Genomic DNA, 57,671 nt, shown 5'->3' with positions numbered 1-57,671 from the left:
ACTCATCCCCGCAGAGCAGACTAACATAATCGTTTTTTCAGCCATTTCCAAAACTCTCTCCCTTTTCTTCTCAACATCGTCATTCAGTTAAATAAATTATAAAGCAAAGATCGACTTTGTCAACTATCGTTATCGTTATTTTAATAACCACGCGCTTTTTAATAATGGTCTAAAAACAACATACTCCTTCAGTAAATCGACATGAACGACTTCATAGTTCGCATTCAACCAAGCGTAAGCGCCTTTTTCAGGATAACGATAATCATTTGCCCACCAATCAAGTGTTTTTCTCGCCGTCTTCGGTAAACCGTTTGCAGGAAAGAGCAACTCATCGATTTGAGTGAACGTCAGTGTTACTTGCGTACCGCCATTTTGACGAATATAATCCGTTATCACATCGTATTTCTTTCTACCTCCCACCAAACGACTCCCCTCCTCATCTTCTATTATCCAGCTTCTTGCTCTAAAAAGCAAACCGTACTAAATTGAATTCTTCACCATTTTTGACTATACTAGAATCAATAGACTGATAGAAATGGAGAAAAAATATGCTCGAAACATATCGAACAATAGAAAAAAATGGTGTTGTTGAAATTGAGATAAAAAAATCTCGCTTTTTATGTTTTCTTCAACGCGTAAAAACAGAGGAAGAAGCACGTGAATTTATTCAAACCATCAAAAAAGAACATTGGAAAGCCAATCATAACTGTAGCGCCTTTATTATCGGGCCAGACGCGATGATTTTACGCTCTAGCGATGATGGTGAGCCTAGTGGAACTGCTGGCGTGCCGATGCTAGAAGTCTTAAAACAAAACAAAATAGTCGACGTTGTAGCAGTCGTTACACGCTATTTTGGTGGCATTAAACTTGGAGCAGGCGGTTTAATTCGTGCCTATTCGACTTCTGTCTCTGAGGCACTAAAGGAGATTGGTATCGTTGAAGTGAAACCGCAACAAGAAATTTTTGTCACTATTGATTATTCTGCGGTTGATAAGTTGCAACATTTTATAGAAGGAAAAGGTTATTCAGTCAAAGATACACAATTTCTCTCTGATGTAACTTTTTGTATCATGATTGACGAAAATGATCCGTTACAAGAAGAGGTGACCGAATTATTAAATGGCCAAGTCCTTTTTGAACTTGGTGAGTATTCGTACACTGAAACTAAAATAAAATAACAAGAGAAGTTTTGACAAAATAAGATGTCAAAACTTCTCTTGTTATTTTAGTGACCTTTCGAACGCCATTTAATCGTTTGCTTAGTAGGTCTTTTTTCATTAATTTCAACGCCATCTTTGCTAATATTAATGAAAAGATCTTTCTTAGATAAGTCGTACAGGTGTTCTGCTGTTTCAATTACTTTTTCTTTGATTTTTTTTGTCAATTTCATACGCTTCACTCCCTATATCATTTACTACAGGTTAGCTTAAAAATCATTTTTTTTCAAATAAAAAAGAGTAACGAAGAATCGTTACTCTAGAAAACTGGGGTAGCTGGATTCGAACCAACGCATGAGGGAGTCAAAGTCCCTTGCCTTACCGCTTGGCTATACCCCAATGGTGGAGGAGAGTGGATTCGAACCACTGAACCCGAAGGAACGGATTTACAGTCCGTCGCGTTTAGCCACTTCGCTACTCCTCCAAAATGTCTGGTAAAAAACCTGACTTAGTTATAATACAAAACTTTTGATAAAATTGCAATAGTTTTTTTAAACTTTTTTTAAAAGTTTTTATTCGTGTAAATTCCACTGACGAATAATCGCCTCTACCGCCAGTTCGAAAGTCTTACTTGAACCAATCGCTTCACTGTCCATGAAGGTACGGAAGTCTTTTGGTCCGTATTCTAGAATCTCGCCCATTTTCTTTTTACCAATATGTAATTCAGTGACATCGTATTTGGTTCCTTGCAGAACACGTGTTGTTTCTTCCATACGGATTTGAATTTCTTTGTTTTTCTTCAAAATTATCACCTCGAATTCCATTCTAACATATCTTTACCTGTTATCAAATAATAAATACATGAGAAATACCAGAAAACTTTCACAGAACTTCCTGGTATTTCACTTGTTTATTGATTTGTTAAAACAGAACTAACCACTTTATAACCTGCATGTACTAGCGTTTCTGCCACTTTTTCAGGTAATTTAGACTCGACTTGAATCTCAACAATCGTTTGATCGGACTCCCGATTAACGACAATCGTTAAAATACTTAACTCGTTTTCTGCTAAAACTTTCGTAATATCAGCTAAAATACCATGATGGTCTTTTTCAATCGACAAGGTAACGCGTGTCCCACCCGCATAATACCCGGTAATTTTTAAGAACGCATCGAAGATATCATTATTTGTAATAATCCCGACAACTTGATCCGCATCAATCACTGGTAAAACACCGATATTATTGGCACGCATCTTGGCAATCCCATCTTCTAATAGTGCATCTGGAGTAATCGTTTCAACTTCTTTAATCATAATATCTTTAACGTTCGTTTTATTCAAAAGATAATTAACTTCATAGACACTTAAACTAGTCGCTTTTGAAGGTAATGCACCTTGAATCACTCCTTCGGTAATTAAACCTACGAGTTTGCCAGCAGTAACTACTGGCAAACGATGAATTTGATGTGTTTTCATCAAATCAATCGCATCAAAAATAGGTGTTTGCGGTTCTACAGTAATAACATTTTTAGACATAAAATCTTTTACACTCATGATTTATCCTCCTAAGTAAGCTTTTTTCACGGATTCACTCGCTAAAAGCTCCTGTCCTGTTCCTTCTAACACAATTTTCCCTGTTTCTAGCACGTAGCCACGATCCGCAATCGATAAGGCCATATTGGCATTTTGTTCAATCAATAAGACGGTCGTCCCTTGAGCTTTAATTTCTTGAATAATCGAGAAAATCTCACGGATAAAAATCGGAGCAAGCCCCATGGAAGGTTCATCCAATAGTAATAATTTAGGGCGAGACATTAGCGCACGTCCCATTGCTAACATTTGTTGCTCACCGCCAGATAGCGTTGCTGCGTCTTGCTTTCTTCGTTCCTTTAAAACCGGAAAACGACTGTAGACTGATTCATAGTCATTTTTTATTTCATTATCATTACGTAAAAAAGCGCCCATCTCTAAGTTTTCTTGTACCGTTAAGCCTGAAAAAACATGACGGCCTTCTGGCACTTGTGACAAACCTTTCTTCACGATTTTTTGCGGCGCCTCTTTTTCAATTGACACGCCTTCAAAAGTAATCGTTCCTGCTGCGGGACGTACTAAGCCCGAAATCGTTCTTAAAATGGACGTTTTACCTGCGCCATTTGCGCCAATCAACGAAACAATTTCCCCTTGATTCACTTGGAAGGAAACATCATGAATCGCTTCAATCAGACCATACTTTACCGATAGATTATCGATTGTTAACATTAGATTTCCCCTCCTAAATACGCCTCAATGACTCGAGGATTGCCTTTAATTTCATCTGGTGTACCTTCTGCAATGACTTGTCCGTACTCTAATACATAAATGCGTTCACAAACATCCATTACAAGGTTCATGTCATGTTCGATTAAAATAATCGTTAGCTTAAATTCTTTTTGGATACGATAAATTAAATCAGTTAATTCGGCCGTTTCTTGGGGATTCATCCCTGCCGCCGGTTCATCTAAAAATAAGATTTTGGGTTGTGTCGCTAACGCACGCACAATCTCTAAACGACGCTGCTCTCCGTAAGAGAGATTACGTGCTAACGTCTCTAATTTATCTTCTAATTGAAAGATTTCTAATAATTTTTTAGCATTCTCCGTTAACGTCTTCTCGGTTTTATAATACTTTGGCAAGCGTAGTATATTAGCAATAAAAGAGCTCTTTTCTACTTCACGCATCGCAATCAAGACATTGTCTAAGACAGTTAACTCTTTAAATAAACGAATATTCTGAAACGTTCTAGCCAAACCGATATTGGCAATTTTAAAAGGCTTCATGCCATTTAAACGTTGTTTTGTGCCCTCATTTTCAAAAATGACGTCACCTGAACTCGGCTCATAAACACCCGTTAACAAGTTAAACAAAGTTGTCTTTCCAGCACCGTTTGGTCCAATCAATCCTACGAGTTCATTTTCGTATAATTCGAGATTCACATGGGAAACAGCCGTTAACCCACCAAAGTTTTTTGTTAATTTACTAACGGTTAGTAGTGGCATTTGAATCCCCTCCCTTACGATTAAAACGTTGAAATAGCTTCTTCATGGAAAGCTCTTTACTTCCTAGCAAGCCACTTGGTTTAAAAATCATAATCAAAATAATTGCTAATGCATAGAAGATCATTCGTAAGCTGCCCAGCTCTTGTAGATACATATTAATGAATCCTAAAACAACTGCTGAAACAACCGCTCCTGTGGTACTTCCAATCCCTCCAAAGACAACAATGATTAAAATATCGATTGATTTCATAAAAGTAAAGTCACTTGGAAAAACTGATTGCTGATAACTAGCGTATAAGCTTCCACCAACGCTGGCGAACATGCCACCGATCACAAAAGCTAAAACTTTAAAACGGGTTGTATTGACACCCATCGCTTCTGCTGCGATCTCATCTTCACGAACCGATAGCGTTTTACGTCCGTAACTACTATTCATATAGTTGGAAATAAAGACAATCGTTAACACCATCACAACAAAAATAATTTGCCAATTACTATATTGCGTTAAACCAAAGATCCCTGAAGGCCCATTCGTTAGATCACTAAAGTTAATAATGAAAATTCGAATAATCTCCGAAACGCCGAGCGTCGCAATCGCTAGATAATCCCCTTTTAAACGTAAAGTTGGAATACCAACAACGAGTGCAATCACGCCTGAAAGAATCATTCCAATCAACATACTGATTACAAAAGAACCAAAACTAGGACTTTTAGAAGTCAGAATTGCCGTCGCATACGCGCCAATTGCCATAAAACCTGCATGGCCTAGCGAAAATTGTCCCCCAAAACCAATAATCAAGTTTAAACTAACCGCTAGCACAATATTAATTCCAATATTGGCAATGACCGCATCCGTAAAAATGTTAATTTTCCCGGTGTTGTATAAAAAGAAGAGTACAAAATAAAGGCCTGCCGTAAGAACTGTCCACGTAAGCGTATATTTGATATTTTTTTTCATCCTATCCACCTACACTTTCTCTTTTACGTTTTTGCCTAAAATACCTGCAGGACGTATGATTAAAATAATAATTAACACACCGTAAACAATCGCATCTTTATAATCTGAAAAACCGACGGCTGTTGACATCGTTTCAATTAAACCAATCACAAAACCACCTAGTGCTGCACCTGGGATAATACCGATACCACCTAAAACAGCTGCAACGAACGATTTTAGACCGGGAGCCACGCCCATCATCGGATCTATCGAATTGTAATACAAACCGATTAACATCCCCCCAGCAGCGGCTAAGGCTGAACCTAGAGCAAAGGTAAACGAAATGGTACGATTCACATTAATTCCCATCAATTGTGCCGCATCTGGATCGACACTTACCGCACGCATCGCTTTTCCCATTTTTGTTTTTTTAACGATAATTTGTAGCAAGATCATTAAACTAACAGAAACCGTTAAAATTAATAATTGAATATTACTGACACTTAATCCACCAAACGTGTACAATTTACGAGTAATCGCTTGTGGAAACGGACGAGTATCCGGCGAGAAAAAGTAAATCATTAAGTTTTGTAATAAATAGGAAACTCCAATAGCGGTAATTAATGCCGATATTCGAGTCGCCCCTCGCAAAGGTTTATAAGCTAAGATTTCGATTAATACACCTAATGCCGCACTAATCGCCATCGATAAAATCATTGCCACAAAAAAACCGATACCGCCTGAAAGAATTCCTAAATCATTAAATTGATGGATTAAAAAATAACCAACAAAACTCCCAATCATATAAATCTCACCGTGAGCAAAATTGATTAAGCGAATAATCCCATAAACCATTGTATAACCTAGAGCCATCAACGCATAAATACTGCCTAAAAACAATCCGTTAATCAACTGTTGAATGATTATTTCCATAAGATCACTTCCAAATTCATTGTTTTTCTGAAAAAAAACTGTAACAAAACCTCTACTGCCGATTTTGTCACAGTTTTTTGCTTCCCTTTTTAAGGATTAATTACTTCTGCAGAACTTTCTTTTCCATCAGTAAATCCGATAACCACTAAAGATTTCTCCGGATTGTGTTGCGCATCCATCGTAATGTTACCAGTTACCCCTTTAAAGTCTTTTAGTTCAGCTAAGCCTTTGGTAACCGCTTTGGCATCTGCTGCGTCTTGTGACTCAATCGCTTGTTTAATCATAAACATCGCATCGTAAGCCAATGCGTTAAACGTTGAAGGTTCTTTACCAAATTTTTCTTTGAATGCTTCAACAAACGGTTCTACAGTATCATTTGATGGTGCTAAAATTGAAAAGTGTCCTGTATAAAAGACATTTGAAACATTTTCAGCGCCAGCCAATTGAACCATCTTCTCGTCACCAAAACCATCGGCACCAATAATTGGTTGTTCAATACCAAGCTCTCTTGCTTGCTTAATAATTAAACCGGCTTCTTCATAGTAACCTGGGATATATAAAACATCAAAATCTGTTTGTTTAACTTTTGTTAAAATTGCTTGGAAATCTTTATCGCCCTTCGTAAAGTTTTCTTCTAGGACAACTTCACCTTTGTACTCACTCTTAAAGGCTTTAGATAAACCTTTTGCGTAGTCACTTGAGTTATCACCTAAAATAATCGCTTTTTTAGCACCTAATTGATCTTGAGCATATTTTGCTAAGATGACACCTTGGAAACTATCTTGAAAACTTGAGCGGAAGACATACTCTTGGACTTGATCACCGTTCATCGTCACTGAGTCATCTGTTGCTGAGGGTGAAATTAAAGGTACTTGAGCTTTCGTAATATTCGGAATCGCTGCTTTCGTCGCTCCAGATGTCGCTGGACCAATGATAGCAACTACTTTATCATTCGTTGCTAAGTTTGCTGCAACAGTCGCTGCATCACTTGTTTCAGATTTATTATCTTTTGTTACAAGTTCCACTTGCTTCCCTAAGATACCGCCCGCTTCGTTGATGATCTCAACGGCTAATTCTACGCCATCTTTTTCTTGGGTACCATATCCAGCTACTGCACCAGACAATTCTAAGTTTAACCCCACTTTAATTGTTTCTGCATCTGCGCTACCACCTGCATTTGAAGAACCATTCGTCTCATTTCCACTTGTTGGACCTGCACTACAAGCCGCCAACAAAAAGAGACTCCCAAATAAAAACGCTAATTTCTTTTTCATATATATTTCCCCCTTTTTTTTCGGTAATGAATATGTTTCTCAATATACCGAACTTTTTTGGCCTTGTCAATTGAATTTTCTGAATATTTGATTAATTCTGTCATCTTTCGTATTTATTCAATCAAAATACCAAAAAAGCCCGAAGAAAAACAGAAATCAACATCTAAAAAGCTAGAACCCAGGCTCTCACTTTTAGATAGTTACTCATCTTTCTTCGTGCTTTTTTCACTCATTTTATTTTTTATACGTATAATTCGGTTGTTTTTTATCGCTTGTGTTTCTTTTTAAACTAAACTTTAATGGTACGTAATCAATACCACCTTTAACAAAAGGATGACAACGTAAAATCCGAGCAGTTCCCATTAAGCTTCCTTTTAAACCACCATGTGTTTGTAGCGCTTGAATTGTATAAGTAGAACATGTTGGATAATACCGGCAACTTGGTGGGAATAACGGAGAAATAAATCGTTGATAACCACGAACCGTCGAAATTAATATTTTTTGCATAGTAACCCTCTTTTCACCTTTAAATATACCTATCTATTGAAGTAAAAACAAGCAAAAAGACAGCAAAATCAAATCGATTGATCGTGCTGCCTTCCTTAAAAATATTAACCTAAAATCGTCACTTTAACTTGACGACGTCCCCATTGAACACATTGCTCATATGTCGGGAAATGTACGTCAACAATATTTCCTTTAATCGCGCCACCAGTATCGCTAGCAATCGCTTCGCCATACCCTTCAACATAAAGACGTGTACCTAAAGGAATCACGTTTGGATCCACGGCAACTGCCATTGGATTCGTCAATAAATTTTGACCCGTTGCTGTGACCGTTCCACCACCTAAAGTATCAGCTGGATCAGAACTATAGGCCGTTGATTCCATAATAAATGTTTGACCGGTTGGCTGTTGGCTTTCTGCCTGTTCTTTTGCTTCTTGTTCAGCTGCCGCTGCCGCTTGTTCGGCTGCTTCTCTTTCTGCTTGTTCACGAGCTTCACGTTCCGCTTGTTCACGGGCTGCTTTTTCGCGGGCTTCTCGCTCGGCTTTTTCTTTTGCTTCTTTAATCGCTTGCTCTTTTGCAGCAATTTTCTCTTTAGCTGATTGAACCGCATCGCCTTCAATTGCCAAAGTCATAAACGAATTAGAAATATCTTGAACGGTTTCTTCCGTCATTACTTGCTCATTAACTGTCACTTGTTCTTCTTGATTTTCTGCGGCATATACAGGAATAATTGTTGCTGCTAAAAGCATACCTGTCATTAACACCGTTGGTAGTAAACGAATTCTCATTACTTAATTCCTCCTATTTCTTACAAAACGTATCTTATCATGGCTAAAAAGGCGTTAGGTTACGAATAGATTAAGAGAATGATTATTCTCATGATTTCAATCATTTCTTTGTCACAAACGACATATTTCTCATCTTTTCTCACAAAAGAAACGTGCTCTTACAGACTTTACCTGTCTTATAATGAGAAAATAATTTGATTACGAGCTTGATTGAATTTAACATAACAATAGAAGAAAAACGCTTACTTATCTTCATTTAAATTAAAATAAAGGGATATTTTACAAACAAATGACAAATAAGACAGTAAAAAACAACAAAAAAAGAGCGATTTAGATTTCTCTAATCGCTCTTTTCAAATGAATTGCTTCTTATTTAATAAAACGTGACAGTTGTTCCCAGATGTTTATTTTAAAAATAGCCATTGGGGAGCCGTCGCCAATCACACCATAACCAATCATTAAACCGACAGCAAATAGTAATCCGATAATAAGTAATACTGCAATTATTTTAATTACTGTATACAGAATGTAGTGGGATGTTTTCATCGAATCCTCCCTTATCCAATAATTGGTTGAAGTTCTTTTGTCTGTGTTTGTTCACCAATCGAAACACGTTCGACATTTGCACCTAATTTTTGTAGTTTCTTATGGAATTGATAATAACCACGATCAAGATAATGTAAATTTCTCACACGAGTAATTCCCGTTGCTCGTAACCCTACCAAGATCAAAGCTGCAGCGGCTCTTAAATCGGTCGCATTGACAATCGCCCCTTGAATATTATCTGCGCCTTCAATAATGGCAATATTTCCTTCAATTTTGACATTGACATTCATCCGACGCATCTCTTCTAGATGTTGGAAACGATTTTCAAAGACCGTTTCATGCACCATATTAATACCAGATGCTAATGCTTGAATGGCTGTCACTTGTGCTTGCATATCTGTTGGGAATCCTGGATGTGGCAGTGTTTTAATATCGGTTGGTTTTAACACTTTGGGTCCAATGACACGAACTCCTGCTGCCTCTTCAGTAATTTGTGCACCCATTTCCATTAATTTTGAGATTAACGGACGGTTATGCTCGATAATACCTTCTTCAATTAGGACATTTCCTTCTGTCATAGCAGCTGCCACCATAAACGTTCCTGCTTCAATACGGTCTTGAACGATGCTGTGCTCCACCCCTTTTAGGTGACTCACGCCCTCAATACGCATTGTTTCAGTTCCAGCGCCATGGATTTTTGCTCCCATTTTATTTAAAACGTTCGCCAAATCAACAATTTCTGGTTCACGAGCAACGTTGTCAATGATTGTTATTCCTTTTGCTTTGACTGCCGCCATCATAATATTTTGTGTCGCCCCAACACTTGGGAAGTCTAAATAAATATTACTACCAATTAATTCATCGGCAATCGCTTCAATATAACCATCTTTTTGAATGATTTTTGCTCCTAATGCTTGGAAACCTTTCAAATGTAAGTCAATTGGTCGTTTACCAATTGCACAACCACCTGGCATTGCGACTTTCGCATGACCATTACGGGCTAATAAAGGCCCCATGACAACAATCGAAGCACGCATTTCACTCACATATTCATAAGGTGCTTCAATTTCTAATTGCTTTTCAGCATTAATTGTTACGGTATTTGTTGCTTGTTCAAATTGCACATCTGCATTTAAGTAGTGAATTACTTGGTTCATTGTAATGACATCCGATAAGATAGGAACGTTTGTTAACACGGTTGTTCCTTCTTCTGCTAATAAAGTTGCTGCTAAAATCGGTAATACTGCATTTTTTGCCCCTTCAATCTTAACTGAACCTTGTAATTGATTACCACTTTGAACGATAATCTCTTCCATCTTGTTCCCTCCAAATAGAAACGCTAACTGCATTTTTAAAAATCTTTTTTATTATACCATATTTGTTACCCAAATGTGAAACATCCTTCTTAATTTAAAAACCCACAGAAAACATATTTTTACCAAGGACCATCAATTCTAAAAAGAATGTGCTCGCTAAGTACCCCATGCCAATCGAAAGTAAGGCAATTGCCATTCGAATTTGAGTCGTATTTTGCGGCTTAAACAACATATCTAAGCGTAACGATTTCAATGACCAAAAGGCTAAATAAATAAAAATAAAATGGGTGGTTATACGAATAATGACATCTATTCCATAGACTTGCATAAAAATCCCCCCTTCTATTTTCTATTACAGTTATCATACCACAGCTAAAAAAAGAAACACAAGAGCCTTACCACCTGATGCGTGGTTAACTCTTGTGAATCTTATAGGTGTTTTGAGACTTTAATTCGATTAATTGCTCGATGCAATGCAACAGTTGCTCGACGCAGCTCATCCACGTCTGACTCTTCTTTAGCTTTTGCAATCAATTCTTCCGCACGGCGTTTTGCCCGCTCCGCTCGTGGGACGTCAATATCGCGTTCACGCTCTGCACTATCAGCAATAATTGTTACAACATTATCGCGCACTTCAAACACTCCACCATTTACGGCAATCCAATCAATGTGTTCCTTGGAATCGATACGGTTCACTCGGACTTCATCAATGGTTAAGGGTGCAATAATCGGTGCATGACGGGGTAAAATCCCTAAGTCACCATCTGGCGTTCTTGCAACAACCATCGTCGCATGGTGTTCATAGACAATCCCTTGTGGTGTAATCACATGAACTTCTAATGTTTTCGTCATCGTGCACCTCTTTCTAATAACCTAATTTTTTTGCCTTTTCAACAACCGCTTCAATTGGACCAACGTTACGGAAAGCATCTTCTGGTAAATGATCATACGTTCCAGCTAAAATTTCTTTAAAGCCACGAATCGTATCTTTTACAGGAACATAAGAACCCGGTTGTCCTGTAAATTGTTCGGCTACGTTAAAGTTTTGTGATAAGAAAAATTGAATTCGACGCGCACGTGAAACAATAATTTTTTCTTTATCTGACAGTTCATCCATACCAAGAATCGCGATGATATCTTGTAATTCACGGTAGCGTTGTAAGGTTCTTTGAACTTCCGTTGCCACTTGATAGTGTTCCTCACCAACAATTTCTGGCGCAAGCGCACTTGATGAAGAAGCTAACGGATCTACCGCTGGATAAATCCCTTGCTCAGTTAACTTACGCTCTAAGTTCGTTGTTGCATCCAAATGCGCAAATGCCGTTGCTGGCGCTGGATCGGTATAGTCATCCGCCGGAACATAAATGGCTTGAATTGACGTAATCGATCCTTTTTTAGTTGAAGTAATCCGTTCTTGTAACTGTCCCATCTCTGTTGCTAAGGTTGGTTGGTAACCAACCGCTGATGGCATACGGCCAAGTAAGGCAGAAACTTCCGAACCTGCTTGTGTAAAGCGGAAGATGTTATCAATAAATAACAAGACATCTTGTCCCGCTTCATCACGGAAATATTCCGCAATGGTTAAACCTGTTAAAGCGACACGCATACGTGCACCTGGTGGTTCATTCATCTGACCAAAAACCATGGCAGTTTTTTCAATAACACCCGACTCTTTCATTTCAAAGTAAAGATCATTTCCTTCACGTGTACGTTCTCCAACACCTGTGAAAACAGAAATCCCACCATGTTCTTGGGCAATGTTATGGATTAACTCTTGAATTAATACCGTTTTCCCAACACCGGCTCCACCAAAGAGACCAACTTTCCCACCTTTTAAATAAGGTGCTAGTAAGTCAATCACTTTAATCCCCGTTTCAAGGATTTCTGTGCTTGTACTTAAATCTTCAAATTTAGGGGCATTTTTATGAATGCCTTCGCGCTTGGCATCGGCAGGAAACGCTCCTTGTAAATCAATGGTATCTCCCAATACGTTAAATACTCGACCAAGTGTTTCTTTTCCTACAGGAACTGAAATCGATTGTTTTGTATCGACAACTTCCATTCCGCGTTGCAAACCATCTGTCGATTGCATTGCAATCGTACGGACAACACCATCACCTAACTCTAATGCTGTTTCTAAAACAATTTTAGATTTTTGTTCGTTATTTTTATAAACAATTAAGGCATTATTTATATCTGGTAAGGATTGGTCTAATGAGAATTCCACGTCAACAACGGGACCCACGACTTGTAAAATCTTGCCTGAACTCATTTATTTTCCTCCATTCATCAAAGAAATTACTCGAGGGCTGCAGCGCCTCCGACAATTTCTGTAATCTCCTGTGTAATCGCGCTTTGGCGTGCACGGTTATATGAGATTGTTAAATCATCTATGATTGTTTTTGCATTATCCGTCGCTGTCTTCATTGCCGTCATTCCAGCAGCATGCTCTGCTGTTTTGGCATCAACAATCGCTCCATAAATCAAACTTTCTGCATATTGTGGCAATAGTTGTTTTAAAATGACTTCTTTTGACGGTTCAAAAATATATTCTTGTTCATATTCAATGGCTTCATCATGATTAATATCTGTAATTGGTAGCATGCGTTCGACTCTAAACTGGCTCGTCAAAGAGTTGACATGATGATTGTAACAAACGTACAATTCATCAAAAACTTCATTTTGGAACATCGATGTTGTCAACGAGACAATTTTCCGCACTTCTTCAAAACTCGGTTGATCCGATAGGTGACGTAATTCATACGCCACATTAATCCCTCTTGCTTTAAAGAAATCGGCACCAGTCCCACCAATTGCCAGCATCACATACTCGTCCGGCGACTGATGATCCTCATCTAAAATAGTCATCACTTGTTTTAAGATCGCACTATTATAGCCGCCTACTAATCCACCGTCCGAAGTAATCACAATATAAGCTGTCCGTTTGACGGGACGATGAATTAACATACTCTTATAGTTAATTTCATCTGCATCCGGTTCACTTAATGTACTTAAGACATTATCTGGTAAACTCGCAGTAATGTGTGTCACTAGTTCTCGAACTTTTGTTGCATAAATTTGAAAGCTGTTGGAATTTGCTTCTGATTTCGTTAACTTAGAAGCAGAAACCATTTGCATGGCACGAGTAATTTGACTCGTTTTTTTCGTTGAAACGATTCGTTGCTTAATTTCATTAAGCGATGCACCCATTAACGTTCACCTCTTTTACGCATTTTCTAATGCTGCTAGTTTGGCCTGAGTCGATCCGGCATCCTCACCTGTTGATAAGAACAAGTCGCAATATGCTTTAATACTACTATCTAACGCTTCTTCTGAAGGTAAGTCTTTTGTTACACGAATCGTTTCAAACAACTCATTATTTGTTGTTTCTATGTATTCAAACAGACCTGCTTCAAATTCTAATAAACGATTCACTGGTATCGTATCTAAGAAGCCGTGCGTTAATGCATATAAAATCACGACTTGCTTTTCAACCGCTAACGGCGAATGAAGTTTTTGAATTAATATCTCAACTGTACGACGGCCTCGGTTTAACTTCGCTTGCGTTGCCGTATCTAAATCAGAACCAAACTGTGTGAAAGCTTCCAATTCGCGATAACTTGCTAAATCAAGACGTAATGTACCGGCTACTTTTTTCATTGCTTTAATTTGCGCAGAGCCACCAACACGTGAAACCGATAAGCCAGCTGCAACAGCTGGACGAATCCCAGCATAAAATAAATCGCCTTCTAAGAAAATCTGACCATCTGTAATCGAAATCACGTTCGTTGGAATGTAAGCAGAAATATCGCCCGCTTGTGTTTCAACAAACGGTAACGCGGTAATTGATCCGCCACCAAGCTCATCGCTTAATTTCGCTGCACGTTCTAATAGACGTGAATGCAAGTAAAAGACATCTCCTGGATAAGCTTCACGACCCGGCGGACGACGTAAGAGTAATGACAACTCACGGTAAGCAACTGCTTGTTTAGACAAGTCATCAAAAACAACTAAAACGTGTTTGCCTTGATACATAAATTCTTCTGCCATTGCCATACCTGCATAAGGTGCAACGTATAGTAGCGGCGCAGGTTGAGAAGCTCCAGCTGCAACGACGATTGTGTAATCTAGTGCACCATATTCTCGAAGTGTTTCAACTTGTGTTCGTACAGTTGAATCTTTTTGACCGATTGCAACATAAATACAAATAACATCTTGACCTTTTTGATTGATAATCGTATCAATCGCAATCGCGGTTTTCCCAGTCTTACGGTCACCAATAATTAACTCACGTTGTCCACGACCAATTGGAACTAAGGCGTCAATGGCTTTTAGACCCGTTTGCATCGGCTCTGAAACCGATTGACGTTGCATTACTCCCGGCGCTTCTGCTTCAATCGGACGATATTTATCTGATTCAATTGCACCTAAGCCATCAATTGCTTGACCTAATGGATTCACAACACGACCGATTAGCGCATCTCCAACTGGTACGTCCATAATTTTTCCTGTACGTTTGACTTGATCGCCTTCACGTATCGTCTCAAAATCACCTAATACGATAATTCCGACGTCATTGGCTTCCAAGTTTTGAGCCATACCAAAAGCACCATTTGAAAATTCCAGTAACTCACCACTCATCGCATTTTCTAATCCTTGTGCACGAGCAATACCGTCACCAACATATGTGACGGTACCAGTTTCCTCAATCGAAACGGTATTTTGATAATTTTTAATTTGCTCTTTAATCAGAGCACTAATTTTTTCTGATTTAATGGACATCCGCTTCACCTCTTCTACTTTGTCCTAGCGACTCAATTCTTTTTTTAGCTTGCTTAGTTGCGTCTTTAGACTGCCATCTAGTACTTGATGACGCACTCGAATAACGACACCGCCTAAAATACCAGCGTCGATCGTTTCTTCTAATCGAACGATATTGCAATGAAATTGCGTTTTTAACTTTTGAATTAATTGTTCTTTTTGAGCGCTAGTCAAAGGAACTACCGTTGTTACTTGCGCTTTTATAATCCCTTTTGCTTCATTGTATCGTGTTTCATATTCGTCTAAAATAACGATTAATTCTGCCAATCGTCGGTTTTCACCAATCACTGCCAGTGTTTTTTTAACTGTTTCAGTATACTCTGTTGACAGTTCATCTAACACGACTTTTTTAGCTGGCCATTCAATACTCGTTTGCTTTAAAAAGGGAATTAATTCTGGAATGGCTACAAGTTGTTGACGTAGATGACTGACATCATGAAAAACGGCATCTAGCTCTTGTTCTTCTTCCGCCAATTGAAATAAGGCTTTGCCGTATCGTTTTGCAACTTGATACTTATTGTTACTCATGATTTGTTCCTAAGCCTTCAATATACTGATCGATTAACGCTGTTTGATTTTCAAGCGATAAATCATGACTTAAGATTTTTTCTGCGACTTGAAGTGAAAGTTCCACAACTTCAGCTTTAGCTTCCGCTAATGCTTTTTCACGTTCGTAAGCAACCAACTCTTCTGCTTTCGCTTTCATACGTGCCACTTCTTCTTTTGTCTCAGATAAAACAGTTTGGCGGTTTGATTCTCCAATTTTTTTTGCTTCTTGAATAATTTCGTTTGCTTCATGTTTTGATGTTTCTAAACGAGCTTTGATTTCGGATTCATAAGCGGTTGCTTGAATGCGCGCTTGTTCTGCTGAATCTAAATCATTGCTAATGCGTTCTTCTCGTTGTTTAAAAATCTCGGTTATTTGTTCCCAAGCGAAGTGTTTAATCAACACTAATAACAAAATAAACGAGCCTGTTACAACAAACACGCTACTAATGATTGTTGGATGTCCTCCAGCATTTAGTAAAAATAAGTGATTTAGCATTTGCTAGACACTCCTATTCTTTATTGGGTTTTTCTTTTCATAATCATTTTATGATTCAAAAAAAAGCAGAAGGATTGTTGACATTAATCACTTCTGCTTCGTTTCTTGTTATTAGTTTAAAACAAGAAGTAAGGCAACTACAACCCCTAAAATTGGCACAGCTTCGATAAAGGCCATCCCGATAATCATTGTTGAACGTAACTCTCCAGATAACTCAGGTTGGCGAGCCATTGACTCCAATGTTTTAGAAACTACTTTTGAGTTTCCGTATGCTGCACCTAGTGCTGATCCGACAATTGCTAATCCTGCTGCGATAAAATTCATAATATTTTCCTCCTAATATCGTTGTATTACTTTACTAATTAATGCTCTGGTGCAATTTTATGACTTAAGAACACCATTGTCAGTGTAACAAAGACGTATGCTTGAATCCCACCAATAAATAAGGAGAATCCAATCCAAACGACCTCCAGTGGAATCGCTAATGGTATAGCAATCCAACCTAATGAACCAACCATTGAAACGATTAATCCTAAAAGAACTTCCCCCGCAAAAACATTCCCATAAAGACGTAGACCTAAACTAATAACGTTGGTAAATTCTTCAAGTAATTTTATCGGTAAAATAAAACTAACGGGTTTCAAATAGGAGTTTACTAAATAATCCTTGAAGCCTTGTTGTTGGATCCCCATGTAATGGGTGAAGGTAATAACCATCATAGCTAAGGCCAGGGTGACAATTGGATCTGCAGTTGGACTCTTCCATAAGTTTGTACCATCTGCTGTGACAATCTTTGTCACTAAACCAATCTCATTTGAAACTAAAATAAATAAAAACAAGGTAAAACCTAACAAATGATAATTATTCACTTCTCTACTTGGCAGCTGGCTACTTAATATTCCTCGAACAAAATCAATGATGTATTCAATGAAGTTTTGTTTCCCTTTTGGTTTCAATTGTAAATTTCTTGTACAAATATAAACAACTGAAAAAATAATTATACACGTAAGTAGGGTCATAAAAATTAGGGTACCATCAAACCAAATAGGTCCTATTTGAAATAGGAGTGAACGCTCTTCCAAAACTCTTCACCTCTTTCTAATAATCCCAACGACGAAAAAAGTTTGTTCGTTTTTTCTCATAGTTAATGACAACTCGTATCATAGCACTTACTAGAGAAAATTTCAAAACTTTTCAGTAACATTCTTGAATCTATCCATTTGAAATTGTAATTGTAAATAAACAGACCCCTCGTTTTACTAATAGTAAAGGTTTTTCAAATTGCTTTAAGCTCCTCGAAAGAGCATGTTTCGGAAAAATACTCTTGTAAAATCCTGCTACTATCGGTTTTTCAGTATACGTTGGATTTGTCGATCTTGATCTTTTCGTTTGAGTGACTCTCGCTTATCATAATCTTTCTTCCCTTTAGCAAGTCCAATCAACACTTTTGCAAAGCCATCTTTTAAATAGACTCGTAATGGCACAATGGTCATTCCAGAGTTCTTGACTTCCGTTTCCCATTTGTGAATTTGTTTTTTATGTAGCAATAGTTTCCGGGTACGTAACGGATCATGATTAAAGATATTTCCCTGTTCGTATGGACTAATATGAACATTTGATAAGAATGCTTCACCATTACGAATACGGATAAACCCATCTTTTAGGTTGATACGACTATTACGAATCGATTTTATTTCAGTACCTTGCAAAACAATCCCCGCTTCAAGTGTGTCGATGATAATATAGTCATGACTCGCTTTGCGGTTTTGCGCAATTACATTTCCTTTGCCTTTTGGCATCTATACCCCTCCAAGCCTCATTTCTTTCTATCGGTTTTTTTCCGATTCTTTTTAACAGCAGAAATATAAAATGGTTTTTTCTTTCCTTTTTTCTTGCCTTTTCCTTCTTTATTCCCTTTTGTATCATCAACGATCACATTTTGATGTGTCGTTTTTTGATTATTCGTTTTATTTTGTTTGCGATCTCGCATTACAATCGGTGCAACAGGCTCTGCATCGACTAACTCAAAATCAATTTCACGTGTTTCAGGATCCGATTTTGTCACTTTAATCCGAACTTTTTGTCCTAATTTAAACGTAGTACCTGTTCGTTCCCCAACTAACGCTAAGTGATTTTCAAAGTAATGGAAATAATCTTGTCGTAAGGTATTCATATGAATTAATCCTTCGATTGTGTTCGGTAATTCAACAAAGAATCCAAATTTCAAGACCGAACTAATCACTCCGTCAAACTCTTCTCCAACATGATCTGCCATAAATTCAGCTTTCTTCAATGCATCAACTTCACGTTCAGTCGTTACAGCACGACGTTCCATTTGTGAACTATGAAAGGCAATTTCAGGCAATTCTTCGGCCCAATATGCTTGGTTTTCTTCAGATGGATTTTGTTGATACGAGCGAATCAAGCGGTGCACAATTAAATCTGGATAACGACGAATCGGCGAAGTGAAGTGCGTATAATACTCAGCTGCTAGACCATAGTGTCCATAGTTGTCTTCTAAATATTTCGCCTGTTGCATACTTCTTAATAACATCGTATTTAAAACCAGTGATTCTGGTCGCCCAGATACTTCTTTAATGATGGCTTGTAACGTTTTCGGGTCAACTGAACCTTTCTTATTTTGCACGACAATTCCTAAAATCGATGCAAAATCAATAAATCGACGAATTTTTTCTTCTTTTGGTTCTTCATGAATACGATAAATGAAGGGGAATTTTTTTTGATTAAAGTGTTGCGCAACCGTTTCATTAGCCGCTAACATAAAGGATTCAATCAAACGTTCACCTACGCCTCGTTCACGAAAGACGATATCTAACGGATGTCCCTCTTCATCAACAACAATTTTGGCTTCGTTATCTTCAAAAGTGACCGCTCCTCGGCGTTTACGCATCTCTTCTAAAATATGATGCAATTCGCCCATTTCCTTAAACATTGGGACAAGAGAAGCATACTTTTCAATTGTTTCCGGGTCCTCTTCGTCTAAAATCGCATTCAGCGCTGTATAAGTCATACGAGCCGTTGTTTGAATCACACTTTCAAAAATATCGTATTGGACAATTTTACCCGTGCTATCAATTTCCATTTCACAACTCATTGCTAAACGCGGAACATTTGGATTCAATGAACAAATGCCGTTTGACAAACGTTGTGGAATCATTGGAATCACACGATCGGTTAAGTAAACACTTGTTCCACGTTCAAACGCTTCGCGATCCAGTGGGCTTCCTTGCGTCACATAATACGATACATCGGCAATATGCACGCCCAGAAAATAATTGCCATTATCCAATCTTCGAACAGTAATCGCATCATCTAGATCCTTCGCATCTTCGCCATCAATCGTCACAATCTCTTGACCGATTAAATTACGACGATCTAAAAAGTCTGCAGGGTCAATTATATCTGGCACTTCGTCAGCTTGTGCTAACACATCTTCTGGGAATTTTGTCGTGATTCCATTGGCAATCACAATTGATAAAATATCCATTCCCGGGTCATCCTTATAGCCAATGACTTGTTTAACAATTCCTTCAAAAGTCATGCCATATTCAATTTCAGGATAATGAGTGATTTCGACAATCACGATGCTACCATCCGTTGGTCGCACACCTTCGTCTGACACTAACACACGGAAGCCACTTAATTTTTTATCTTTTGGTACAACAACGCCATATAATTGGGTTTCTTGAATTTCTTCTTCGCTAAACAAACTAAATTCACCAACAATTTGTGTAACTTGACGTTGACGAATTTCAACCACTTTCCCTTCGGCACCTTTTTCTCTAAAAGGATCCGCTGGTTGTGTAATATCAATTGCAACCGTATCGCCATCTAGGGCAAGTAAGGTTTGTTCTTTTGGTATGAATACGTCATCTTCTTCTGGATCAATCGTTACGAACCCAAAGCCACGTTCATTACGACGGAATGTTCCTTCCAAGAGAAGTTTCATTTGAGGCAATTTCACTTTTCCTTTTTTCGTGAAAATCACACTCTTCTCTTGCTCCATAGTACTAATCGTTTTTACGAGCGCTTTAAAATCAGTACCAGACTGTAGGCCTAGGCCTTCAGCAATTTGCTCTAAAGAGAAGCTTTTTTTGGTACTTGCTTCCATAAAATCAATGACTTTTGATTTAATTGTTTCTTTCATTTATTTTCCTCATTCCAAGACAATCCTTCAATAAAATGAAGCACATCTTTTTCCAATTCTTTCCGATTCACGCCGACCGTAATCACATGCCCACTTTCGGGGTACCACTGTAAAGTCAGACGTGTTTGTTGTAACTGCTTTGCCGCATCAAATACGACTTGCGGATTGATTAACGCATCTTTTCCTGCTTGCGCAAGGAAAACAGGTTGCGCAATTTCCGGCAATTGTTCGTAAACGACTGCTGAAAATTCTTCGATTTCTGTTAATTGTGTTACAGAATCACGCGCAATCTTTTGTTCCCTTGCTGAATCCCACGCTTCTTGTAACACCTGTTTTGCGTAAAGCATAAAATTTTGATGAACGGTGTTTTCTCGTTTAACAAGTGGTGAACAAAACGCCCCGCCCCCAATAATCGCCGAATCAGCTAAGGTTAACAGGCGCGTAGCATAAATGCCACCCATTGATAAACCAAAAACGGCAATTTCTTTGTACCCTTTTTCTTTTAAAAACGCAAGTGCCGCTTGAGCATCTTGCCACCATTGCTCCGGCGTTTGTTCTAAAATATCTTCCGGATTTTTGGTCCCATGCCCCGAGAATAAAGGGGCATAAACAGTATATTGATTTTTTTCTAAAAAACGAGCCAACATTCTGACATCATTAAAACTTCCTGTATAAGCGTGCAACAGCAACACTGCACGCGGGCCTTTTTCAAAAAAAAGACTTGCTGGTAATTGTTTCATTTATTCTTCACCTCAATTATCATTTTAACACACAAGAAGTTGAAATACCCTTTAGAGCTGGGCTCGTCGACAAAAAAAGAACCCAGAATCAGGCCTTTGGATTAAAAATACCGGAAAATTCCGCCACTACTCCTAACCTACCAAATTCTAAGTTCTTTATTTTTAGTTTGTCGATGATAAAAGTACTAGCACAAAAAGTAAAACCATCCATACAAATCCTAAAACAGCTGTTGTTCTTTGCATCACCGCTTCAAATCCACGAGCTTTTTGTTTACCAAAAAGTTGGTCTGCACCCCCGCCAAAAGCACTCGCTGCACTATTTTGTTTACTTGGTTGCAACATAATTGTCACAATCAAAATGGCTGAAATGAATAGGACTGCTCCTAAAATAAAATTATACATGTAAAAAAACCTCCTTTTTACCATAGTATCCATCAGTAATACTTTATCATAAGTTTTTTTCTTTTACTAGAAGAAATCACGCTTTCAATCGAAAAACTAGACTTCTCTCGTTAAGAGCAATGTTTGATAATCTTCATTCTCAAGAGCATTATGTGTTTTTTGCTTCGCTTTTTTAATAAATCCCATTTTGTCGTAGAAAGGCAACCCCATTTGGTTATTTTCAGCAACACTAACGGTTTGTGTCGTTATTTTTTGTGTTTGTTTTTGTAACATTGTAAAGTTTTCAAGTAACGCACTACCATAACCTTTACCTTTTTCAATGGGATCAAGATATAGAACGTAAATACTTCCATTATCTTCTGTATCGATGCCACCACCAATACAACCGACAATTTTACCTTCCATCTCATAAACGTAATAGCCCGACCATTCTCTTGAAGTCTGTGTGACTTCGTTCATTAACCGTATTGGATTATAATATTCCATAATCACTCGTTCAATATAATCTGAAGAGTAGAGCATTTCATACGTCACACGCCAAGCTTCTGTCAGTAATTGCTCCAACGCTAGAACATCTTCTTCAACCGCTTTTCGAAACATCTTCTCACTCCTTTGACTACGATAATTATATCACAGAAAGTAGCGATGAAACCTTGACATCATCTTCTCGTTTCGCTAGTCTAAGTCATAAGAAGAATGGAGAGGATTTCTTATGAAAACTGAAAAAGAAAAGAGCTTTGCTGGTGAATGGTACGATCCAAACGGTGATACTGAATTAATTGCTGAACGCGAAACAGCGATGGACTTGTGCCACAAAATCAACTTACTACCAATGAATAGCGACGAGCGTGAATCTTTGCTCGCAAAATTATTCCCAAATAAAGCCAAAAATACAATCATCATGAATCCAATTTGGGCAGATTATGGTTTGTATTCAACGATTGGTGAAGGTTCGTTTATTAATCGGAATGCTTATTTAATGGATGGTGGGAAAATTACGATTGGTAAATATTGCTTCATCGGTCCTAATTGTGGTATGTATACTGCTAACCACGCCTTTGATCCGATTGAACGTCGAACCGGATTAGAAGTCGCTTTACCGATTGTCATTGAAGATGACGTTTGGATTGGTGGCGACGTAACGATTGCACCTGGTGTGACAATTGGTAAAGGAAGTATTATTGGTGCGAAAAGCCTGGTTAATAAAGATATTCCAGCTAATGTCATCGCTGTCGGTCATCCGTGTCGTGTACTACGAGAGATTACTGAAACAGATAGAGTTTCACCCACTCATTATTTATAAAATAGACTAGGCGGTGTGACAAAAATCGCTTTTCTCTGAAAAACTGGAGGTACATTCGAACAATTTAGACTTTCAATTGCTCAAATTTAACGAAAATTTTCTAAAGAGCAGACCTTTGTCACCATTTATCGTCCAAACTTTCGTATGCCAACAAGGGATCACGACTTATGTCAGGATCCCTTTCTTTGTATTTCAGCTAACGATTCTCTCACTGCTTGCTCCGAATGAATTAAGGTCGTATCAAAAATCGGAACAGTAACATCTTCTTGCGAAACCAATAATCCAATCTCCGTACACCCCAAAATAATCCCTTGCGCACCTCTTGCAATCATACTATCAATAACTTTCAGATATTCTTTTTTAGACTCTTGCCTCACAACACCACGTACAAGCTCCTCAAAAATTATATCATTCACTCTATCGATTTCGTCACCTTTCGGAATTAAAATAGCTATTTCTGCATTCATTATTCTTTCCTTATAAAAATCTTGCTGCATTGTATATTTGGTTCCTAACAAGCCTACGCGTTTCATTTGGTGTTCTTTTAATGCTGCAATCGTTGCATCTGCAATATGTAGGATAGGAATCGAAACCTTCTTTTGAATTTGATCAAATACTTTATGCATGGTATTCGTGCAAATCAAAATAAAGTCAGCCCCACCTTTTTCAAGTTTTATCGCTTCATCGGCTAGAATGTTGCCACTTTTCTCCCATTCACCAGTTCTTTGATAGGCCTCAATTTCATTAAAATCTACACTTGCCAAAAGTATTTTTGCCGAATGTAAGCCACCTAATTGTTGATTTACTAGCTGATTAATCTGTTCATAATAAGTCACCGTGCTTTCCCAACTCATGCCACCAATTAATCCGATTATTTTCATAAGAAACTCCTTTATTTTTTATGATAGCATATCGAATTGGTAATTAATATTAAAAAAACAGTTGAAAGTGAACGTTTCAATTGTTTACAACAAAAAAACTTTCTATCCCATTGCATAAACAACGAGATAGAAAGTTCTAATTTAAATTATTTGTTTTTTAGGTTGTAGAAAGCTTCTAAACCTTTGTAAACTGCTACTTCACCTAATTGGTCTTCGATACGTAATAATTGGTTGTATTTTGCAATACGGTCAGTACGTGATAAAGAACCAGTTTTGATTTGGCCAGCGTTTGTTGCAACAGCGATGTCTGCGATTGTAGAATCTTCAGTCTCGCCTGAACGGTGAGAGACAACTGCAGTGTAGCCAGCTTCTTTCGCCATTTCGATTGCTTCAAATGTCTCAGTTAAAGTACCGATTTGGTTAACTTTAATTAAGATTGAGTTTGCTGTATCATTTTTGATTCCACGAGATAAGATTTCAGTGTTTGTAACGAATAAATCGTCACCTACTAATTGAACTTTTTCGCCTAAGCGCTCAGTAAGTAGTTTCCATCCATCCCAGTCGTTTTGGTCCATACCATCTTCAATAGAGATGATTGGGTATTTGTTAACTAATTCTTCTAAGTAATCAACTTGTTCAGCTGAAGTGCGTTTCGCTCCGCCTTCACCTTCAAATTTAGCATAGTTGTAAATACCGTCTTCGTAGAATTCTGCTGCTGCACAGTCAAATCCTAAGTAAACATCTTTACCTGGCTCTAAACCAGCTGCTTTGATCGCTTCTAAGATTGTTTCAACACCGTCTTCAGTTCCTTCAAAACGAGGAGCGAATCCACCTTCGTCACCGACAGATGTTTCTAAACCACGAGATTTAAGGATTTTAGCTAATGCGTGGAAGATTTCTGCTCCCCAACGTAAAGCTTCTTTAAATGTTGGCGCGCCAGTTGGTAATACCATGAACTCTTGGAAAGCAATTGGTGCGTCAGAGTGAGAACCACCGTTAACGATGTTCATCATTGGCGTAGGTAATACTTTTGTATTGAATCCGCCTAAGTAGTGGTATAAAGGTACTTCTAGGTAATCTGCAGCTGCACGGGCAACAGCGATTGAAACGCCTAAGATTGCGTTCGCGCCTAATTTTCCTTTGTTTGGAGTTCCATCTAATTCAATCATCGCTTTATCGATAGCCATTTGATCGCGAACGTCATATCCGACAATTGCTTCTGCGATTGTTGTATTTACGTTCTCAACAGCTTTTTCTACACCTTTACCTAAGTAACGATCTTTAACGCCATCACGTAATTCAACCGCTTCGTGTTCCCCAGTTGAAGCGCCTGATGGAACCATTCCACGACCAAACGCACCTGATTCTGTATAAACTTCTACTTCGATTGTTGGGTTTCCACGAGAGTCTAAGACTTCGCGAGCGTAAATATCAGTAATAATTGACATGTTATGTCTCTCCTTTAAAATTGTTTTATCTTAAGGTCAGCTAGCCAACCTCTTGATTACTTATTATTGTAATGAATTTTAACGTTTTCTGCAAATAATAATTGAATTTTATTTAACAGCGTCTAATAATGCTAAGAATGAAGCAGGCTCTAAAGCTGCACCACCGACTAAAGCACCGTCAACGTTTTCTTTTGCCATATACTCAGCAATGTTCTCTGGTTTTACAGAACCACCGTATTGGATACGAACTGCTTGTGCAACTGTTTCGCCGTAAAGTTTTTCAACTGTTTGACGAACAACACCACAAATTTCATCCGCAATATTAGCATCTGCTGATTTACCTGTACCGATTGCCCAAATTGGCTCATATGCAATCACTAAGTTTGAAACTTGTGCGTCAGATAGACCTTCTAAACCAGCTGTAATTTGTCCTTCGATCCACTCTGCAGTTTTGCCTGCTTCGTAAGTTTCTAATGACTCACCACAACAAAGAATTGGTGTCATGCCGTTTGCAAAAATTGCTTTAGCTTTTTTGTTAATATCTGCATCTGTTTCGTGGAAGTACTCACGACGTTCAGAATGACCGATAATAACATATTGAACACCTAAATCAGCAATCGCTGCTGGTGAATTTTCACCAGTAAAAGCACCAGTATTTTCCCAGTAAGAATTTTGTGCTGAAAGTTTCACATCAGTACCTTTTACTTCTTCTGCTAATGCAGCCAAGAATAATGCTGGCGATCCAATTACTGAATCAACAACATCATTTGATGGAACCGCACCTTTAACTGCTTTAGCAAAGTCAACTGCCTCTGCTAACGTTTTATTCATTTTCCAGTTTCCTGCAATAATTGGTTTACGCATCGAATAGACACTCCTTTTATTTATCGTTAATTGCCGCTAAGCCCGGTAATGTTTTACCTTCTAATAATTCTAAGCTTGCGCCACCGCCTGTTGAAATGTGTGAAAACTTATCCGCAAAACCTAATTGTTCAGCTGCAGCTGCTGAATCACCACCACCGATGATTGTTGTTGCATCCGTTAAGTTCGCAATTGCTTCACAGACACCAATCGTTCCGTTTGCAAAGTTAGATAATTCAAAGACACCCATTGGACCGTTCCAAATAACTGTTTTTGCATCTGCTAAAATACCGCTAAATAGTTCCACTGTTTTAGGACCAATATCTAATCCCATGATACCATCAGGAATATTACCTGACATCACAGTTGTTGGAACATCATTTGAGAATTCAGGTGTTGTAACGATATCTACCGCTAAAACAATTTTATCGCCTGCTTCTGCTAATAACTCTTTAGCTAATTCAACTTTATCTAATTCAACTAATGAATCGCCGACTGTCATTCCTTTTGCTGTATAGAATGTATAAGTCATTCCACCACCGATAAGAATTTTATCTGCAACCGGGATAAGGTTTTTGATAACACCAATTTTATCGGATACTTTCGCTCCGCCTAAAATCGCCACCATTGGACGTTTTGGTTCAGCAATTGCATCTCCAATAAATTTGATTTCTTTTTCCATTAGGAAGCCCGCAACTGTTGGAATTCCCGTTGAAGCAATCCCTACGTTTGAAGCATGTGCACGGTGAGCTGTACCAAACGCGTCGTTTACAAATACGTCACCTAAAGATGCCCAATATTTCCCTAATTCAGGGTCATTTTTGCTTTCTTTATTGCCATCAACGTCTTCAAAACGTGTATTTTCAACAACAACCACTTCACCATCTTTTAAGTTGGCAATGGCTGCTTCTAGTTCTTCTCCACGAGTTTCAGGAACAAAAGTTACTTCTTTTCCTAATAATTCACCTAAACGTTTTGCAACTGGTGCTAAAGATTTACCTGCTTTATCTTCTTCTGTTTTAACACGACCTAAATGCGAGAATAAAATCGCTTTTCCGCCATTTTCTAAAACATAATTGATTGTTGGTAAAGCAGCTTTGATACGAGTATCATCCGTAATAACGCCATCTTTCAATGGAACGTTAAAATCAACACGTACTAAGACTTTTTTGTCTTTTAAATCAAGATCTTTGACTGTTTTCTTTGCCATGGGTGATTGCCTCCTAGGTAGATAAATTTCATTAAAAAAGCGAGGAAGCGCGTCGCTTCCCCGCTTAATATTATTTATTCGACTCGATTTAGAATCTTATAAGTTAGCGAAGTATTCTAAAGTACGAACTAATTGTGCTGTATAAGACATTTCGTTATCGTACCAAGCTACTGTTTTAACTAATTGTTTGTCGCCTACAGTTAATACACGTGTTTGAGTTGCGTCAAATAGTGAACCGTAAGTGATTCCGATAATATCAGAAGAAACAATTTCGTCTGTGTTGTAGCCGTAAGATTCGTCAGCTGCTGCTTTCATTGCTGCGTTCACTTCGTCTGCAGTAACTGCTTTATCTAAAACTGTTACTAATTCAGTTAATGAACCAGTTGCAACAGGAACACGTTGAGCTGCTCCGTCTAATTTACCGTTTAACTCAGGAATTACTAAACCAATTGCTTTAGCTGCTCCTGTTGAGTTAGGGATAATGTTTTCTGCTGCTGCACGAGCGCGACGGAAATCACCTTTAGGGTGTGGTCCATCTAAAGTCATTTGGTCACCAGTGTATGCATGGATTGTTGTCATTAAACCTTCAACGATACCAAATTGGTCGTTTAATACTTTAGCCATTGGAGCTAAACAGTTTGTTGTACATGAAGCACCTGAAATAACTGTTTCTTTACCAGTTAAGATGTCATGGTTAACGTTATAAACGATTGTTGGAACGTCGTCTCCACCTGGAGCAGAGATAACAACGCGTTTAGCACCTGCTGCTAAGTGTTTTTCAGCTGCTGTTTTAGAAGTAAAGAATCCAGTACACTCTAAAACGATGTCTACGCCTAATTCGCCCCATGGTAATTCTTCAGGGTTGCGGTTAGCTAAAACTTTTACTTCTTTTCCGTTTACGTTGAAAGATCCTTCGTGAACTTCAACAGTTCCGTCGAAACGGCCTTGTGTTGTATCATATTTTAATAAATGAGCCAACATTTTTGCATCGGTTAAGTCGTTAATTGCAACTACCTCAATACCTGCTACATTTTGGATACGACGGAAAGCTAAGCGTCCGATACGTCCAAATCCATTAATACCTACTTTAATTGTCATTTAAGATTTCCTCCTTATGAAAATCATAAAAATTTTATTTTTAAAGGGTGACCCCTTTTAAAATCGCATTTGCTGCGGCTTCATCAGTGATGAGCCACGTTTGTTTTGGTGCATTCTTCATATAAGCATTGATCGCTTTGACTTTACTTTTTCCACCAGCAATTGCAAAAACATACGGGATATTTAAAAGATCCTTCAGTTGTAAACCAATGCGTGGAATTCGATAAACCACTTCGCCATCTTCGTTGAAAAAGTAACCAAACGATTCTGCTACTGCATTTTTTTGCTTAAGCATGACCATCTGTTCTTCTGTCATTTTTCGACGTGCTGCCATATGAATCGCTCGACCAATTCCATGAATGACACAGTTTGCTTCACTAATTAAGTTCAACACTTCTAAAATAGAAGGTTCTTGTAAGAGTGAATCATACGTTGCCGAACTTAGTTGTTCGGGTACATAAAGCGAACGATAATCACCTCTTGATTGCATCGCCATCATCGCACTAACTGAATTGGCTTGCACTTTAACAGACTCACCAATCCCACCTCTAGCAGGTACAAATAAATTGTGTCGGTGACTTGTTTCAAGATTGGAAACTTTCTCAGCAACTTTGGCCATTGTTGTCCCACCCATCACCGCAATAATATTCCGGCCATTTGGCAGTTTTTGATTTAAACTATCCCATAATAGATAACCTAATTCATCAATGACTTTTTCTTGTTGATCACTATTTCCTGGTGTAATTAAACAACGGCTAATACCGAAGTGATTGGCTAAGGCTCGTTCTAGACGATCCATTCCAAACAACTGATCGGTTAAGTGTCCTAATTGATGATAAACACGTTCGCCTTTAGTTGTCAATTGCATTCCACTTTTAGATGTGTCAATGAGTTCTAATTTCTTCAATAAATCCGTTTCTGTTCTAAGGACGCGTTCGGTAGTATCTAATGTATCGGCTAAGACGCGACGCCCTACTGGCTGCATCCAATAAATATTTTGTAAAATCCGATAACGTTCTTGAATCGTTTGAAAAAAATCTGGTGCAATTGATTCAATTATTTTTAGATCATCCAACATACGAACCCTCCTTGGACTGTTTATGTCCCATATAGACTTAACATGACCCAGATAGAGCAAAAAAAAGATTTCCGAAGTTTTTTGTTATCCCTCACAAGACTAATTCTAGCATAATGTCTTTTTTTACGCAACTAATAAAAGCGAAAAGAATGAATGAACCAAGAGGAATCTCTGGCTCATTCATTCTTTTATTCGTAACGTTTGCGCTTTGAAGAGCCTAAGATCCCTAGTTGTTCACGGTACTTAGCGACGGTTCTCCGGGAAAGTTCTATACCTTCTTCTTTCAGCAAATCAACAATTTTTTGATCTGAAAGCGGCTTTTGTTTATTCTCTTGATCCACAATTTTTTTGAGGCGCTGTTTGACATCATCGGTCGAACTTTCTTCCCCTGTCTTAGAGACTAATTTGTGACTAAAGAATGTTTTTAGCTCAAACACACCAAAATCAGTTGCTAAATATTTGCCATTAACCGCTCGGCTGACCGTTGATTCATGCACATCCAAACTTTCTGCGACTTCTTTTAAAATTAACGGTTTTATTGGGCGCTCATCATTTAAAAAGAATTCTCTTTGATGTTCCACAATAAATTGTCCGACACGATAAATTGTATCGCCACGTTGCATAATCATCTTTTGTAATATTTGAAAGTTTTGTTGTTTCTCTTTTAAGTAGGCAACGACTTCTTTGTCGCCACTTTTTTTCATTTGCTCAAAATAATTTTGTTGAAAGATAAGTTTTGGTACACTTTTTTTATTTGATAGTAGCTCAATCGTATCACCGTTAATCTTAACGCTTAAATCTGGGACAATATATAGATCTTTCGTATCACCAAAAATTGCACCCGGAGTTGGCGTTAGATGCTGCAAATAATCAAAAATCTCTTGAACATCTTGTAATCGAATCTCAAAATGTTTCGCGATAACGTCCCACTTGCGATTCACTAGAGAATCAAAAAATTCTTCTAGTACAATATAAGCTAAATTCGGTGCGCTGTCGTCGCGTTCTGTCTGCAACATTAGTGCTTCTTGTAAATTACGCGCACCCACACCAGCGGGATCTAATTGCTGTAATAAAACCAGTGCATCTAACATTTGAATTGCGCTACTGCCTGTTTGCTCAGCCGCTTCTTCCAACGTAATTGTTAAAAAACCATTCAAATCAATGTACTCGACTAAAAATAAAATCAACGTTCTTAAATAAGTATCGCGATAATTTAAGTGAACTTGCTCAATTAACGATTCAAACAGTGACAAGCTTTGATCAGGTATTTGAGAAAAGTAATCACTTTCATCTCCACGTAACTGACTGAGTCCTTGACTGCTAATCGGATAATCGTATTCCTCCACACCAAGTAATGGATTTTCTAATGCCTCGTTTTCGATAAAAGCATGCAATTCTTCACTTGAAAACTGTAAAACTTGAATCGATTGTTGCAACTGTTGCGTCATTGCAAGCTTTTGCGTTTGGTTCTGTTGTTGACTATGGGATAATTGCTGTTGAAATTTCATTTAAATTCCCCTTGTAATTATTCTGAAAGTTTGATAACCTAATTGAGTGTTGCGTCCTTAGTGTAGTGGATATCACGTAAGATTCCGGTTCTTGAGACAGGGGTTCGATTCCCTTAGGACGCGTTCTTGTAACTGATTACAGTATACGTTAAGACACAAAAAATGGCAAAACCTTCTGAATGTAGAAAGTTTTGCCATTTTTTTATTTAAGATTGTCATTCATTTGTTTGATACCTTCATTTAGCATCTCGATTTGTTTTAGCGTTTGTTCTTTCGTAACAAGTTGTGGCGCTCCATGTTTAAGTGTTTGATAGACTGCTTCATAGAAACGACTGTAATCGCCGACTTCTGAAACCACTTTTTCTTCATGGTACAATCCTTGATCATCTATATACGTTAATACGCCATAATGCTCTGGCAAATCAATTCCAAAATCAGCATTCGTTGGCATATAAAAGAGTTTCAAGTGCTCTTCTTGACGGTCTTTTGTTTGTTTAACAAAGCAGCCTTTTGTCCCATAAACAATAAAACTTGGACGTTCTTTAATCCGGAAATAACTCGATTTAACCGAAACTTTTAGTCCCTCTTGGTAATACAAATCCAAATCAAAATAATCGTTCAAGCGTCCTTCCCCTAATAATTGGCGGACATCATAATTGGTGTTTAAAGGATTTCCAAAATAAGATAAGACTTGATCAAGTGTATGACAGGCATGTGAATAGTAGAAATCATCCAATTTTGAAAAGTGTTGCGTATTTAATGGTACTTCTGGGCGGAAGTAATCAAAATGCATTTCAACTTCTAAAATTTCACCTAAGACACCACTTTCAATCACTTTTTGAACGGTTAAAAAATCAGAATCAAAACGACGATTTTGATAACATTGAAGCATCAAGTTCGATTTCTCTGCTAATGCAAAAAGTTCTAACGCTTCCTCTGTTGTATCACAAAATGGTTTTTCAACTAAGACGTTTTTCCCTTTCAATAGTGCCTCTTTTGCCAATTGGTAATGGCTTGACGGTGGCGTTGAAATAACAACCAATTCAATTGCCTCATCCGTCCAGATTTCATTAATATCTGAGACGTATTCGGTGCCTTCTAATTTGTCCCAAACGGGTTCGCTGCGTGAGTAGATTTTTTTTATTTGGATGTTTTCAACTTTTTGAGCAAAAGGCGCATGGTAACGATTCGTACTCTTCCCATTTCCAATATAAGCAATACTTAACATATAATCTCCTCCATCTTTGTGTTACACTTATTAAAGCATAAGGGGTTCTAAAGGTAAACTCTCCCCCTTCATTTTGACATAAAGTTCAAGATTTGTGAGTATTTCACTTTTCTTTTGGAACTTTTTTTCATTTATTCATCTATAGATAAACGATAGAAAAGGTGATTCCATGAATATTTTATCCATTCTGCAACAACAGTCTGATTTTAACCCTACCGAAAAACTCATCGCACAGCAGATTCTCCAAGATCCCGAAAAAATCTTACATCAATCGATTCAGGATTTAGCTTTGCAAACATTTTCGTCCACTTCAAGTATCGTTCGGCTATGTCGGAAAATCGGTTTGAAGGGGTTTAAAGATTTTAAATTACAACTTGCTTCCCAATTACACCACCAACCTGAGGAAACCTTGTTTGTGGATGCGGATTTTCCTTTTTCAGAAGACGATACGTATACGGATATTACCATGAAATTACGTGAATTATCCATTCACTCGTTAAATCAAACAGCCTCACTCTTTTCTGATGATACCCTTGAAGCTTGCGTTAAGCGCCTAACAACTGCCAAACATGTTGGAATCTTTGCCTATGGCGACACTGCGATACCTGCCTTAAACTTTCAAAATAGGATGATGAAAATTGGCTATCATATCTTATCGGCACATGTCCCTGGAGAAGATCATCACTTAGCAAATACCTTTAATGAAAACGACTGTGCCATTTTATTGTCTTATAGTGGTGAAAGTAAAAATAATTATCACATTGCCAAGATTTTAAAACAACGCAACGTGCAATTGATTGTACTTACGGCTGATCCTGATTCCCACATCGGAAAATTAGCAGATATTTTACTTCCCGTTGCACTAAATGAAAGTAAAGATGTGAAATTATCGACTTTTTCTTCACAGTTAAGTATGGATTATCTATTAAATGCTCTTTATTCTTGCGTATTTGTTGCCAATTATGAAATCAATCAGAAGAAAAGAATTCAATCCGAGGAACAATTTTTAAATGATCGATTCTAAATAAAAAAGAAGGGATCCCTGACATAATTGTCAAGGACCCCTTCTTTTTTATTTGAAGTTACGCTTCTTCACCGTACTCTTCATCATCTTCGTCTTCTTCGATGTCGTCTTCATCAATGATGGTTAATTCCTCTTCAATGCTACCAACTAACTCTTCTTCATCGTCTTTATCAGCACCGATTTCTTGTAAGTCTGAGTTATATGCTTTGATTTCTTCATCATCTTCGTCTTCATCTTCGAATAATTCATCATCATCTTCGTCCGCCAGATCTGTATCTTCTGGATCGTCATCGTTATAATCAATTGCGTCTTCGTCGCCAGTAATAAAGGCATTGACCTTTTTACGTTTTTTACGTTTTGGTTTATCTTCGTCTTCTTCGTCTTCTAATCCATGGTTGATCTCTTCATCAATCGAATCAATCGCATACCATGAACGTAAGCCCCAACGATTGTCGCCTAAAGAAATAAAACTACCATCGATGTTTAAGTCGGTATAAAACTGCGCTAATGAGTCACGAATCTCACTATCTGATTTACCTAAATAAGTTTGAATTTGGTTCACCAAATCAGAAAAATCCATTACATCTGCTTTTTGAGCTAAAATCGCATGTGCGACTTCAATCATTGATAACTCAGTTTTATCGCTGTCTTTAAATACATTAATTTCCACTCGGGACACGTCCTTTCACAGTCTACGTCTAATCATACAAAAATGTCGAACGAAAAGCAATTTTTTCTCGCATTTTTTTTCAAATCTTAGGCAGTAAATTCCAAGTAGACCTCATAAGAGCCAATTTTCTCATCCTGCATTAATAAATCATAGTTTACACGAACTTTTCCGGCCAACGGATGATCGGTTAAACTTGTATGTAGCTCTTTTGTATACACATGAAAAAACATACTACCATATGGCGTTTTATAAATCGTTTCAGTTGTTTCTTCGTATTGAAAATGTAAGCGAACACGCGCCTCGGCTGTTGTTCGAATTAATTGTACACTTTGGTCTGGATAGATCTTAATCGTAACTGGCGAAAAAGACACGCCATCTGCTTGAGGTTCTTCGTAACGGATGTACAAATTGTGACCGACACGTGCAACTTGTCCCGTAATTTCATAAAGAAATTCTTCTTTCCCTTCTTTTTGTTCAATCATTGTTTTCAAAAAAATATTAACTGGCATGCCTTTTTTTAACTTCATATCCTTCTCCTTCTACTCATTTCTCTTTCTTTTAATCGGCTTTTTTGCTACATTTCATATATAATAGAAATAACAGTAAAAATTCAATTAAAAGAGGGTTATTATGCAACGACTTATTTATGATCAAAAAATGGTGAGCAAAGAAGAACAATTACTTCCTTTTGGGCTCACGGACATCTTTGGTGAATTCGTTCATTCAAATCATATAAAAATTCTACACTTTTGGCAATTAGAAAACACCTTTATTTTAGGGATGAAAGATACACGTACCCCTTTTTTAGCAAAAGGACTGAAAAATATTCCAGTACCGTATACTCCGATTGTCCGAAACTCAGGTGGTTTAGGCGTCATCGCTGATGAAGGGACCTTGAATATTAGCCTGATTTTTCCAAAAACAGCTGAAGTTGCTTCAACGGATGCTGCTTATGAAGTCATGTGGCACTTAACACAACAAGCTTTTCCTGAATTAACCATTGAAGCCTACGAAATCCCAACATCTTATTGTCCTGGCGCATATGACTTAAGCGTCGGTGGTCGAAAAATTGCCGGGATCGCGCAACGCCGGGTGAAAGAAGGCATTGCTGTGATGATGTACTTAAGCGTGAACGGTAACCAGATGACTCGCGGTCAAATGGTCGCCGATTTTTACCGAGATAGCTTGGATCCCCTTCAACCTGACCCTAGTTTTCCTATCGTTGACCCAGCAAGTATGGTCACTTTAGAGGAACTACTCGATACACCTTTAAGTATTGAGCAAGTTAAAGAACGTTTTAAACAATTATTTGTAGCCGACGACAGCATCTCTGCTATTCTACCATGGATAACAAAGAACAAGTTGAGCGAGCAACTTCAACGAAAAATAGATAATATGAAAAAGCGCAATCAAATGATTCAGGAGGGAAAATAAAATGACAACTTACAAAAATCAACTCCTGCCCAATGAAAAGGTCTTTCGTGACCCGGTCCACAACTACATTCACGTTCAACATCAAGTCATTTTAGATTTAATTGATTCAAAAGAATTTCAGCGTTTACGCCGAATTAAACAACTAGGAACAAGTTCATTTACTTTCCACGGTGCAGAACACAGTCGCTTCTCGCACTCTCTTGGTGTTTATGAGATTACACGTCGCATTTGTGATTTATTCCAACGAAACTATTCCATTGATAAAATTGGTCTGGGCGGATGGGACGATCAGGAGCGACTCATCACATTATGCGCCGCCTTGCTGCATGATGTCGGACACGGACCTTATTCTCACACTTTTGAGCACATTTTCCAGACAAATCACGAAGCGTTAACCGTTCAAATTATCTGTTCTCCGAATACCGAAATTTACCAAATTTTGAATAAGGTCGCTGTTGGTTTTCCTGAAAAAGTTGCAAGTGTCATTCAAAAGACGTATCCTAACCAACAAGTCATTCAAATGATTTCCAGTCAAATTGATGCCGATCGCATGGATTACTTATTACGTGATGCCTATTTTACCGGAACCGAATACGGTACCTTTGATCTCACGCGAATTTTACGTGTCATTCGGCCTTATGACGGCGGAATTGCTTTTGGAATGAATGGCATGCACGCGGTAGAAGATTACATTGTTGGCCGTTACCAGATGTACATGCAAGTCTATTTCCATCCAACATCGCGCGGTATGGAAGTGATCCTTGAACATTTGCTACAAAGAGCACGAGAATGCTATCAGAACAATCCTGAGATTTTCTTACGCAATTCACCCTTACTTGTCCCTTTTTTAGAAGGAAATTTTACCATTGACGACTATTTAAGACTCGATGACGGCGTATTAAATACGTACTTTATTTTATGGCAAGATGAAGCAGATGTCTTATTGAACGATTTGGCTTATCGATTTTTAAACCGAAAACCTTTAAAATCTTGCCGTTTTGAAGAAAATAATCAAACCGCATTGCTTCAACATATGCAACATTTAGTTGAAACCGTGGGCTATAACCCGAATTACTATACTGCAGTCCACTCCAGTTTTGATTTACCTTACGACTTTTATCGTCCGGAATCAAATAAACACCGTACACAAATTGAATTACAAGAAAAAGACGGCAGTTTAGTCGAATTATCTAAAGTCAGTCAACTAGTTAAAGCTTTGGCTGGTGAAGGCCAAGGTGACCACCGTTTTTATTTTCCAAAAGAAATGGTTGACCTTTCGCTCCAAGATAACTATGATTTGTTTGGAGAGACTTACAAACACTTTGCGTCCCATATTCATAATGGTGCATTGATTAATTAAACATTATTGGAGGATATTATGTCTATTAAGTTAATTGCCATCGATATCGATGGTACACTTTTAACAAGTAATCATCAACTAACCGAAGAAGTAAAAGCAACGTTAAAGAAAGCCGAAGAAAAAGGAGTGAAAATCGTCCTTTGTACCGGCCGTCCCTTAACCGGTGTCCAAGATTTAATTGCTGAATTAGATCTTTATAGTGAAAATGACTATGTTATCACTTATAACGGCGCATTAATCCAAAAAACAAAATCACAAGAAATCATTTCGCAAGTTGGCTTAACACATGATGATTATATTGCAATTGACGGTTTAGCTCGTAAATTAAACGTGCATTTTCATACTGAAACTGAAAAGTTTATGTATACTTCAAACCGTGACATTAGTCGTTACACGGTATTAGAGTCTCATTTAGTCGACATGCCATTGAAATTCCGTACGCCGGAAGAAATTACACCTGATTTAAATATCATGAAAATGATGATGGTTGATGATCCAGAAATTTTAGATGCAGCCATCACTAAGATTCCCCAAGAGTTCTATAATAAGTATACAATTGTTAAAAGCACACCTTACTTCTTAGAATTCTTAAATAAAAAAGTCGATAAAGGGGCGGCAGTCAAACAGCTTGCCGAACAACTGGGTCTTGAAGCACGTGAAGTCATGGCTTTAGGTGATAATGAAAACGATCTACCTATGATTGAATATGCAGGACTTGGGATTGCTATGGGGAATGCAACTGAAAACATTAAAAATGCTGCAAGTTTTATTACCGCTTCAAATGACGCACACGGTGTTGCCGTTGCGATTGAAAAATTTGTTTTAAACTAAAATAAACGACGGCTCCTAAGTGGAGGCGTCGTTTTTGTATGATTTGATTTAATTTTGTTGCAACCACTGCTCAACTGCCCAACGATGGCTTCCTCTCTTCAGGAGTTCCAAGGCTGCTTGAGGTGTAACCCAAAGCAAGTTGTTGGTTTTTTCTGTTGGCTCAGCTACTTGATCCCATTGTGTCACTCGATAAAAATACCCAGGGTGTTCGTAATTGGTATCGCGATGGCGTGAATAAAAATATTCGACTGCCTCACCAAAATACGTCGTTACTTCAACCTCAAAGCCCAACTCTTCTAGCATTTCCCGATCGATTGTCTCCAAATGGGTCTCCCCACTCTCGATTTCTCCTCCCGGTAAAAAGTAAGCTCCGTTTGGTGCTTGCACAAGAATAATTTTTTCTTTCATGGTGTCAGCTATCACTACATACACCCCATGCCTTGCTTTGTACTGAATGCCTGCTTCTTTTACTCCAAAAGTTGGTACGCTCATCGTCATCCTCCAGTAAAGCTTTTCTTTATTCTAACGAAATACTCATCAATATACAAGCGTTATATCAGAGTCTTGCCACTTGACTTTCCGACAATTCAAATAATATTATACAGAACGATAAGAGGTATGTTATGATAATAGTATTAGTTTGAGAGGATGATGTATCAATGAAAATGGCTCATACTTGTGTACGTGTAAAAGATTTAGAAGCGTCACTAGCCTTTTATCAAAAAGCGTTCGGCTTTGAAGAAGATCGCCGTCGTGATTTCCCAGAAGCAAAATTCACTCTGGTTTATTTAACGCTACCAGGAGATGGTTATGAACTTGAATTAACTTATAACTATGATCATGAAGGTTATGATCTTGGAAACGGTTATGGACACATCGCGATTTCAACAGATGATGTAGCTGCTTTACACAAAGTACATACAGAACAAGGTTTTGAAGTAACGGACTTAAAAGGCCTACCAGGTGTCCCACCTTCATACTATTTCGTAATAGATCCAGACGGCTATAAGGTTGAAGTCATTAGCAACCGTTAATCACTACTAAATAAAATACGATACGCCCCTTTTCATTGAACTTCGTCGATGAAAAGGGGCGTATTTTTTATGATTCAAAAAAATCCAGAATTCGTTGGTAAACCAGAGCATTTTCAATTTCATTTAATACTTCATGTTTCATGCCTTCGTATTCAAAAATTTGAACATCTTGATAGCCAATCGCTTCTAATGTCGCTTTTGTATCGGCTAGTCCAGTCAAACCTCCAGTAATTTCTTCATCTTCCATCCCACTCAAACTTAAAATCGGTAACATTGGGTTTTGACAGTGGTATTTTTTGATTTGTTTTAATTCATAGTCTGCTTGCCAAATCGTTGCGACACCTTGGTTCGTATAACCAGGAATCATTTGAGTATCGTTTTCTAATTTTTCAATTTGACTTAAATCATTCGTTAGCCAGCTTTTATCTTCATTCCCATAATCAGAAAGTCGTTTCAATAACCATGAATGTTTTTGTTCGCCTGTTAATTTATTAGCGATTTTAGCCAATTGAATACCCAATGGTGCAAGTTTTTGATAAGAAACCGTTCCTGTCAGTAACAACTTATCAATTAATTGATCGTTTTCTTTTAGATAATTTCTAGCTAAAATCGATCCAAAGGAATGACCATATAAATACATTGGAACGTCTGGATACTGTTCTTTAATAAAAGTAGTTAAGTAAACTTGATCTGCAACCATTCGGTCAACCCCAGGCATATGCCCTAGCGGATTTTGTTGATTCACGGATTCACCATGTCCACGATTGTCGCTTGTTAGTACGACATAACCATTATCTGCTAAAAAATTAGCGAAATCTTGGTAACGATTTTTATGCTCGAGAATACCGTGAATGATTTGAACAATCCCCTTAATTTTCTCGTTATCAGTGGGTTGCGTAATCGTTACAGCTAGTGGTAAACCATCATCAACCATTAAGAAAAAATTGCTTTGTTTATGGGGAATCGTGTCTGTGCTTTGTTTTTTATCCAGTTTCGGGAATTGATTATCTGGTCGATCACGAAATAAAAAATAAGTCGCGCCAATCCCCAGACCGAGTAAGCCTAGTGGTACCAAAAGTCTCCGTTGTTTTTTACGCATCTTTATCCACTCCTATTTATTTTTTTGACGTTCATTTTTCATTAAAACAATCGACTGTTTTAGCGCTGCCCAGATGCCATTGTCATTGTAAATCAATACATTTGAACGATACATTTTGGACGAGAACATTACTAAGGCAAGCAATGTTACAACTAAAATCGTAAGTGAAAGAATAATTTGAATCAATGGTACATTATCATTTGCTAAGCGAATCGGCATCGTATAAGACGAGATAAAGGGAATATACGAGGTGATTCGAATCGCCGCATGACCCGGGTTACTTAAGCCAAGTGTTAAACCGATCATATAACCAGCTAATGATAAGTAAGTGACTGGTAAAATGGCTTTACTAACATCTTCTACTTTGCTTACAAGTGAGCCACATAGTGCGGCTAATACGGCATAAATGAAGATTCCCAACATAAGATAGATAAGGGTGAACAGTAAGAATTCCCCAAAAATATCTTTTAGCGAAAACTCTGCTAAGAAGGCTGCGACACTTGGTCGATCTTTAATCCAGTAAAATCCAATCCCAAAACTAACGACATACACCGCTACTTGTGTTAATGCCACAAGTAAAATCCCACTTAATTTGCCATAAAAGTGACTTCGTGAAGAAACACTTGATAAGATGACTTCCATAATTCGTGTGCCTTTTTCAGAAGCAATTTCTTGAGCGATAATACTCGCATAGGTCATAATAAAAATAAAGAGTAAAATCGTACTCATCATTCCGACCAGTGTACGAATACCAGAAAAATCCGTTTCTTCTTGTAGATTGCCCGCTTCATTAAAGGAAATTTTTTGAACTTCAATGTTGACTGGTGTATTAATCGCTGCAACTTCTTCCAAGCTCAAACCAAGCGCTTGAGATCGAAGGGTCGTCTGAAGTTGACTCAACTGAAAATTAAGTCCCATTAACTTTTCTTGCGATGTGCTATCTTCACTTAATAGCTCGGCTGCGACCGTATTATCTTCAATCGTCAATAAAAGCAATCCGTCGATTTCTTCAGATTTCAAAGCTTTTTCTCCGGATTCCCGAGAATCATATGAAGTGAACTCCTTTTTAAATGCAGCTAACTCTGGAAGTGTTGCAGTTTCTGCTTGAATAACAATACCTGTCTGAAGGTCTTCACTATCGCTACTAGAAAACTGCCCTATGACATAAAAGGCACCTAAAGCTAGAAAGGGAGCCAATAGCATAATTAGAAATGAGACTGATTTAATATTTTTTAAATAGACGTCCTTTGTAATAATCCAATATTTATTCATGGCGTTCCCCTACTTTCTGCTTGAAAATTTCTTCTAAGGTGGGCGGTTGTTGATTAAACATCGGAATGTAACCATTTTTCGTTGCTGCTTCAAACAAGATCTTTCCAGCTTCTGGATCACTCAAGGTAATTTCTAAGGATTCATCTTCTCGCGGTTGCACCCGTTTAACACCAGGGATAGCTTCAACTTCCTCTACCGTTAATTGCGATTCTAAGAAAACTTTTGTACGGCCAAAGGATTGACGTATTTCATGTACGACACCATCTAAAACAGTTTGCCCATTATTTAACATAATTAAGTGATCACATATTTTCTCAACATGATCCATATTATGACTCGAAAAGATGACACAAGAACCTGATTTTTTTAAGGATAAAATCCCTTCTTTTAGGAGCTCAGCATTGACTGGGTCTAAACCACTAAAAGGTTCATCTAGAATAATTAATTTAGGCTCATGAATCAACGTCGCAATTAATTGAACCTTTTGTTGATTTCCTTTAGATAAAGTCTTAACTTTATCAGTCTTCTTCCCTTTAACTTGGAAACGTTCCATCCATTCATCGATTTTTGGTTCAATTTCTTTTTTTGTTTTGCCACGCAATTGAGCAAAGTAGACTAGTTGATCTTGAATTGAAATTTTAGGATATAACCCTCGTTCTTCTGGTAAATAGCCAATAATATCATATTCGTTTTTGCCAATTGGCTTACCTTCCCAAAGAATCTCTCCTCGATCAGCTTTTAAAAAATCAAGTATCAAACGAAACGTCGTCGTTTTTCCTGCACCATTTTGGCCAATTAACCCCATAATCGAGCCTGGTTTTACGGTAAACGTCAAATCATCCACAGCGCAATAATCATCAAATGTTTTACGCAACTCTTTTACTTCTAACATCTATTTCCCTCCTTGAATGCACTTACAACCAACAATTTCTTAAATAAAACGAGCAAAAAACATTTGAAGCGACCAAAATCGATTTCTTCAAACGCCCAATTGCTTGTTAAAAAGCGTTAGAATGATTGTCTATTAATAGAATAACATAGTTTTTACGTTGAGATAGGTCCTTTAGTCTGATTTTTTAAGTGTTCGAAAACATTTTTTGCAACTATTTTCGGTAGACCTTTTTCTATTAACTCCTCCTCAGTTGCTGCTTGAATATTTTTCAGCGATTTAAATTCCTTCAATAGCAGTTTTTTACGTTTAGGACCCAGACCTTCAATATTATCCAACTTTGATGCAAAACTTGTTTTACTACGTAGCTGACGATGAAAGGTAATTGCAAATCGATGAACCTCATCTTGGATGCGCTGTAACAAAAAAAATTCTGCAGAATTACGCTTCAATCCGATCACACCTAAAGGATCGCCATACAACAATTCACTCGTTTTATGCTTGTCATTTTTAGCAAGTCCGGCCACGGGTAAATCAATCCCAAGTTGATTTTCTAACACGTCTTTCGCAATATCGACCTGACCTTTACCGCCATCAATAATAATTAAATCTGGTAGCGGTAGCCCTTCCTTTAAAACTCTTGAATAACGGCGATAAATGACCTCACGCATCGAAGCATAATCATCTGGTCCTTGTACTGTTTTGATTTTGTATTTGCGGTACTCTTTTTTAGCGGGTTTGCCATCAACAAAGACGACCATAGCTGAAACCGGGTCGGTCCCCATAATATTCGAGTTATCAAATGCTTCAATTCGAATCGGTAGAGGGATGTTTAACGCATCGCCTAAGCGCTCAATCGCCCCAATCGTCCGCTCTTCTTTTCGTTCAATTAAATTAAACTTTTCGCTTAAAGCAATACGAGCATTTTTACCGGCTAATTCAACAATTTTTTTCTTATCTCCACGTTGGGGTTTTAATACTTTCGTTGCTACGACCGCTTCAACACTTTCTAAATCAATCTCACTTGGAATGAGCACTTCTTTTGGTAAAATGTGTTCGTTTTTTTGATAAAATTGTCCAATAAAGGTCAAAAAATCTTCTGGTGCTTCATTATAAAAAGGAAAAATAGACACATCGCGTTCAATTAACTTTCCTTGACGAACGAAGAAGACTTGGACACACATCCAGCCTTTATCAATCGCATAACCGAAAACATCACGATCCATAAAATCAGATTGTGTAATCTTTTGTTTCACCATAATCGACTCAATCGCTCGGATCTGATCACGAAATTCAGCCGCTTGTTCAAAAGCTAAATTTTCCGCCGCGCGGTTCATTTTGACTTCGATGTTGGCTTCAATCTCTTGATAATTGCCTCCTAAAAATTGGCGAATTCCTTCGACAATCTCTTGATAAACACTTGGATCCACATCAAAATGATAAGGACATAAACATTGCCCCATATGATAATACAAGCAAGGGCGTTTCGTATTCCCTGGACCACATTTTACGAGTGGAAATAAGCGATCCAATAATTTTTTGATTTCATTGGCTGCGCGCACATCAGGATAGGGACCAAAATAATAGGCTTTGTCTTTTAACACTTTTCTAGTAATTAATAATCTCGGGTATTTTTCATTCGTTATTTTAAGAAAAGGATACGTTTTGTCATCCTTTAGCATAATGTTGTATTTAGGATCATTTTTCTTAATTAAATTAATTTCTAATAGTAAAGCCTCGACATTTGATTCTGTGACAATGTATTCAAAATCGACAATTTCACTGACTAAACGCGTCGTTTTTGTGTCGTGACTTCCTGTGAAATAAGAACGTACGCGATTTTTTAATACTTTTGCTTTACCGACATAAATAATCGTTCCATTCTTATCTTTCATTAAGTAACAACCAGGCTCATCTGGTAAAAGGGCAAGTTTATGCTGAATTTGTTCATTCATTTTCTTCATTCCATTCTCGATTTATCCATACGTTAATTATACCACGAGGCAAGCTTCAAAGAAAAAAAGAGCCTAGAATCTCAAACAGATTCCAGCTCTTTTTTATATTTCTTACAAGTGAGGAGCAATTAACGCTTCTAGTTGTTCTTTCGTGTGAACACCAATTACTTTTTCAACGACTTCGCCATCTTTTTTCAAGATTAACGTTGGGATACTCATCACACCAAATTGTGCAGGAGTTGCCGGATTCGCGTCAACATCCATTTTTGTAATTTTTAATTCCTCTTCCTCATACGCTTCACCTAACTGATCTAAAATCGGTGCTTGCATACGACAAGGGCCACACCAAGCTGCCCAAAAGTCAATTAAGACTAAACCTTTATCTGTTTCTTGTGCAAACGATGCATCTGTAATTTCTACTGTCATTCCATTACCTCCAGTTTATGATGAAAGTATAGCACCTAATTGTTGTCTTGCCTAACGAGATGCTTACCTTTTCAAACGTTACTTAAATGTTACAATTGTGGCGCCATTTCCACCTTGATTTGCTGGCGCAAATTCAAAACTTTTGACACTACGATGATTTTTTAAATATTCGATAATCCCTTGGCGTAATGCCCCTGTCCCTTTACCATGAATAATCGTCACTTGCGGATAATTCGCTAACAGTGCTCCATCAATGTATTGATCGACCTCTCCTAGCGCCTCTTCATAACGTTTACCCCGTAAATCTAATTGTGTCGAAACGTGTGAACTATTACCCGAGCGGACTGTTGATAAGACACGTTGAACGGGTTCTTTGACTGGTGCTAAAGGTTCGAGTTCTTCTTCTGCTACCGTCATTTTTAAAATTCCAAGCTGTACTTGCCATTGATCATTACCAACTTTTTTCAATAATTCACCACGTTGACCATAAGAAGTAACCATCACTTCATCGCCAACTTTTAATTTTTTGGCCGCTTTGGCTTTTTGTAAAACTTTATTTTTTTGCAGATGATCCTCGGCATGCGATAAACCTGATAACTTGGTTTTCATGTCAATCAATTCGTGTTCTTTCACTCGATTTTGACCGCCACTTAATTGCATCTTACGAATATCGGCAATGATTTTTTCGGCTTCTTCTTTCGCTGTCTCCACGAGCTTATTGGCCTCTTTACGGCCTTTAGCTAATTCTTTTTCACGTTCCTCATAGAAATAACGATGTGCTTCTTCTAGTTCCTTCTTAATTTTCTCGGACGCTTCAAGTGATTGACGTAGCTCTAAGTATTCCGTTTCAGCCATTTTACGACGATTTTCTAAATCTGCGATCATTTCATTGAGATCTTGACTTTCTCCGTCAATAATCTGTTTCGCCGATTCAATGATCTGATGGTCTAACCCCAGACGTCGAGAGATTTCAAAGGCGTTACTTCTTCCTGGCACTCCAATTAATAAACGATAAGTCGGGCTCAAAGTGTCGACATCAAACTCCATCGACGCATTAATTGTGTTTGGACGATTATAGCCATAAATTTTCAATTCAGGATAGTGAGTCGTCGCCATGACGTACGTCGAACGGCTTCCCATCTCATCTAAAATCGCAATTGCTAACGCTGCACCTTCTTGTGGATCGGTTCCAGCACCTAGTTCATCGAATAAAACCAAACTTTTTTCATTGGCACGATTTAGAATATCGACAATATTAACCATATGCGAAGAAAAAGTTGATAAATTTTGTTCAATTGATTGTTCATCACCAATATCGGCAAAAACTTCGTCAAAGATTCCCATTTGGCTTTGTTCATCAACTAAAATTGGTAACCCTGATTGCCCCATTAACTGTAATAAACCCAGTGTTTTTAAGGCAAGCGTTTTTCCGCCGGTATTTGGTCCGGTAATCACGATTGCTTGATAATCTTTTCCGAGTGAAATATCATTTGCAACAACTTTTTCGGAAGGTATCAACGGATGACGTGCTTGTTTGAAGGTCACTTGATTTTCTAAATTAATCTCAGGCACAATCGCTTGATACTCTTTCGCAAAACGAGCCTTCCCATTCATGAAATCAAATTTTCCAATCACATAAGCATTGTGAATAATCTCTTTTCGATAAGGGACTAATTCTGCTGATAATTCTGATAAAATTCGAGCGACTTCATTTTTTTCGGCAATTTGTTGTTGACGCAAACGGTTGTTTAATTCGACAATTTGTTTCGGTTCAACAAATAATGTTTGACCAGACGCACTTTGATCGTGAATGACACCGCCAAAGACACTACGGTACTCGCTTTTAACTGGAATAACATAACGTTCATTACGCATCGTCACAATTGCATCACTTAGGTAACGAGCATTATTGCCACGAATCAAACCATCGAGCGTTTCGCGGATACTCTGCTCACTACGTCGAATTTGTTGACGAACTTGACGTAAAGCATCAGACGCATCATCGGTTACCCGACCATCTTCATCGATTGACGTTTTTAAACGTTTCGTTAATTCGGGTAAATGCATCAGCTGTTTAGCCCAATCGTACAAACGTAAGAATTCAATTTCACTTTCTTTCAATTCTTCGATAAAACGATATAACTCACGCGTTGTCGTTAATACGCGCGTAATTTGAGCTAATTCGACACCATTTAAATCGGCACCAATTTCGATACGTTTCATATGCGGTCGAATATTTTCAATTTTAGGGACTGGAATCCCTCCACGTAAACGGTGAACTTTCATCCCATCTTGTGTTTCATCTAACCATGTTTCAATCCGACTAACATCTGAAATCGGCTCGAGTTCTGCCAGTTCTTCCTTTCCTTGCGCAGTTGCTAGATAAGGAATAATCAATTGTTTGACTTGCTCAAACTCTAATGTTTTTAAAATACGTGAATTCAATTAACTCACCTTTCTTTCTTTAACCATTAAAAGAGGGACTGATCGACTCGTCCCTTTCCTTCTTTTTACGACCCAATAAGCTGAGTAATCCAAATTTTTTCGAAATAATCTGCTAAAAATGGGCTTTTTTCAATAATAAATCTCGGGATTGACCCTACTTCAAATAGATTTTGAATGCTATCAATTGGAATCAGCGTTAATAACTTAAACAGTAAGAATATCCAAACATAGGCAATCACTAAGTTCATCACCCCAGCAACAATTCCATCAACTGAAGGAATTAATTGTTGATACCTTAACGCACTGGCTAATATTCCAATAAATTTCGTGATTAAATAGACGAACATTAAAATACCGATAAATGATAATCCCGCATAAAAAGATTTGTCTAAATCAAAGGATTTTTCTTGAGTGAAAAAAACCATCTTAGTATCAGGGGACACGGATAAATAAGGTACATAGAGCGAAATCTTTTCGCCTAGCTGTTCATAATATTTTTTGGCAATTAGGAAAGCAATGAAAAAGCCTCCTGAATAAACGAGTTGTAATGCCGTTCCACGACGGTTACCACTATAAAATGCTAGTAGTAATATTAATACAATTAGTATTCCAATCATTGCTTAACCCCTTTTCTGTTAGCTTTTTAATGATTTCTGTTGGATTGTACGCTTGCGCTCTTCATTTAAAATATTTTGAGCTTCCATATGATTGCGTATTTCGACATCGCCACGTCCTGTCCGTTCGAGAACTTCGCGCGCTTCAATCTCAATCGCTTCAATTCGTTTGAGGCGATTTTCAAGTTCTAACGATTTAATCGCTTGCTCTTGTAGTTCTTCAACTTTTTCTTTTAATACTAATAATTCTTCTTGTTTTTTCAACTGATCAGATAACGCATTAATCCCCAATAAAATTGCCGCTTCTTCCACACTAATTTGTGGTGACAATTGACGAATATCTTCCAATTGTTGATTGACAAGTTTTGTCACACGGTCCATATGTTGACTCGATTCTTGTCCAATAATTGTATACGATTGATTTGCAATGACTGCTTTGTAACGAATTTTTGCTTTGGCCATTGAAGTAAACTCCTCCTACTAAAAAAACTACTCCTAAACATTATAAAAGAAAAATGGTTTTTTTGCTATGCGCTTTCCTCTTTTATTAACTTATTCTTCATTTTTATGTGATAAAATAGTAAAAAACAGTGAAAGAGGTTTATTATGAGTCACGTTGTTATTCAATTACCTAAAAATCAAATAATCAAACTCCAACAGTTTTATCAAAATGAATTATTAAATAAAAATGTTCCTTACACGCAATTCGTTGCAAAAAAAAATGGAACAACCATTACAGCTTATACTTCAGGTAAAATTTTATTCCAAGGGGCGAGCGCGGAACAAGAAGCCAGTCGTTGGCAAGACACAGTCCCTTCCCTTGAGAAAGCTACCAAAAAAAAGAATCCAGGAACTAACAATTTGCCCAAAAACTTAGCTGAACTTAGTTTTATTGGTAGTGACGAAGTCGGTAATGGCAGCTATTTTGGTCCATTGATTGTCTGTGCCGTCTATGCGGATAAAGAACATTTGCCTCTTTTAAAACAACTAGGCGTCAAAGATTCCAAAATGCTAACTGATCATGACATTCGTGAACTAGCACCAAAAATCAAGAAACTTGTGCCCTTTAAGTTACTAGAAGTGACACCTAGCAAATACAATCAGATCCAACCGCGATACAACGCAGTCCACATGAAAGTTGTACTACATAATCAAGCGATTCGTTTATTGCTTGAAATGATCGATCCAACGAAACCCGAAGGTATTTTAATTGATCAGTTCACCCCTGAATCAAGCTATCGAAAATACTTAAAAGGTGAAGCCGAGCAAGTTACAGACAACCTCTATTTTGTAACAAAAGGTGAACAGTATCACCTTGCTGTGGCAGCTGCATCGATTTTATGTCGGGCACAATTTTTAGATAGTTTGGATATCGGCTCAAAAGAAGTTGGATTCACCCTTCCTTCCGGTGCCGGTACTAAATCAGACCAAATTGCTGCTCAAATTCTGCGCAAAGGCGGTATGGAACTATTAAGTCAGCACGCTAAACTCCACTTTGCCAATACTAAAAAGGCTCAAAAATTGGCAGGTGATTTCGAATGAAAAAAGTCGCTATTATCGGTGGCGGAATCATTGGCATGACCTTAGCAAATTATCTTGATCCAGAACAATTTCAGGTGACCATATATGACTCAGGTATTGGCCAAGCAACTAAGGCAAGCGCTGGAATTATTTCACCCTGGCTTTCTAAACGCCGCAATAAAAAATGGTATCAATTGGCGAAGGACGGCGCTGCTTTTTTTCCACAATTAGTGGCAGATTTTCAACTGGATAGCACAGTCTATCAGCAGACAGGTACCTTAATTTTTCGTAAAGAGGAGGAACTTGAGGCGCTCTACGACTTCGCTAAACAACGACATATCGAAACACCCGAAATGGGTGATGTGCAGTTACTTAGTGAAGCGGAAACGACCGCTGCTCTTCCACTTTTAAAACCGCGGAAATCTTTAAAAATTAGTGGCGGTGGGAAATTGGACGGCCAAGCCTATCTCACTCGTCTCGCTCAAACAGCGGAAGAAAAAGGCGTTCGTATCATCCATACAAATGTCCGCATCGAACGATCGGGTGAACAATTCATTGTTATCGATAACCAACAGCATACAAGCGTTGATATTGTCATCGTAACTGCTGGACCTGCACTTAAAAACCTCTTGGAACCCCTGGGTTATCAAGTCGATATTCGCCCACAAAAAGGACAACTTCTAGAGTTTGAGACCTCCCATCAATCGAGCCACTCGTGGCCGGTCGTTATGCTTGATGGCGAAGCCGATTTCATTCCTTTCGAGAATGGAAAAATCTTGATCGGTGCGACACACGAAAACGAAGCAAAATGGGACTTAACACCCACGGCAGCAGCTTTCGATCAACTTTGGAATCATGCCCAAGAATTTTTAATTGATCCTAACACATTTAAAAACTCTTCTTATACTTTCCGAGTAGGAACACGTGCTTATACTTCCGATTTCGCACCTTTTTTCGGTGAAGTCGAATCAAAAATCAATCTATTCGCGGCTAGCGGTTTAGGTTCTTCAGGTTTAACTGTCGGTCCATTAATTGGCTATTTGCTTGCACAACAAATCAATGGTACCCCTCAACAAACAGAACACTACCAAAAACCAATGACTACCTATATTCAAAAAATGTAATCAAAAAGACCGAACATCTAGCGATGATTCGGTCTTTTCATTCTTTATCGTAATAAACAAAACACTTGATTTATGACCTCTTATAAAACGGTATAAATGAAGCTGCAATTCGGTCTTAAGCTAGAATCTTTTTGAAAGAAAGACCCTTTCAAACGATTCTTTGCTTATGACTCATCGCAAAGCGCTTCATTTATGACCTCAGATTTAAACGGTATAAATGAAGCTGCAATTCGGTCTTAAGCTAGAATCTTTTTGAAAGAAAGACCCTTTCAAACGATTCTTTGCTTATGACTCATCGCAAAGCGCTTCATTTATGACCTCTTTATAATAAAGTTATTGTTTGTTTCTGCTTTTATTTTTGGATGTTTTCTTAGATAGTCTGAAATGAGTTCGGTCATATCGATTGGAATTTCTTTGATGATTTTATCGGGTGAAAACATTTGGTAATTTCCACCACCAACACCGCGATATTGATTCATAACGACTTGCAATCGATCAGTATCCTTTACGGGTTGTCCTTTATACAATAGTTTCGTTACGCGTTCGCCCATTGGTTGCGTTAGATCGATGACGTATTCAATTCCTTCATACATATCATAATTGTAGTATTGTGGTTTCGGTTCGACGTATTTCGGATTAAAGATGACTTCTCCAGCTTCAATCACAAAATAAGTTGCCGTTTGTTCGAGTGCTTGTCTCAAATCTTTCCCAGAAATTTCCAACACTGCTAATGTATTCGGGTAAATATAATTCGTTAAGACATCACGCATAGTAATCGTTGATTCAAAACCCTTCCCATCATTATTGAATAGTGAGGTTAAAGAAATATCTGCCCCACTGGCAGCCATTTGAACCTTGTTAATAAACTCAATATAAGGATGTTCGAGTAATCGAGCAGCATTTGGATCGGTAATCGTCATATCTCCCGTAACTTCTCCTAATGTTTGATCCAGCCAATTTTCAACTTCCTCACTGATTGCCGTCATTTTTTGGATCGTCGGTTGATCAACGGTTGTTTCTGCTGTCGAATGAATCGCTGCACGACTTTCTAAGACTTTTATTTCTCCATTTTTTTGTTCAATTGTTAAAGTGATTTCCCCTAAAAATGCCCCTCTGAACCCTGGTTGAATAACAGGTACGCCATTAACACTTGTCGCAATTTCACGGTGCTGATGGCCTGTAATTAGCGCATCAATGCCTGTTACTTCTTGCAACAGCGCGTATCCTTCATTTTCTCCAGTCAAAGCTTCCGTCGGTTCACCTGTTACTAAATCACGCTCAAAGCCACCGTGATAGGCAACAATGACAATATCGGCCTCTGCTCTTAGTTTTGGCACATATTCCTTAGCGGTTTCAACGATACTTTTAAACGTTAACCCGCGAATCGTTTCCGGCTGTTCCCAATGTGGAATGTATTGAGTAACCATACCTAAAACAGCAATTTTTATTCCTTCTTTTTCTAAAATAACATAGGGTTGACCAAAAGCGACCTCCCCAGCTTCATTTAAAATATTGGCAGCCAAGACTGGATGGTTATAGCTAGAAATGGCAGACTCTAAATAGTCAATGCCATAGTTAAATTCATGGTTGCCAATCACGCTCGCATCATACTGGATATCATTTAGAACATCAATAATCGCTTTGGCACCATGCTGTGCATTTTTACGTACGTAGTAACTTAATGGTGACCCTTGAATAAAATCACCATTCTCAATTTTGACAACCGGACCCTTTACACGCGACTCGATCTCTTTGACTTTTGTCGCAATTCGTGCGGCTCCAAAAGGTAAATCCATTGCTCTTTCCGTAAAGTTCGTCGGTAAAATATAACCATGCAAATCGCTTGTTGCTAAAATTGTTAACTCCATTTCTTCGCTCTCCTAACTAAAAAAGGAGCGGTGTTGCTTATCGCCCACCTGCTCCTTTTTGATTCAATAATTATTGATTAAATGCATTTTCTAATAAAGGTGCTGACTCTTCGATTAATGTATCCAAGTCTTTTGTTGGGTTTGCTAAAATGTTTTCCATGATTACACGGATTTCATTGTATGCCGCATCGCCATTTTCAATTACTGGAATCGAGAACAATTCAGTTGTTGCATCTGCTAAAGAAACTGGCACTTTCATACCTGAGTTTTTGTATTCATCGCTTTGGACAACCGACTCAACAATTGGCATGTATCCTGTAGTAATTGCCCAGTCTAATTGCGATTCTGGTGTTGCTAAGAATTTCATTAATAAATAGCCAGCTGTACGTTGTTCTTTTGTTGCGCTATCAAACATATAAAGATCCGTACCTTGTTGTAAATTGATTGCTTCTGGACGTTTCACGGCATTGTATTCAAATTTCCCTTTTGTATCATTTGCAGTATAACCTTCACCGGCTGTTGAACCAATGAAAATAGCTACTTGCTCGTTAGCAAATGGACCTGATAAATACTTATCTGAACCGGCGATACGGAAGTAACCTTCTTTCACACCTTCAAAATAGTAGTTAATTAATTCTTTTGATTCATCACTTGCAAGATCCATCTCTGGACTAATTTCTACCCCACGGTTTTGCATACCGATTGCATAGTAGTTATTTAATGAGTCAAAACCAGCCCCAACGACTTTACCTTCTGATTTTTCGTAGATTGTTTTTGAAACTTCTTTCAATTCATCAAAGTTCGTTGGTACTTCCACACCGTATTCTTCAAACATGTCTACGTTATAAAACATCATTTCTGTTGATTTGTTAAATGGAATTCCGACCTGTTTGCCTTCAATTTTCGCGCCATCTAATAACGACGGAATAATTGGTTCTTGGTCTCCCCAACCAATTGTTTCATTATCAATATATGTACCTAAGTCAACTAACATGTTGTCTAACGCTGCATCTCTTAACCAACCTGGGTAAGCTTGCGTTAACGTTGGAAGATCTTTTGGTGATGGTAATGTCGAATTGATTTTTGCTTGTAAATCACCATAAGATGATTGGTTTTGCAACTCAACTTTGATTTTCGGATTTTCTTCCATGAACAAGTTTGTTAAGCGTGTTAACGCTTCTTCTTGTGCACCGTTCATCGCATGCCAAAACGTAATATTTGTTTCCTCGGTAATTTCTGTGACAACATCTTCTGTAGCACCTTGATCGCCACTACTAGAATCCGTCTTACCTCCTCCACATGCTGCTAATGCAAATGTTGCGGCCACGGCCAATGATGTTACTGCGAAACGTTTGAACTTCATTTTTTTCTCCCCTTAAACCAATTTTTTTACAACACAATACGTTCGCCTCGTTCAGGCAATATTCTTTCACCATACGGATTTTCCAGTTTTTCTGGTCGAAGCGTATGGATTGGAACCAATAATTTGGGTTCAATCAATGCAATGATTTTATCTAAATCATCTGGAAATGCATGTCCTGAACATGCTAATCGAACAAATTCAATCTCATTGTCCGCTAGCGCTTGTAAAAAGAGTGCATATTTAGGATCAAAATCTCCTAAAGGTTGGGCATCACTGTGAATGTATAAGCCACCTTTTGGTAAATCTTCATAGTTATCCACAATTTGCCAAATATATTGCGTACGATCCGCTAATAATGTTTCATACGAAATTTCTAATGTTGTATCTAAGCTTGCAATTTTACTTGCTTGATTACGGTAATAATAAGGAACCTGCGTCCCAAATATCTCTAAAATTAAAGCCGCCATCGTCGCTTCTAGGACGACTGTCCGTGGTGATGCTTCAATGATTTTTTCAAAACGTTTCACGTTGGCTGGATAGCCATTAAACGTTAACGAGCGTTCAGGATTTTCAGCGACAAGTTTCACAAAATGTTGAACTAAATCGGTTTCGCTTAACACTTTTAATTGTTTCCCATCCTCTTCTCTTTCTGGGAAACTGATACTTACACCTTCCATCATTAAAACGTCCGTATGTTTGGCTAAGTTACAGAAAGCCAGAGAATCTTCGACATTGTGTCCGTGAAGTCGCAAATCCCCAGTATACGTAATGAAGTGATCAGGTGTGCGAATGAGTAAGGCCGCTGCACCATAGGCATCATGATCGACTGGCACAATTTCAACTGAAATTTCTCCAACTTCGATGATGTCATGGGCATTTAAACCGATCATTTCACGAGTGAAATTTTTCGCTTCGAAGGGTGATGGAATCAAAAAATCACCCATTTGATTCAGCGTATTTAAAATTGCCTTGGATTCTTTCATTGTATACAGCGGAACTTTTGGATCTAAATAGTTAATCATTCTCGAATGATCGAGATGGACATGGGATAAGAAAACTGCCGTATGTTGGTAGTCATTCGTATCTGTTCCTTGATAACTATACTCTAAACGTGAATCGTAAAGATCTTTTAATTCAGGAACTAAACGATTGTCTAAAAGCGTGCGTAATTCATCGTTTGGTAAATCTAATTCTGGGCGAAATTCCGTCCCAAAGTCAAAGAAGATATGCGCATCTTTATACGCGACTTCAATCACCGTTCCACCAATCGTCAAAATCCCACTGTGAAAGGTAATGGTTGTTTTATCCTTTAATACCATTTTTTGCCACTCCTCGAATAATTTCTTTTCTAAAGACTAAATAAATAATTAAAATCGGAATAACGGTTAACGTTGCAGCAGCCATTTGTAAATGGACATCGCTTCCTGCTTCCGTCGTAAAGGCAGATAATCCATTATTTAATAGACGATATTTTTTATCATTTGTTACTAATAGTGGCCATAGGAATGAATTCCAACTCGAAATAAACGTTAAAATAGCGACCGTCACTAATGCCGGTTTTGACATCGGGACTAAAATACGCCAAATATATTCTAAATCGGTTGCCCCATCAATTTTTGCTGCCTTATAAAACGTTGCTGGAATGCTTCTTAAATACCCATTTAAATAGTAAATATAAAAGATACTCGTTAAAAACGGCACGATTAAAGCGGTGTATGAGTTCAATAAGCCCATTTTTAAAATCGTGTGGTAATTTGTAAAAATAATCGATTCATAAGGGACCATTAATAAAGAAATCATCACCATTAAGACGAGATTCTTGTATTTAAAATTTAAACTCGTTAAAGCAAACGATGCTAAAACAGCGGTCACGACCGTCGCAATCGTTGTCACACTCGAAACAAATACTGTATTAAAGAAATAACGAACAAATGGCGCCTTTGTGAAGACGGTTGTAAAGTTGACCCATTGTAACTTCTCTGGGAAAAGCGTTGGTGGAATACTTGTCGCTTCACTGTACGTCATTAAACCCGACAAAATCATATAAATGAATGGAAATAACGTGACGATTGCTGCTACAACAAGGAAAACCAGTGATATGCCTGTACCTACTTTTTTCATTTTAATTCCCCACTTTCTTTAAAAATTTATTTTGTAAGAAAGTAACGACTAAAATGATAATAAATAAAATCACTGTTGCTGCCATCGCAATTCCCGGACGTCCCGCAATGTGGAACTTATCATAGATATAAAAGACAGCAGTCGTTGCACTATTGGCAATACCAGCTTGTCCGCCAAATAATGCGTAAACTTGCGTGTACACTTTAAAGGCACTAATCAGATTGACCGTTAATAAAAAGGCAATCGTTGGAACAAGTTGTGGAAAGGTAATGCGACGGAAAATTTCCCAATCCGTTGCACCGAACATCTTAGCAATTTTAAAGTGTTCCTCGTCAATATTTCTCAAACCGGCTAATAAAATAATAATATTAAAAGCCAAACTCGTCCAAATCCCAAAAATGATTAACGTCGTCACACTCATATCAACGGAATCTAGCCAGTTAACCGCTGGAATACCAACCAAACCTAAAAGGTAGTTAATGATTCCATATGAACCATTAAAGAAATAACGAAAGACAATACCTATCGCAATCGTACTTGTAACGTAAGGCATAAAAAAGATTGTTTCAAAAAAAGATTTATGTTTAACTTTTTCGAAGATAATCCAAGCAATCGCCAAGGAAATAATCAACGCAATCGGGACGGTCCCAAAAGCAAAATATGCCGTATTTTTTAGCGCACGATAAAAGAGCGGATCCGTTAATACCTTTTGATAGTTCTCGATACCACTAAACTCTTGTCGAATCAGCGTTCCTGTTTGAAAACTCATATAAAACGAACGAAACAAAGGATAAATACTGAATACAAGAATCACCGCTAAAGACGGAAATAGGAACAACCATGCTTTGCGCTCATTCTCCGGATTATAGTTTTTCTTCATCATTAGTATATTCTTTCTCCATTTTCTTTAAAAATAAAGGCTTTATGGTAAGCAAAATCAAAGTGACGGTGCTCGTTTTCTTCAATGACGTTTTCGACACTTACAATCGATTTAACATTTTCATTTGCCAAAGCAAAGTTTAAAATCCGTTCACGACCGATTAACTCCACTCCTTTGATTTCACTGGCAAATAGACTTTCTGTTTCTTCTACTGGAATCACATCTTCTGGACGAATGCCAAAGAAATAATGACCATCTGCTAGTGCTGATTTAAACCGGTTTACTTCGAAGCGATCCGTAGAAACATTCCAAGATTCGTGAATGATTTTTCCGTCCTTTACTTCGACCGGTAAGATATTAATAATTGGATTGCCAATAAATTGAGCAACAAATAAATTATTTGGTTCTAAATATAAATTTTGTGGGTCATCATTTTGTTGAATCACACCTTCATTTAGTAAGATAATTTTATCACTGATTGAAAGAGCTTCTTCTTGGTCATGCGTGACAAAAATCGTTGTAATACCTACTTCTTTGACTAAACGGCGGATTTCTTCACGAATCTTCAAACGTAGACGCGCATCAAGGTTACTTAATGGCTCATCAAGTAATAAGACTTCTGGCTTTTGAACAAGTGCACGTGTAATTGCCACTCGTTGTTGCTGCCCACCGGAAAGCGTTCCAGGTTTTTTTTGGCCCAAATCTTCAATATTCGTCAATTTCATATATTCTAAAGCAATTTCTTTTGCTTCATTTTTTGAAATTTTCTTTTTACCAACTGTTAAAGGAAACATAATATTCTCTAAAACAGTCATATGCGGATAAAGAGCATAGTTTTGAAATACAAAACCAATGTTGCGATCTTTTGGTTCTGTTTTAATAACTGAATCGCCTTTAAATTGAATATCTCCACCTGTTGGTGAGAGCAAACCTGCAATTAAATTAAGAATTGTTGATTTACCACAACCACTTGGTCCTAATAAACAAACCAAATCACCTTTTTCAATCGTAAAATTAACCGATTTTAATGCTTCAAAACCATTATCGAAAACTTTATTCAAATCAATAACATCAATCATTAAATAAACCTCCAAGTAATTTTCTTCATTACGCTTACTAGTTTAACACTACTAAGATAACAATTTGTTTAAAATTCAATGATAATTTATACCCGTTTTTTAATCTTTCTTTAAAACTAAAGCCTTTATTACTTCAATACTGCGTTCATTTTGAGTTTTTTTTTGAAAAATCCCCTTTTTATTCTTTTTTGAAAGTATGTTTTTTGCCATTGATTCTAAATAACAATCGCTTTCTATCATAGTGTACCTTACAATTTCAAAAAAGAAAAAGCGAAACCCTTGTACGACTCAATTATTTTTTTTATCGCTTGAATTTACAATATAAGTGCAACACCAAAAGAGACTCATTGCTTCAAACCTAGTAAAATAGTGTTTAC

Annotated in this window: 62 protein-coding genes and 3 tRNA genes (1 of these 65 running past the window's edge); 10 read left to right on the top strand and 55 right to left on the bottom strand. The window is 37.7% G+C overall.

Annotated features, from left to right (window positions below; all coding sequences use genetic code 11):
- Positions 1-45, bottom strand: partial view of a PTS sugar transporter subunit IIB gene (locus IEV09_RS00325; RefSeq protein ID WP_188366271.1) — the 5' portion only. It extends 279 nt beyond the left edge of the window; only the first 45 of its 324 coding nucleotides appear in the window; it begins with the start codon at positions 43-45; its stop codon lies beyond the left edge, outside the window.
- A 90-nt stretch (positions 46-135) separates the two neighbouring features.
- On the bottom strand, positions 136-420 hold the full coding sequence (locus IEV09_RS00320; RefSeq protein WP_188366740.1) for a DUF7662 domain-containing protein: 285 nt from the start codon (positions 418-420) through the stop codon (positions 136-138).
- Positions 421-548: 128 nt separating this feature from the next.
- Between IEV09_RS00320 and IEV09_RS00315 the strand changes: the two genes are divergently transcribed.
- Positions 549-1,178 carry a YigZ family protein gene (locus IEV09_RS00315; protein ID WP_188366270.1) on the top strand — a complete coding sequence of 210 codons (630 nt, stop codon included), beginning with the start codon at positions 549-551 and terminating at the stop codon, positions 1,176-1,178.
- A 47-nt stretch (positions 1,179-1,225) separates the two neighbouring features.
- On the opposite strand, the gene IEV09_RS00310 is transcribed toward IEV09_RS00315, so the two are convergent.
- From IEV09_RS00310 to IEV09_RS00175, 28 genes are all read right to left on the bottom strand, one after another.
- Complete coding sequence (locus IEV09_RS00310; RefSeq protein ID WP_188366269.1) at positions 1,226-1,390, bottom strand: hypothetical protein; 165 nt, start codon at positions 1,388-1,390, stop codon at positions 1,226-1,228.
- A gap of 94 nt (positions 1,391-1,484) precedes the next feature.
- Positions 1,485-1,556: transfer RNA gene (locus tag IEV09_RS00305), tRNA-Gln, on the bottom strand.
- A 1-nt stretch (position 1,557) separates the two neighbouring features.
- A tRNA-Tyr gene (locus tag IEV09_RS00300) sits at positions 1,558-1,641 on the bottom strand.
- Between the two features lie 88 nt (positions 1,642-1,729).
- Positions 1,730-1,969 carry a DUF2969 domain-containing protein gene (locus IEV09_RS00295; protein ID WP_379960182.1) on the bottom strand — a complete coding sequence of 80 codons (240 nt, stop codon included), beginning with the start codon at positions 1,967-1,969 and terminating at the stop codon, positions 1,730-1,732.
- 98 nt (positions 1,970-2,067) lie between these two features.
- A complete protein-coding gene (locus IEV09_RS00290; protein ID WP_188366268.1) occupies positions 2,068-2,712 on the bottom strand; it encodes a CBS domain-containing protein in 645 nt (214 codons plus the stop codon).
- A 3-nt stretch (positions 2,713-2,715) separates the two neighbouring features.
- Entirely contained in the window at positions 2,716-3,417 is a 702-nt protein-coding gene (locus IEV09_RS00285; protein ID WP_188366267.1) for an ABC transporter ATP-binding protein, read from the bottom strand.
- On the bottom strand, positions 3,417-4,193 hold the full coding sequence (locus IEV09_RS00280; protein ID WP_188366266.1) for an ABC transporter ATP-binding protein: 777 nt from the start codon (positions 4,191-4,193) through the stop codon (positions 3,417-3,419). Before IEV09_RS00280 ends, IEV09_RS00285 begins: the two co-directional genes overlap by 1 nt.
- Positions 4,174-5,151: a branched-chain amino acid ABC transporter permease gene (locus IEV09_RS00275; RefSeq protein ID WP_188366265.1), complete on the bottom strand. Its 978-nt coding sequence runs from the start codon at positions 5,149-5,151 to the stop codon at positions 4,174-4,176. The genes IEV09_RS00280 and IEV09_RS00275 overlap by 20 nt, the downstream gene beginning before the upstream one ends.
- Positions 5,152-5,160: 9 nt before the next feature.
- On the bottom strand, positions 5,161-6,063 hold the full coding sequence (locus IEV09_RS00270) for a branched-chain amino acid ABC transporter permease (RefSeq protein ID WP_188366264.1): 903 nt from the start codon (positions 6,061-6,063) through the stop codon (positions 5,161-5,163).
- Between the two features lie 89 nt (positions 6,064-6,152).
- A complete protein-coding gene (locus tag IEV09_RS00265) occupies positions 6,153-7,337 on the bottom strand; it encodes an ABC transporter substrate-binding protein (protein WP_188366263.1) in 1,185 nt (394 codons plus the stop codon).
- Between the two features lie 234 nt (positions 7,338-7,571).
- On the bottom strand, positions 7,572-7,844 hold the full coding sequence (gene yidD / locus IEV09_RS00260; protein ID WP_188366262.1) for a membrane protein insertion efficiency factor YidD: 273 nt from the start codon (positions 7,842-7,844) through the stop codon (positions 7,572-7,574).
- 104 nt (positions 7,845-7,948) lie between these two features.
- Positions 7,949-8,632: a 3D domain-containing protein gene (locus IEV09_RS00255; protein ID WP_188366261.1), complete on the bottom strand. Its 684-nt coding sequence runs from the start codon at positions 8,630-8,632 to the stop codon at positions 7,949-7,951.
- Positions 8,633-9,001: 369 nt separating this feature from the next.
- Positions 9,002-9,178 carry a DNA-directed RNA polymerase subunit beta gene (locus tag IEV09_RS00250; protein WP_188366260.1) on the bottom strand — a complete coding sequence of 59 codons (177 nt, stop codon included), beginning with the start codon at positions 9,176-9,178 and terminating at the stop codon, positions 9,002-9,004.
- Positions 9,179-9,189: 11 nt separating this feature from the next.
- Complete coding sequence (murA, locus tag IEV09_RS00245; protein WP_188366259.1) at positions 9,190-10,494, bottom strand: UDP-N-acetylglucosamine 1-carboxyvinyltransferase; 1,305 nt, start codon at positions 10,492-10,494, stop codon at positions 9,190-9,192.
- A gap of 94 nt (positions 10,495-10,588) precedes the next feature.
- The gene (locus tag IEV09_RS00240) at positions 10,589-10,822 is read right to left on the bottom strand and encodes a DUF1146 family protein (protein WP_188366258.1); all 234 of its coding nucleotides are present in this window, start codon (positions 10,820-10,822) and stop codon (positions 10,589-10,591) included.
- 101 nt (positions 10,823-10,923) lie between these two features.
- Positions 10,924-11,346, bottom strand: a complete 423-nt coding sequence (locus IEV09_RS00235; RefSeq protein ID WP_188366257.1) for a F0F1 ATP synthase subunit epsilon — start codon at positions 11,344-11,346, stop codon at positions 10,924-10,926.
- A 13-nt stretch (positions 11,347-11,359) separates the two neighbouring features.
- Positions 11,360-12,766: a F0F1 ATP synthase subunit beta gene (gene atpD / locus IEV09_RS00230; protein ID WP_188366256.1), complete on the bottom strand. Its 1,407-nt coding sequence runs from the start codon at positions 12,764-12,766 to the stop codon at positions 11,360-11,362.
- Positions 12,767-12,792: 26 nt separating this feature from the next.
- Positions 12,793-13,704, bottom strand: a complete 912-nt coding sequence (locus IEV09_RS00225) for a F0F1 ATP synthase subunit gamma (RefSeq protein WP_188366255.1) — start codon at positions 13,702-13,704, stop codon at positions 12,793-12,795.
- Between the two features lie 15 nt (positions 13,705-13,719).
- Positions 13,720-15,276, bottom strand: coding sequence for a F0F1 ATP synthase subunit alpha (gene atpA / locus IEV09_RS00220; protein WP_188366254.1), 1,557 nt, complete (start codon positions 15,274-15,276; stop codon positions 13,720-13,722).
- A 24-nt stretch (positions 15,277-15,300) separates the two neighbouring features.
- Positions 15,301-15,843: an ATP synthase F1 subunit delta gene (gene atpH / locus IEV09_RS00215; RefSeq protein ID WP_188366253.1), complete on the bottom strand. Its 543-nt coding sequence runs from the start codon at positions 15,841-15,843 to the stop codon at positions 15,301-15,303.
- Complete coding sequence (gene atpF, locus IEV09_RS00210; protein ID WP_188366252.1) at positions 15,836-16,360, bottom strand: F0F1 ATP synthase subunit B; 525 nt, start codon at positions 16,358-16,360, stop codon at positions 15,836-15,838. The genes atpH and atpF overlap by 8 nt, the downstream gene beginning before the upstream one ends.
- Positions 16,361-16,471: 111 nt before the next feature.
- Positions 16,472-16,684 carry an ATP synthase F0 subunit C gene (gene atpE, locus IEV09_RS00205; protein ID WP_188366251.1) on the bottom strand — a complete coding sequence of 71 codons (213 nt, stop codon included), beginning with the start codon at positions 16,682-16,684 and terminating at the stop codon, positions 16,472-16,474.
- A 38-nt stretch (positions 16,685-16,722) separates the two neighbouring features.
- Entirely contained in the window at positions 16,723-17,442 is a 720-nt protein-coding gene (gene atpB, locus IEV09_RS00200) for a F0F1 ATP synthase subunit A (protein ID WP_188366250.1), read from the bottom strand.
- A gap of 258 nt (positions 17,443-17,700) precedes the next feature.
- On the bottom strand, positions 17,701-18,159 hold the full coding sequence (gene smpB, locus IEV09_RS00195; protein ID WP_188366249.1) for an SsrA-binding protein SmpB: 459 nt from the start codon (positions 18,157-18,159) through the stop codon (positions 17,701-17,703).
- 17 nt (positions 18,160-18,176) lie between these two features.
- Positions 18,177-20,528 carry a ribonuclease R gene (rnr, locus tag IEV09_RS00190; RefSeq protein WP_188366248.1) on the bottom strand — a complete coding sequence of 784 codons (2,352 nt, stop codon included), beginning with the start codon at positions 20,526-20,528 and terminating at the stop codon, positions 18,177-18,179.
- On the bottom strand, positions 20,525-21,268 hold the full coding sequence (locus IEV09_RS00185) for an alpha/beta hydrolase (RefSeq protein ID WP_188366247.1): 744 nt from the start codon (positions 21,266-21,268) through the stop codon (positions 20,525-20,527). Before IEV09_RS00185 ends, rnr begins: the two co-directional genes overlap by 4 nt.
- 162 nt (positions 21,269-21,430) lie before the next feature.
- Positions 21,431-21,670, bottom strand: a complete 240-nt coding sequence (gene secG, locus IEV09_RS00180; protein ID WP_188366246.1) for a preprotein translocase subunit SecG — start codon at positions 21,668-21,670, stop codon at positions 21,431-21,433.
- Between the two features lie 96 nt (positions 21,671-21,766).
- Entirely contained in the window at positions 21,767-22,270 is a 504-nt protein-coding gene (locus IEV09_RS00175) for a GNAT family N-acetyltransferase (RefSeq protein WP_188366245.1), read from the bottom strand.
- Between the two features lie 112 nt (positions 22,271-22,382).
- Here IEV09_RS00175 and IEV09_RS00170 point away from each other — a divergent pair, with 112 nt between their 5' ends.
- Positions 22,383-22,973 carry a sugar O-acetyltransferase gene (locus IEV09_RS00170; protein ID WP_188366244.1) on the top strand — a complete coding sequence of 197 codons (591 nt, stop codon included), beginning with the start codon at positions 22,383-22,385 and terminating at the stop codon, positions 22,971-22,973.
- A 170-nt stretch (positions 22,974-23,143) separates the two neighbouring features.
- Here the strand turns inward: IEV09_RS00170 and IEV09_RS00165 are convergent, their stop codons facing one another.
- The 7 genes from IEV09_RS00165 to rpoN form a co-directional block, all read right to left on the bottom strand.
- Positions 23,144-23,854 (bottom strand): aspartate/glutamate racemase family protein, encoded by a 711-nt coding sequence (locus IEV09_RS00165; protein ID WP_188366243.1) that lies wholly within the window; start codon positions 23,852-23,854, stop codon positions 23,144-23,146.
- A 146-nt stretch (positions 23,855-24,000) separates the two neighbouring features.
- Positions 24,001-25,302 (bottom strand): phosphopyruvate hydratase, encoded by a 1,302-nt coding sequence (eno, locus tag IEV09_RS00160; RefSeq protein ID WP_188366242.1) that lies wholly within the window; start codon positions 25,300-25,302, stop codon positions 24,001-24,003.
- Positions 25,303-25,410: 108 nt separating this feature from the next.
- Complete coding sequence (tpiA, locus tag IEV09_RS00155; RefSeq protein WP_188366241.1) at positions 25,411-26,166, bottom strand: triose-phosphate isomerase; 756 nt, start codon at positions 26,164-26,166, stop codon at positions 25,411-25,413.
- Positions 26,167-26,182: 16 nt separating this feature from the next.
- Positions 26,183-27,373, bottom strand: coding sequence for a phosphoglycerate kinase (locus IEV09_RS00150; protein WP_188366240.1), 1,191 nt, complete (start codon positions 27,371-27,373; stop codon positions 26,183-26,185).
- Between the two features lie 96 nt (positions 27,374-27,469).
- The gene (gap, locus tag IEV09_RS00145; protein WP_188366239.1) at positions 27,470-28,471 is read right to left on the bottom strand and encodes a type I glyceraldehyde-3-phosphate dehydrogenase; all 1,002 of its coding nucleotides are present in this window, start codon (positions 28,469-28,471) and stop codon (positions 27,470-27,472) included.
- A gap of 40 nt (positions 28,472-28,511) precedes the next feature.
- Positions 28,512-29,549, bottom strand: a complete 1,038-nt coding sequence (locus IEV09_RS00140) for a sugar-binding transcriptional regulator (protein WP_188366238.1) — start codon at positions 29,547-29,549, stop codon at positions 28,512-28,514.
- 188 nt (positions 29,550-29,737) lie between these two features.
- Complete coding sequence (gene rpoN / locus IEV09_RS00135) at positions 29,738-31,057, bottom strand: RNA polymerase factor sigma-54 (RefSeq protein WP_188366237.1); 1,320 nt, start codon at positions 31,055-31,057, stop codon at positions 29,738-29,740.
- Between the two features lie 51 nt (positions 31,058-31,108).
- On the opposite strand from rpoN, the gene IEV09_RS00130 reads away from it, so the two are divergent.
- Positions 31,109-31,180, top strand: a tRNA-Arg gene (locus tag IEV09_RS00130).
- Between the two features lie 79 nt (positions 31,181-31,259).
- On the opposite strand, the gene IEV09_RS00125 is transcribed toward IEV09_RS00130, so the two are convergent.
- On the bottom strand, positions 31,260-32,285 hold the full coding sequence (locus IEV09_RS00125; protein ID WP_188366236.1) for a Gfo/Idh/MocA family oxidoreductase: 1,026 nt from the start codon (positions 32,283-32,285) through the stop codon (positions 31,260-31,262).
- A 169-nt stretch (positions 32,286-32,454) separates the two neighbouring features.
- Here IEV09_RS00125 and IEV09_RS00120 point away from each other — a divergent pair, with 169 nt between their 5' ends.
- A complete protein-coding gene (locus tag IEV09_RS00120) occupies positions 32,455-33,309 on the top strand; it encodes a MurR/RpiR family transcriptional regulator (RefSeq protein WP_188366235.1) in 855 nt (284 codons plus the stop codon).
- Positions 33,310-33,367: 58 nt separating this feature from the next.
- Here IEV09_RS00120 and rpoE read toward each other — a convergent pair whose 3' ends face one another.
- Complete coding sequence (gene rpoE / locus IEV09_RS00115; RefSeq protein WP_188366234.1) at positions 33,368-33,979, bottom strand: DNA-directed RNA polymerase subunit delta; 612 nt, start codon at positions 33,977-33,979, stop codon at positions 33,368-33,370.
- Positions 33,980-34,065: 86 nt separating this feature from the next.
- Positions 34,066-34,506, bottom strand: a complete 441-nt coding sequence (locus IEV09_RS00110; RefSeq protein ID WP_188366233.1) for a YwiB family protein — start codon at positions 34,504-34,506, stop codon at positions 34,066-34,068.
- A gap of 103 nt (positions 34,507-34,609) precedes the next feature.
- Between IEV09_RS00110 and IEV09_RS00105 the strand changes: the two genes are divergently transcribed.
- From IEV09_RS00105 to yidA, 3 genes are read left to right on the top strand one after another with little or no spacing between them, the layout of a single operon-like run.
- Positions 34,610-35,413 carry a lipoate--protein ligase family protein gene (locus IEV09_RS00105; protein ID WP_188366232.1) on the top strand — a complete coding sequence of 268 codons (804 nt, stop codon included), beginning with the start codon at positions 34,610-34,612 and terminating at the stop codon, positions 35,411-35,413.
- Position 35,414: 1 nt separating this feature from the next.
- Complete coding sequence (locus tag IEV09_RS00100) at positions 35,415-36,773, top strand: HD domain-containing protein (RefSeq protein ID WP_188366231.1); 1,359 nt, start codon at positions 35,415-35,417, stop codon at positions 36,771-36,773.
- Between the two features lie 18 nt (positions 36,774-36,791).
- Positions 36,792-37,604 (top strand): sugar-phosphatase, encoded by an 813-nt coding sequence (gene yidA, locus IEV09_RS00095; RefSeq protein ID WP_188366230.1) that lies wholly within the window; start codon positions 36,792-36,794, stop codon positions 37,602-37,604.
- Positions 37,605-37,652: 48 nt separating this feature from the next.
- Here the strand turns inward: yidA and IEV09_RS00090 are convergent, their stop codons facing one another.
- The gene (locus IEV09_RS00090; protein WP_188366229.1) at positions 37,653-38,096 is read right to left on the bottom strand and encodes an NUDIX hydrolase; all 444 of its coding nucleotides are present in this window, start codon (positions 38,094-38,096) and stop codon (positions 37,653-37,655) included.
- A gap of 167 nt (positions 38,097-38,263) precedes the next feature.
- On the opposite strand from IEV09_RS00090, the gene gloA reads away from it, so the two are divergent.
- On the top strand, positions 38,264-38,638 hold the full coding sequence (gene gloA / locus IEV09_RS00085; protein WP_188366228.1) for a lactoylglutathione lyase: 375 nt from the start codon (positions 38,264-38,266) through the stop codon (positions 38,636-38,638).
- Positions 38,639-38,705: 67 nt separating this feature from the next.
- On the opposite strand, the gene IEV09_RS00080 is transcribed toward gloA, so the two are convergent.
- From IEV09_RS00080 to zapA, 8 genes are all read right to left on the bottom strand, one after another.
- Positions 38,706-39,737, bottom strand: a complete 1,032-nt coding sequence (locus IEV09_RS00080) for an alpha/beta fold hydrolase (protein ID WP_188366227.1) — start codon at positions 39,735-39,737, stop codon at positions 38,706-38,708.
- A 12-nt stretch (positions 39,738-39,749) separates the two neighbouring features.
- Complete coding sequence (locus IEV09_RS00075) at positions 39,750-41,009, bottom strand: ABC transporter permease (RefSeq protein WP_188366226.1); 1,260 nt, start codon at positions 41,007-41,009, stop codon at positions 39,750-39,752.
- Positions 41,002-41,901 carry an ABC transporter ATP-binding protein gene (locus IEV09_RS00070; RefSeq protein ID WP_188366225.1) on the bottom strand — a complete coding sequence of 300 codons (900 nt, stop codon included), beginning with the start codon at positions 41,899-41,901 and terminating at the stop codon, positions 41,002-41,004. The genes IEV09_RS00075 and IEV09_RS00070 overlap by 8 nt, the downstream gene beginning before the upstream one ends.
- A gap of 152 nt (positions 41,902-42,053) precedes the next feature.
- Complete coding sequence (gene uvrC / locus IEV09_RS00065) at positions 42,054-43,853, bottom strand: excinuclease ABC subunit UvrC (RefSeq protein ID WP_188366224.1); 1,800 nt, start codon at positions 43,851-43,853, stop codon at positions 42,054-42,056.
- A gap of 111 nt (positions 43,854-43,964) precedes the next feature.
- Positions 43,965-44,279 carry a thioredoxin gene (gene trxA, locus IEV09_RS00060; RefSeq protein WP_188366223.1) on the bottom strand — a complete coding sequence of 105 codons (315 nt, stop codon included), beginning with the start codon at positions 44,277-44,279 and terminating at the stop codon, positions 43,965-43,967.
- A gap of 78 nt (positions 44,280-44,357) precedes the next feature.
- The gene (locus IEV09_RS00055; RefSeq protein WP_188366222.1) at positions 44,358-46,724 is read right to left on the bottom strand and encodes an endonuclease MutS2; all 2,367 of its coding nucleotides are present in this window, start codon (positions 46,722-46,724) and stop codon (positions 44,358-44,360) included.
- 65 nt (positions 46,725-46,789) lie between these two features.
- Entirely contained in the window at positions 46,790-47,341 is a 552-nt protein-coding gene (locus IEV09_RS00050; RefSeq protein ID WP_188366221.1) for a CvpA family protein, read from the bottom strand.
- 18 nt (positions 47,342-47,359) lie between these two features.
- Positions 47,360-47,800, bottom strand: coding sequence for a cell division protein ZapA (gene zapA / locus IEV09_RS00045; protein ID WP_188366220.1), 441 nt, complete (start codon positions 47,798-47,800; stop codon positions 47,360-47,362).
- 144 nt (positions 47,801-47,944) lie between these two features.
- Here zapA and rnhC point away from each other — a divergent pair, with 144 nt between their 5' ends.
- A complete protein-coding gene (rnhC, locus tag IEV09_RS00040) occupies positions 47,945-48,880 on the top strand; it encodes a ribonuclease HIII (protein WP_188366219.1) in 936 nt (311 codons plus the stop codon).
- Positions 48,877-49,983: an NAD(P)/FAD-dependent oxidoreductase gene (locus IEV09_RS00035; RefSeq protein ID WP_188366218.1), complete on the top strand. Its 1,107-nt coding sequence runs from the start codon at positions 48,877-48,879 to the stop codon at positions 49,981-49,983. Before rnhC ends, IEV09_RS00035 begins: the two co-directional genes overlap by 4 nt.
- 311 nt (positions 49,984-50,294) lie before the next feature.
- Here IEV09_RS00035 and IEV09_RS00030 read toward each other — a convergent pair whose 3' ends face one another.
- The 6 genes from IEV09_RS00030 to IEV09_RS00005 form a co-directional block, all read right to left on the bottom strand.
- A complete protein-coding gene (locus IEV09_RS00030) occupies positions 50,295-51,851 on the bottom strand; it encodes a bifunctional metallophosphatase/5'-nucleotidase (RefSeq protein ID WP_188366217.1) in 1,557 nt (518 codons plus the stop codon).
- Positions 51,852-51,921: 70 nt separating this feature from the next.
- A complete protein-coding gene (locus tag IEV09_RS00025; RefSeq protein ID WP_188366216.1) occupies positions 51,922-53,214 on the bottom strand; it encodes an extracellular solute-binding protein in 1,293 nt (430 codons plus the stop codon).
- A gap of 26 nt (positions 53,215-53,240) precedes the next feature.
- Positions 53,241-54,533, bottom strand: a complete 1,293-nt coding sequence (locus IEV09_RS00020) for an MBL fold metallo-hydrolase (RefSeq protein WP_188366215.1) — start codon at positions 54,531-54,533, stop codon at positions 53,241-53,243.
- Positions 54,517-55,335, bottom strand: a complete 819-nt coding sequence (locus IEV09_RS00015) for a carbohydrate ABC transporter permease (RefSeq protein ID WP_188366214.1) — start codon at positions 55,333-55,335, stop codon at positions 54,517-54,519. The genes IEV09_RS00020 and IEV09_RS00015 overlap by 17 nt, the downstream gene beginning before the upstream one ends.
- 1 nt (position 55,336) lies before the next feature.
- The gene (locus IEV09_RS00010; protein WP_188366213.1) at positions 55,337-56,218 is read right to left on the bottom strand and encodes a carbohydrate ABC transporter permease; all 882 of its coding nucleotides are present in this window, start codon (positions 56,216-56,218) and stop codon (positions 55,337-55,339) included.
- The gene (locus IEV09_RS00005) at positions 56,218-57,294 is read right to left on the bottom strand and encodes an ABC transporter ATP-binding protein (protein WP_188366212.1); all 1,077 of its coding nucleotides are present in this window, start codon (positions 57,292-57,294) and stop codon (positions 56,218-56,220) included. The genes IEV09_RS00010 and IEV09_RS00005 overlap by 1 nt, the downstream gene beginning before the upstream one ends.
- Positions 57,295-57,671 lie beyond the last annotated feature (377 nt).

The sequence above is a fragment of the Enterococcus alcedinis genome (assembly GCF_014635985.1).
GTDB lineage: Bacteria > Bacillota > Bacilli > Lactobacillales > Enterococcaceae > Enterococcus_I > Enterococcus_I alcedinis.
The sequence above is the reverse complement of the archived record's forward strand: the minus strand, read 5'-3'. Positions and strand labels throughout refer to the sequence as shown.

Excerpts from the sequence above, each read along its gene's own strand:
- IEV09_RS00315 (WP_188366270.1), top strand. The coding sequence starts at position 549 with ATGCTCGAAACATATCGAACAATAGAAAAAAATGGTGTTGTTGAAATT.
- IEV09_RS00310 (WP_188366269.1), bottom strand. The coding sequence starts at position 1,390 with ATGAAATTGACAAAAAAAATCAAAGAAAAAGTAATTGAAACAGCAGAA.
- IEV09_RS00290 (WP_188366268.1), bottom strand. The coding sequence starts at position 2,712 with ATGAGTGTAAAAGATTTTATGTCTAAAAATGTTATTACTGTAGAACCG.
- IEV09_RS00285 (WP_188366267.1), bottom strand. The coding sequence starts at position 3,417 with ATGTTAACAATCGATAATCTATCGGTAAAGTATGGTCTGATTGAAGCG.
- IEV09_RS00280 (WP_188366266.1), bottom strand. The coding sequence starts at position 4,193 with ATGCCACTACTAACCGTTAGTAAATTAACAAAAAACTTTGGTGGGTTA.
- IEV09_RS00275 (WP_188366265.1), bottom strand. The coding sequence starts at position 5,151 with ATGAAAAAAAATATCAAATATACGCTTACGTGGACAGTTCTTACGGCA.
- IEV09_RS00270 (WP_188366264.1), bottom strand. The coding sequence starts at position 6,063 with ATGGAAATAATCATTCAACAGTTGATTAACGGATTGTTTTTAGGCAGT.
- IEV09_RS00265 (WP_188366263.1), bottom strand. The coding sequence starts at position 7,337 with ATGAAAAAGAAATTAGCGTTTTTATTTGGGAGTCTCTTTTTGTTGGCG.
- yidD (WP_188366262.1), bottom strand. The coding sequence starts at position 7,844 with ATGCAAAAAATATTAATTTCGACGGTTCGTGGTTATCAACGATTTATT.
- IEV09_RS00255 (WP_188366261.1), bottom strand. The coding sequence starts at position 8,632 with ATGAGAATTCGTTTACTACCAACGGTGTTAATGACAGGTATGCTTTTA.
- IEV09_RS00250 (WP_188366260.1), bottom strand. The coding sequence starts at position 9,178 with ATGAAAACATCCCACTACATTCTGTATACAGTAATTAAAATAATTGCA.
- murA (WP_188366259.1), bottom strand. The coding sequence starts at position 10,494 with ATGGAAGAGATTATCGTTCAAAGTGGTAATCAATTACAAGGTTCAGTT.
- IEV09_RS00240 (WP_188366258.1), bottom strand. The coding sequence starts at position 10,822 with ATGCAAGTCTATGGAATAGATGTCATTATTCGTATAACCACCCATTTT.
- IEV09_RS00235 (WP_188366257.1), bottom strand. The coding sequence starts at position 11,346 with ATGACGAAAACATTAGAAGTTCATGTGATTACACCACAAGGGATTGTC.
- atpD (WP_188366256.1), bottom strand. The coding sequence starts at position 12,766 with ATGAGTTCAGGCAAGATTTTACAAGTCGTGGGTCCCGTTGTTGACGTG.
- IEV09_RS00225 (WP_188366255.1), bottom strand. The coding sequence starts at position 13,704 with ATGGGTGCATCGCTTAATGAAATTAAGCAACGAATCGTTTCAACGAAA.
- atpA (WP_188366254.1), bottom strand. The coding sequence starts at position 15,276 with ATGTCCATTAAATCAGAAAAAATTAGTGCTCTGATTAAAGAGCAAATT.
- atpH (WP_188366253.1), bottom strand. The coding sequence starts at position 15,843 with ATGAGTAACAATAAGTATCAAGTTGCAAAACGATACGGCAAAGCCTTA.
- atpF (WP_188366252.1), bottom strand. The coding sequence starts at position 16,360 with ATGCTAAATCACTTATTTTTACTAAATGCTGGAGGACATCCAACAATC.
- atpE (WP_188366251.1), bottom strand. The coding sequence starts at position 16,684 with ATGAATTTTATCGCAGCAGGATTAGCAATTGTCGGATCAGCACTAGGT.
- smpB (WP_188366249.1), bottom strand. The coding sequence starts at position 18,159 with ATGCCAAAAGGCAAAGGAAATGTAATTGCGCAAAACCGCAAAGCGAGT.
- rnr (WP_188366248.1), bottom strand. The coding sequence starts at position 20,528 with ATGAAAGAAACAATTAAATCAAAAGTCATTGATTTTATGGAAGCAAGT.
- IEV09_RS00185 (WP_188366247.1), bottom strand. The coding sequence starts at position 21,268 with ATGAAACAATTACCAGCAAGTCTTTTTTTTGAAAAAGGCCCGCGTGCA.
- secG (WP_188366246.1), bottom strand. The coding sequence starts at position 21,670 with ATGTATAATTTTATTTTAGGAGCAGTCCTATTCATTTCAGCCATTTTG.
- IEV09_RS00175 (WP_188366245.1), bottom strand. The coding sequence starts at position 22,270 with ATGTTTCGAAAAGCGGTTGAAGAAGATGTTCTAGCGTTGGAGCAATTA.
- IEV09_RS00170 (WP_188366244.1), top strand. The coding sequence starts at position 22,383 with ATGAAAACTGAAAAAGAAAAGAGCTTTGCTGGTGAATGGTACGATCCA.
- IEV09_RS00165 (WP_188366243.1), bottom strand. The coding sequence starts at position 23,854 with ATGAAAATAATCGGATTAATTGGTGGCATGAGTTGGGAAAGCACGGTG.
- eno (WP_188366242.1), bottom strand. The coding sequence starts at position 25,302 with ATGTCAATTATTACTGATATTTACGCTCGCGAAGTCTTAGACTCTCGT.
- tpiA (WP_188366241.1), bottom strand. The coding sequence starts at position 26,166 with ATGCGTAAACCAATTATTGCAGGAAACTGGAAAATGAATAAAACGTTA.
- IEV09_RS00150 (WP_188366240.1), bottom strand. The coding sequence starts at position 27,373 with ATGGCAAAGAAAACAGTCAAAGATCTTGATTTAAAAGACAAAAAAGTC.
- gap (WP_188366239.1), bottom strand. The coding sequence starts at position 28,471 with ATGACAATTAAAGTAGGTATTAATGGATTTGGACGTATCGGACGCTTA.
- IEV09_RS00140 (WP_188366238.1), bottom strand. The coding sequence starts at position 29,549 with ATGTTGGATGATCTAAAAATAATTGAATCAATTGCACCAGATTTTTTT.
- rpoN (WP_188366237.1), bottom strand. The coding sequence starts at position 31,057 with ATGAAATTTCAACAGCAATTATCCCATAGTCAACAACAGAACCAAACG.
- IEV09_RS00125 (WP_188366236.1), bottom strand. The coding sequence starts at position 32,285 with ATGTTAAGTATTGCTTATATTGGAAATGGGAAGAGTACGAATCGTTAC.
- IEV09_RS00120 (WP_188366235.1), top strand. The coding sequence starts at position 32,455 with ATGAATATTTTATCCATTCTGCAACAACAGTCTGATTTTAACCCTACC.
- IEV09_RS00110 (WP_188366233.1), bottom strand. The coding sequence starts at position 34,506 with ATGAAGTTAAAAAAAGGCATGCCAGTTAATATTTTTTTGAAAACAATG.
- IEV09_RS00105 (WP_188366232.1), top strand. The coding sequence starts at position 34,610 with ATGCAACGACTTATTTATGATCAAAAAATGGTGAGCAAAGAAGAACAA.
- IEV09_RS00100 (WP_188366231.1), top strand. The coding sequence starts at position 35,415 with ATGACAACTTACAAAAATCAACTCCTGCCCAATGAAAAGGTCTTTCGT.
- yidA (WP_188366230.1), top strand. The coding sequence starts at position 36,792 with ATGTCTATTAAGTTAATTGCCATCGATATCGATGGTACACTTTTAACA.
- IEV09_RS00090 (WP_188366229.1), bottom strand. The coding sequence starts at position 38,096 with ATGAGCGTACCAACTTTTGGAGTAAAAGAAGCAGGCATTCAGTACAAA.
- gloA (WP_188366228.1), top strand. The coding sequence starts at position 38,264 with ATGAAAATGGCTCATACTTGTGTACGTGTAAAAGATTTAGAAGCGTCA.
- IEV09_RS00080 (WP_188366227.1), bottom strand. The coding sequence starts at position 39,737 with ATGCGTAAAAAACAACGGAGACTTTTGGTACCACTAGGCTTACTCGGT.
- IEV09_RS00075 (WP_188366226.1), bottom strand. The coding sequence starts at position 41,009 with ATGAATAAATATTGGATTATTACAAAGGACGTCTATTTAAAAAATATT.
- IEV09_RS00070 (WP_188366225.1), bottom strand. The coding sequence starts at position 41,901 with ATGTTAGAAGTAAAAGAGTTGCGTAAAACATTTGATGATTATTGCGCT.
- uvrC (WP_188366224.1), bottom strand. The coding sequence starts at position 43,853 with ATGAATGAACAAATTCAGCATAAACTTGCCCTTTTACCAGATGAGCCT.
- trxA (WP_188366223.1), bottom strand. The coding sequence starts at position 44,279 with ATGACAGTAGAAATTACAGATGCATCGTTTGCACAAGAAACAGATAAA.
- IEV09_RS00050 (WP_188366221.1), bottom strand. The coding sequence starts at position 47,341 with ATGATTGGAATACTAATTGTATTAATATTACTACTAGCATTTTATAGT.
- zapA (WP_188366220.1), bottom strand. The coding sequence starts at position 47,800 with ATGGCCAAAGCAAAAATTCGTTACAAAGCAGTCATTGCAAATCAATCG.
- rnhC (WP_188366219.1), top strand. The coding sequence starts at position 47,945 with ATGAGTCACGTTGTTATTCAATTACCTAAAAATCAAATAATCAAACTC.
- IEV09_RS00035 (WP_188366218.1), top strand. The coding sequence starts at position 48,877 with ATGAAAAAAGTCGCTATTATCGGTGGCGGAATCATTGGCATGACCTTA.
- IEV09_RS00030 (WP_188366217.1), bottom strand. The coding sequence starts at position 51,851 with ATGGAGTTAACAATTTTAGCAACAAGCGATTTGCATGGTTATATTTTA.
- IEV09_RS00025 (WP_188366216.1), bottom strand. The coding sequence starts at position 53,214 with ATGAAGTTCAAACGTTTCGCAGTAACATCATTGGCCGTGGCCGCAACA.
- IEV09_RS00020 (WP_188366215.1), bottom strand. The coding sequence starts at position 54,533 with ATGGTATTAAAGGATAAAACAACCATTACCTTTCACAGTGGGATTTTG.
- IEV09_RS00015 (WP_188366214.1), bottom strand. The coding sequence starts at position 55,335 with ATGAAAAAAGTAGGTACAGGCATATCACTGGTTTTCCTTGTTGTAGCA.
- IEV09_RS00010 (WP_188366213.1), bottom strand. The coding sequence starts at position 56,218 with ATGATGAAGAAAAACTATAATCCGGAGAATGAGCGCAAAGCATGGTTG.
- IEV09_RS00005 (WP_188366212.1), bottom strand. The coding sequence starts at position 57,294 with ATGATTGATGTTATTGATTTGAATAAAGTTTTCGATAATGGTTTTGAA.